The following is a 57,671-nucleotide window of genomic DNA, read 5'->3' on the forward strand; positions in this document are numbered from 1 at the left end:
CGCGTTCATCAACCACCACGCCGAGCTCGGTCGGCAGGACCCGGCGATCGCCGAGCTGTCGCGCGAGCACTTCCGGCAGGTCGAGCAGCACCTCACCCAGGTCTGCTCGCGGGCGGGGCTCCCGGCGCACGTCGCCCAGGCGATCCTGCTCCTCGTCGAAGGTGCCCGTGTGGATTCCGCCGTCCAGCGGTCCGCGCAGCCCGCACGGACGGCCCGACTCGCAGCGGCGATGCTCATGTCCGTCTACGAGGCCGACCGCTCCGCCTGACACCGACGGGTGCTCCGTGTCAGCATGAGGCGTGCTGACGATCGGGATCCTCGTCGTCGCCGGCTTGGTCGCGGGCGTCGTCGGCACGGCCGGCGGCATCACGTCCCTCGTGGCGTACCCGGCCCTCCTCGCCGTCGGCCTGCCACCCTTCGCGGCGAACGTCACGAACTCCGTCGCGCTCATCGGCAGCGGCGCGAGCTCGGCGTTCCGTGCCCGGACGGTGCTGCGCGACCGACCGGTCGCGGTCCGACGCTGGATGCCCCTCACGATCGGGGCGTCCCTGTGCGGCGCCGTGCTGCTGGTCGTCACCCCGGCGTCCCTGTTCGACCGGATCGTCCCGTTCCTGGTGCTCGCGGGCGGGGTGCTCGTCCTCGCGCAGCCGCTCCTCGACCGTCGCCGACGAGGTGCTCGCGCCCGGCCGGGCGTCGTCCTGCCGAGCGTCGCCGGGGTCGGCCTCTACAACGGGTACTTCGGGGCGGGGTCCGGCGTGCTCATGATCGCCGTGCTGCTGCTCACCGGCGAGCCGAGCTTGCCGCGGGCGAACGCGGTGAAGAACGTCCTGCTGGTCGCTGCGGACCTGCTGCCCGCGGTGGTCTTCGCGGTCTCGGGCCACGTGGTGTGGTCCGCCGCACTGGCGCTCGGCGCGGGCGCGGTCGTCGGCGGGCTCATCGGGCCGACGATCGCGCAGCGCGTGCCGCACGGGGTGCTGCGGGTGGCGATCGCGGTGTGCTCGCTCGTGCTCGCCGTCGACCTCTTCGCCACCGTCGGCTGAGAGACGCCGACGGCCCCGCCCGACCAGAGGGTCGGACGGGGCCGTCACGGGTGAGCGGCGGATCAGCCCGCCGCGGCCCGGTACCGCTCGAGCACCTCGGGGTGCGGGTCCGCGGGGATCGTCGTCGTGGCGATGCTCCACGACGGCAGCGACCCGGAGAGGGCCCACGCAGCCTGCCGGGCAGCGCCCGCGGCGACGTACTCCCCGGGCTCCGGCAGTTCGACGTCACGCCCGAACACCTGCGCGGCGACGGCCCGGACGGCCTCGTTCCGCGCCGCACCGCCGATGAGCAGGAGGCGGCTCACCGCGACACCGGTCCGCTCGACGGCGGCCAGGCCGTCCGCGAGTGCGCAGAGCATCCCCTCGACGGCGGCGCGGGCGAGGTGCGCCCGGTCGGTCGTCGCGGGGGTCATCCCCACGAGTGAGGCGGTCGCGTCCGGCCGGTTGGGCGTCCGCTCGCCGACGAAGTACGGCACGAGGACGAGGCCGTCGGCTCCCGACGGCGCCTGCAGCGCCAGCTCGCCGAGCGCGTCGTGGTCGACGCCGAGGAGACCGCCGATCACCTCGAGCACGCGCGCCGCGTTGAGCGTCGTGACGATCGGGAGGCGCGACCCGGTCCCGTCGGCGAAGCCCGCCACGGTCCCGCTCGGGTCCGTCACCTCGGTGTCGGTGACCCCGAAGACGGTGCCGCTGGTGCCGAGGGACACCGCGACGTCTCCGGGGCCGAGTCCGAGGCCGAGCGCTGCCCCGGCGTTGTCGCCGAGTCCCGCGCCCACGATCAGGCCGGCGCGTGCGACCGCACCGCCGGGCAGCTCGACGTCGCCGTCGAGCGTGCCCATGGCCTCGTCCGGCGCGACGACCCGCGGCACCACGACGGCGCCGTCCGTGCTCGCTCCGCCGCCGGCGACCCGCAGCCCACGCCCGAGGGCGGCCTCGAACAGCTCGCCGTCGTACTCCCGGCGCACCGGGTCCCAGTACGCCGTACCGCTGGCGTCGGAGCCGTCGGTCGCGAGGGCGTCGAGGTCGGGGCCGAGCGGGCTCTCGTCCGCCGGACCGAACCCGCGCAGCCGCCACGACAGCCAGTCGTGGGGAAGCGCCACGGCGGCGACCCGCGCGGCGTTCTCGGGCTCCGCGTCGCGGAGCCACCGCAGCTTGGTACCGGTGAACGAGGCCACCGGGACCAGACCCGTCCGGGCGACCCATGCCTCCCGGCCGAGTTCCTCGACCATCTGCGCGGCCGCGTCCGCGCTGCGCACGTCGTTCCACAGGAGCGCGTCGCGCACCACGTGACCGTCCGCGTCGAGCGCGACCATGCCGTGTTGCTGCCCGGCGACCGCGACGGCCGCGACGTCGTCGAACCCGCCGGCGTCCGCGATCGCGGCGCCGAGCGCGTCCCACCAGTGGCGGGGGTCGACCGACGTGCCGTCCGGGTGGGAGGCGCGCCCCTCCCGGACGACCGCGCCGGAGTCGGCGTCACGGATGGTCACCTTGCAGGACTGGGTCGACGAGTCGATCCCGGCGACGAAGGTCACCGAGCGCCCATGAGGTGCTCGATCGCCAGCTGCTGCAGGCGCACGAAGCCGAAGCCCTTGCCGCCGAAGTACGCGTCGGCGTCGAAGTCCTCGAACGCCGAGCGGTCGGCGAGGAAGTCGTCGTACGACTCGCCCGCGTTCAGCGTCGGGGTGCTCAGCTCGTCGACCTTGGCGGCGGACAGGGCCTCCTGCACCTCGGGGTCGGCGCGGAAGGCCTCGGCGCGCTCCTTGAGGAGGAGGTACATGCGCATGTTGGCCTTCGCCGAGTCCCAGACGCCCGTGATGTCCTCGGTGCGGCTCGGCTTGTAGTCGAAGTGGCGGGGTCCGTCGTACGCCTGGCCACCCTGCGGGGCGCCGTGCTCGAGCAGGTCGACGAGCGAGAAGGCGTTCTGCAGGTCGCCGTGACCGAACACGAGGTCCTGGTCGTACTTGATGCCGCGCTGGCCGTTGAGGTCGATGTGGAAGAGCTTGCCCTGGTAGAGCGCCTGGGCGATGCCGGCCGTGAAGTTGAGCCCGGCCATCTGCTCGTGGCCGACCTCGGGGTTGATGCCGAAGAGCTCGGGGCGCTCGAGCGTCTCGGTGAAGGCGATCGCGTGGCCGAGGGTCGGCAGGAGGATGTCGCCGCGGGGCTCGTTCGGCTTCGGCTCGATGGCGAAGCGGATGTCGTAGCCCTTGTCGGTGACGTACTGGGCGAGCAGGTTCACGGCCTCGCGGTAGCGCTCGAGCGCGGCCTGCACGTCCTTCGCGGAGTCGTACTCGGAGCCCTCGCGGCCGCCCCACATGACGAAGGTCTTCGCGCCGAGCTCGGCGGCGAGGTCGATGTTGCGGAGCACCTTGCGGAGCGCGAAGCGGCGCACCTGGCGGTCGTTCGAGGTGAACCCGCCGTCCTTGAAGACCGGCGCCGAGAACAGGTTCGTCGTGACCATCGGCACGATGATGCCGGTGGAGTCGAGGGCGCCCTTGAGGCGGTCGATCTGCGCCTGGCGCTCGGCGTCGGTCGAGCCGAACGCGAACAGGTCGTCGTCGTGGAAGGTCAGGCCGTAGGCGCCGATCTCGTCGAGCTTCTCGACCGCCTCGACCACGTCCAGCGCGGGACGGGTGGGGCCACCGAACGGGTCGGACCCGTTGTAGCCGATGGTCCAGAGACCGAAGGAGAACTTGTCGTCGCGGGTGGGCGTCGTTGCCATGGTGGATCACCGTTCGTCGTCGAAACAAAATGTTGCCGCGCCCAACATAAGCGGTAGTGTTGACTCTGGCAAGACGTGATCGCAAAGGAGCGAACGAATGGCATCGGACCGACTTCGAGTGGCGATGGTGGGCCACGGTTTCATGGGAGCCGCCCACTCGCAGGGGTGGCGGACCGCCCCGAGGTTCTTCGACCTCGGGGTCGAGACCGAGATGGCGGTGGTCGTCGGGCGTGACGCCGAACGGACCGAGGCGTCGCGCCGGCAGTACGGCTGGCAGACCGCCTCGACCGACTGGCGTGCGGCCGTGACGGACCCCGACATCGACGTGGTCGACATCTGCTCGCCCGGCTCCTCGCACGTCGAGGTCGCGATCGCCGCGCTCGAGGCCGGCAAGCACGTGCTGTGCGAGAAGCCCCTCGCGAACTCGGTCGCGGAGGCCGAGGCGATGACCGCGGCCGCCGCCGCTGCGCGGGCGTCGGGCGTCCGCTCGATGGTCGGCTTCAGCTACCGTCGCGTGCCCGCCATCGCGTTCGCGAAGCAGCTGGTGGAGGCCGGGAGGCTCGGCACCGTCCGGCAGGTCCGCGCGCTCTACCTGCAGGACTGGTTGGCAGACCCCGAGGGACCGATGACCTGGCGACTCGACAAGTCGCTCGCGGGCTCCGGCTCGCTCGGTGACATCGGCGCGCATGCGATCGACCTCGTGGAGCACGTCACGGGAGCGTCGCTCGCCACGGTGTCCGGCACGCTCGAGACCTTCGTGACGGAGCGCCCGCTCATGGCCGAAGGGGTCGGACTGTCCGGCACCGCCTCGTCCGAACGCGGGCAGGTCACGGTCGACGACGCCGCTTTCTTCACCGCGCGGCTCGCCGGCGGCGCAGCCGACGGGGCGATCGGCACGTTCGAGGCCACGCGCTACGCGACCGGCCGGAAGAACGGGCTCACGCTCGAGATCAGCGGGTCCGACGGCGCGATCCAGTTCGACCTCGAGTCGATGAACGAACTGCGGTTCTACGACGCGACGGCCCCAGCGGGGGAGCAGGGCTTCCAGCGGATCATCGTGACCGAGCCGGAGCACCCCTACATGGCGGCCTGGTGGCCGACCGGGCACCTCATCGGCTACGAGCACACCTTCAGTCACGAGGTGAAGGACTTCGTGCAGGCGATCGTCGCGGGCGAGGACCCGTCCCCGTCCTTCGAGGAGGGCCTGCACGTGCAGCGGGTACTCGACGCGGTCGAGCGCAGCGCGGCCGACGGCAGCGCCTGGACGGTGATCTGATGGCCGCGGCGCGTCGCGCACTGGTGGTGCGTGGTGGGTGGGACGGGCACATGCCGGTCGAGACCACCGACCTGTTCATCCCGTTCCTGCGGGACAACGGCTTCGACGTGCAGGTGTCGGAGTCGACCGCGGTCTACGCCGACGACGCCGTGATGGCGGACGTCGACCTCATCGTGCAGATCGTGACGATGTCGACGATCGCGGACGAGGAGTTCGCCGGGCTCCAGAAGGCCGTCCTCGGCGGGGCGGGCCTCGCCGGGTGGCACGGCGGGATCGCGGACGCGTTCCGGAACACCGCCGACTACCTCCACATGATCGGTGGGCAGTTCGCGCACCACGCGGGCAAGCACCCGTCCGAGCGCACCGGCGAGCAGTCGGACAACTACATCCCGTACACGGTGCACGTCACCGAGGCGGGGCACGAGCACCCGATCACGCAGGGCATCGAGGACTTCGACCTCGTGACCGAGCAGTACTGGGTGCTCTCCGACGAGTACAACGACGTCCTGGCGACCACCACGCAGGAGGCGCGGGACTTCGACGCCTGGAACCGACCGGTCACGGCGCCGGCGATCTGGACCCGGCAGTGGGGCGAGGGACGTGTGTTCGTCTCCGCCCCCGGACACCGGCTCGAGGTCGTCGAGTCGCAGCCACTCCGCACGATCATCGAGAGGGGACTCCTGTGGGCAGCCCGTTGAAGGTCGGTGTCGTCGGCGTCGGCGTCATCAGCCAGCAGTACTTCGAGCACTTCCCGGCGCTGCCCGGACTCGAGCTCACCGCGGTCGCGGACATCGACGTCGCCCGCGCACAGTCCGTCGGCGAGGCGCAGGGCGTCCGTGGATCGTCGGTCGACGACCTCCTGGCCGCCGACGACGTCGACGTCGTGCTCAACCTGACGATCCCGGCCGCGCACGCCGAGGTCGCCACCCGAGCGCTCGAGGCCGGCAAGCACGTCTACGGCGAGAAGCCGCTCGCGATGTCGACGGCTGAGGCGCGGCCGGTGCTCGACCTCGCTCGACGGTCGGGCTTGCGGGTCGGGAGCGCCCCCGACACGGTGCTCGGGACGGGCATCCAGACCGCCCGCGCCGCCCTCGACGACGGGCTGATCGGGAGCCCGGTCGGCGCCGCGGTGTCGTGGTCCGCGCCCGGCCACGAACTCTGGCACCCGGCCCCCGCGTTCTACTACCAGCCCGGCGGCGGCCCGCTGCTCGACATGGGGCCGTACTACCTGACCAGCCTCGTGCAGTTCTTCGGCCCGGTCGTCCGCGTGAGCGGTGCCTCGACCCGCTCCGACCGCGAACGCACCATCGCGACCGGTCCCGCCGCGGGCACCCCGCTCCGGGTGGACGTCGACACGCACGTGGTGGCGGTCCTCGAACACGCGAACGGGGTCGTCTCGACGGTCACGGTGTCGTTCGAGGTCTGGGCGACCCGGGCACCGCTGTTCGAGGTGTACGGCACCGCGGGCACGCTCGGCGTCCCGGACCCGAACCGGTTCTCCGACCCGGTGTCGATCGCGACCGCTGACGACCGCGAGTGGCGCGAGCTGCCCGTGAGCGCCGGGTACGCCGACGCCGGCCGCGGCTACGGGCTCGCCGACATGGCGCACGCGATCGCCACCGACCGGCCGCACCGGGCCGACGGCGAGCTCGCGTTCCACGTGCTCGAGGTGATGGAGGCCGTGTCGACGGCAGCCCGTGAGCACACCGTGGTCGAGGTGCGGTCGCAGGTCGACCGGCCCGAGACCGTGCCCGCAGGGGCCACCCCCGGGTCCTGGTGACCCACAGCAGAGGCGAGGAAGGACGACGACGATGACGACGACGGACGGAACCGACGAGGCGGGGGCGAGCAGCGCCTCCAGGCCGGACGATGGCGGGCGGCCGACACGGCCGGTCACCCTGTTCACCGGCCAGTGGGCCGACCTGCCCTTCGAGGAGGTGGCGCGCTGTGCGGGGGAGTGGGGCTACGACGGCCTGGAGATCGCGTGCTGGGGCGACCACCTGGACGTCCGGCGCGCCGCGACCGACCCCGGGTACGTGGCGGACCGGAAGGCGATCCTGGAGCGGAACGGGCTGCAGGTCTGGACCATCGCGAACCACCTGGTCGGTCAGGCGGTCTGCGACGACCCGATCGACCAGCGGCACCAGGACATCGTCCCGGAGCACGTGTGGGGCGACGGTGACCCGGAGGGCGTCCGCCAGCGTGCCGCGGAGGAGCTGCAGTGGACCGCCCGGGCGGCCGCGGCACTCGGCGTCAAGACCGTGACCGGCTTCTCCGGCTCGTCGATCTGGAAGACCGTCGCCGGGTTCCCGCCCGTGCCCCCGGGCATGATCGACGCCGGCTACCAGGACTTCCACGACCGGTGGTCCCCGATCCTCGACGTCTTCGAGGAGGTCGGCGTGCGGTTCGCGCTCGAGGTGCACCCGTCCGAGATCGCCTACGACTACTGGACGGCTGCGCGGACCCTGGAGGTCTTCCGCGACCGCCCGGCGTTCGGCTTCAACTTCGACCCGTCGCACTTCGTCTGGCAGGACCTCGACCCCGCCGCGTTCTTGCTCGACTTCGCCGACCGGGTGTACCACGTGCACTGCAAGGAGTCGGTCAAGCAGCTCGACGGGCGGAACGGCCGGCTGTCGTCGCACCTGCCGTGGGGCGACCCCCGGCGCGGCTGGGACTTCGTCACGGCCGGACACGGGGACGTGCCGTGGGAGCGGGTGTTCCGCGTGCTGAACCACATCGGGTACGACGGGCCGACGAGCGTCGAGTGGGAGGACGCCGGCATGGACCGACTCGTCGGCGGCCCCGAGGCGCTGGCGTTCGTACGGCGGCTCGGGACGATCGCGCCGCCGGAGGCCGCGTTCGACGCCGCGTTCTCGCGCTCGCGCTGAGCGGCGGCCGGCCCCGAGTCTCGTGCTGAGCGACAGTTCTCGCGCGGTTCGCCGCGAGGACTGTCGCCCACGCCGAGACTCGGCACCGCCAACACCCACCCACCCACCCACCCACTCGACCGACGGAGGACCCCGTGGCACCACGCGCAGCACCGCCCGCCGGCGCCCGCGCACCCGGCAACGCCGCCCGCGTCCTCCGGCTCGTGCACGAGGAGGGACCCATCAGCCGCGCCGAGCTCACCCGGCGCACCGGACTCAACCGGTCGACGACCCTCGCGCTCGTCGGCGAGCTCGTCGACCTCGGCCTCGTGCACGAGGACGCCCCCGCCACCGGGGTCCGCGGTGCCGGGGTCGGCCGGCCGAGCCCGGTCGTCCGAGCCTCGGCGGACGTTGTCGCCGCCGCAGCCGTGGTCGAGATCGACGCCGTGACGGTCGCCCTCGTCGGCCTCGACGGCTCCGTCCGGCACCGCCGCGCCGAACCCCAGGCAGCACCGCCGACCGCCGCCGAGGCCGTCGTCACCGTCGCCCGGCTCCTCGACGAGCTGGTGGCCCACGCGAGCAGCACGACCGGGCCCGTCCGCGTCGTCGGGATCGGCGTCGCGGTCCCCGGCACCGTCCGCGCCGAGGACGGCACGGTCCAGTACGCGCCGCACCTCGGCTGGCACGACGAGCCCGTCGCCGAGCCCCTCGCGGACCGCACGGGGCTCCCCGTCGCGGCGGCGAACGACGCGGACCTCGGCGCCTGGGCGGAACGACTCGCGGGCAGCGGCCGGGGCGTCGACGACGTCGTCTACCTCAACGGTGGCGCGAGCGGCATCGGCGGCGGGGTCATCACCGCCGGTCGACCGCTCATCGGCGCCGACGGGTACGCCGGCGAGCTCGGGCACACCTTCGTCGCCGCGAACGGCATCCGCTGCCACTGCGGAGCCGTCGGGTGCCTCGAGACCGAGGCGTCCCGCGAGGCCCTCACCTCCGTCGCGGGCACGCCGCCGGACGACCTCCGCGCCCTGGCCGCCGCGCTCGCCGAGGAGCGACCCGACCTCGAGTCGGTCGTGGACCGGCAGGTGTCGGCACTCGTGACCGCGCTCCGCAACGCCATCCACACCGTCAACCCCGAGGTCGTCGTGCTCGGCGGGTTCCTCGGGGTGCTGCTCGAGCACGTCGGCGACCGGATCCTCGACGACGTCCGCGCCCAGTCGATGCCGGGGACCGCGGACCGACTCCGCATCGTGCCCGCGGCCCTCGGCGACGACGTCCTGACGCGGGGCGCGGCCGAGGTCGGCTTCCGCGAGCTGCTCCGCGACCCGGCCGCGCACGCCGGCGCCGCCCGGCCCGCCGCCCGGCCCGCCGCCCGGCCCGCCGCCGCGCCCGCCGCCGCGCACGCCGCCGCCGCCGTGCAGCCCGCGGCCGGGCGCACCCGCGCACCCTCCTCCCCGAACGCACCAGGAACCGACCGCGACGCCGCGGCCGAGGAAGCGAGAACCCCATGACCACCGAGACCCCCGACCACCAGCGCACGAGCGTGCTCCTCGGCACCCAGGACCTCACGGTCGAGGACCGCCCCGTGCCGACGCCCGACCCCGGCGACGTCCTCGTCCGGGTCGCGGCCGTCGGTGTCTGCGGGTCCGACGTCCACTACTACCGGCACGGCCGCATCGGTGACTTCGTCGTCGAGGAGCCCCTCGTCCTCGGCCACGAGCTCTCCGGCACGGTCGTCGCCGTCGGCGCGGGCGTCGACGAGGCCCGGGTCGGCGAGCGCGTCGCCGTCGAGCCGCAGCGCCCCTGCCACCGGTGCGCGCAGTGCCTCGCCGGCCGGTACAACCTCTGCCCGCACATGCGCTTCTACGCCACGCCGCCGATCGACGGCGCCTTCACCGAGTACGTGACCATCGAGTCCGAGTTCGCGCACACCCTGCCCGACACCGTCTCGTTCGAGGCCGGCGCGCTCCTGGAGCCCCTGTCGGTCGGCATCGCGGCCGTGCGCAAGGCGGGCATCGTCCCGGGCTCCTCGGTCCTCATCGCCGGTGCCGGGCCGATCGGTGTGATCTGCGCGCAGGCCGCCCGGGCGTTCGGTGCGAGCCGGATCGTCGTGAGCGACCTCGTCGCCGAGCGACGCGAGCGGGCCCTGTCGTTCGGCGCCACCGAGGTCGTCGACCCCACCGTCGTGGACGTCACCTCGGACATCGTGCCGGTGGACGCGTTCATCGACGCGAGCGGGGCACCCCGTGCGGTCTCGGACGGCATCAAGGCGGTCGGTCCCGCGGGCGCCGCGGTCCTCGTCGGCCTCGGCAACTCCGAGATGACGCTCCCGGTCGAGCACATCCAGAACCTCGAGGTCACCGTGACCGGCATCTTCCGCTACACGAACACGTGGCCGGTCGCGATCGGCCTGGTCGCGTCCGGGCAGGTGGACCTCGACTCGCTCGTCACCGGGCGCTACGGCCTCGACGAGGTCCGCGAGGCCCTGGAGTCCGACACCGACCCGGCGTCGCTGAAGTCCGTCGTCTACCCCGGTGGTGCACCCGCCTGAGCAGCGCCGCGCGACCCGCTGACGGACTGGGCCCACGCCGCCGGTTCCGGCGTGACACGTCAGCGGCAGGCCGGCCGTGCCGGTGGGGGGAGGCACGGTGCGGGCCCGCACCGTGCCTCCAGTCCGTCGTCTGCGCACGTCGTGACGGGCCGCGCTCCCTCGGCACGCGCCTCCAGGCCGGGGTGCGCGCGCGTCGCGCGAGCGGCGGTGTCCCCTCGTCACGGGCCACCCGCCCGACACCCCGACGCGCTACCGTTCGCCCATGACCGTGTCGCCCACCGCCGTGCCACCGCAGCGCACCGACCGCCGCGCGCTCGTCTCGTGGGCGCTCTGGGACTGGGGGTCCGCGGCGTTCAACGCCGTCGTCACCACCTTCGTGTTCAGCACCTACCTGGCGAGCCGCGCGTTCGTCGACCCGGCCCTCGTCGCCGACACCTCGGCGGCGGGCAGGGCCGTCGTCGAACGGGGGCTCGCGCACAACGCCGCCATCGTCTCCACGACGCTCGCCATCGCGGGGGTCGTCGTCGCCTTCGTCGCGCCCGCGGTCGGGCGACTCGCGGACAGCACCGGCCACCGTCGCCGATCCGTGCTGATCGCCACGATCGGCATCGCCCTGTCGATCGGCGGCATGGTGTTCGTGGCGCCGAGCCAGCCCTACCTGTACCTCGGTGCAGCCCTGCTCGGGATCGGCACCGTCGCGTACGAGATCGCGAGCGTGGGCTACAACGCGATGCTCGGCCAGGTCGCCCCGGGGGACCGCACCGGCCGGGTGTCGGCCATCGGCTGGGCGGCCGGCTACTTCGGCGGCATCGTGCTGCTCGTCGTGCTGCTCGTGCTCTGCATCCAGGACTTCGGCGGCGGTGACGTCGCCGGACTCCTGCGCCTCCCGGCGACGGTGGCGACCGGGCAGTGGGACGTCCGCGTCGCGATCGGCATCGCCGCGGTCTGGCTCGCCGTGAGCTCGGTGCCGCTGTTCCTCGTCGTGCCCGAGGCCGCCGCGGACCGGTCGCGCGGCGGCGGCGTGCTCTCGGCGTACCGTGACCTCGGCCGCGACGTCGCACGGCTGTGGCGGGAGCGGCGCGACGTGCTCGGGTTCCTCGTCGCGAGCGCGGTGTTCCGCGACGGGGTCGGTGCCGTCTTCACCTTCGGCGGCATCATCGCCGCGCAGGTCTTCGGGTTCTCCGCGTCGCAGGTGATCCTGTTCGCCATCGCCGCGAACGTCGTCGCCGGCGTCGCGACCTACGCCTCCGGGTGGCTGGACGACCGGTTCGGGTCGCGTGCGCTCATCATGGTCTCGCTCGTCGGACTGGCGCTCTGCGGCCTCGGGGTGCTCGCCGCGGGGACGTCGGCCGCGCTGTTCTGGGTGCTCGGACTGACCCTCGCACTCTTCGTCGGGCCGGTGCAGGCGTCGTCGCGGGCCTACCTCGCGCGGCTTGCGACGCCCGGCCGGGAGGGCGAGCTCTTCGGCCTGTACGCCACCACCGGCCGCGCGGCGACGTTCCTCGCGCCGACGCTGTTCTCGCTGGCCGTGACGATCGGCGGCTCGACGCGGTACGGGATCCTCGGGATCGTGGTGGTGCTCGTGGCGGGGCTCGTGTGCATGGCGTTCGTGCGGACGTCGGCGGACCGGGCGCCGGGGGTGGCCGATCGGGGCGAGCACCGGGGGCCGGACCGGGCGTAGCCGGTCGGGCCGGGCGGAGGTGGTCGTTCGTTCCGCCACACCTCGCCCGATCCCGCCTCCCATCGTGTCCGTGACGGGAAGGACCGCGCACCGGACCCGCACCGCCCGGGCACCGCTCAGCCCCGGTTGCGCCAGGATGGGACCATGACCGACCAGCGCATCGCCGTCGTCGTCCTCGCCGCAGGCCAGGGCACGCGCATGAAGTCCGCCACGCCCAAGGTGCTGCACCGCCTCGCCGGGCTGCCGCTCATCGCGCACGTGCTCCGGACCGCGTCGTCGCTCGAGCCCGACCACGTCGCCGTCGTCGTGCGACACGAGCGGGACCGCGTCGCAGCCGAGGTCGTCGAGCGTGCGCCCGACGCCCTCGTGGTCGACCAGGACGAGGTCCCCGGCACCGGCCGTGCGGTCGAGGTCGCGGTGCGGGCGCTCCCCGCGGACTTCGACGGTGCCGTCGTGGTGTTGTCGGGCGACGTCCCGCTGCTCGACGTGGTGTCGCTCCGTGCGCTCGTGGACGCGCACGTGGGCGGCGGCAACGGCGCCACCTTCGTGAGCGCGATCGCCCCCGACCCGACGGGGCTCGGCCGCATCGTCCGTGACGAGGCCGGTGCGTTCGTCGGGGTCGTCGAGCACAAGGACGCGACGCCCGAGCAGCTGACGATCACCGAGGCGAACGCGGGCATCTACGCCTTCGACGTCACGCACCTCCGCGCCGTCCTGCCGTCGCTCACCACGGCGAACGCGCAGGGCGAGAAGTACATCACCGACGCACCGGCGCTGATCGGCGAGCGGGGCGGGCGCATCGACGTCGTCACGCTCACCGACCCGTGGCTCGTCGCCGGGATCAACGACCGTGCGCAGCTGTCCGACGCCGCCCGCGAGCTCAACGCCCGGATCGTCCGCCGGCACCAGGTCGCCGGCGTCACCGTGCAGGACCCGGCGACGACGTGGATCGACCTCGACGTGACCATCGAGCCCGACGCCGAGGTCCTGCCCGGCACGCAACTCGTCGGCGCGACCGCCATCGCCGCGGGGGCCGTCGTCGGACCGGACACCACCCTCCGCGACACCGAGGTCGGTGCGGGCGCGACCGTGAACCGTGTCGACGCGACGCTCGCCGTGATCGGGGCGGGCGCGTCCGTCGGACCGTTCGCGTACCTGCGTCCCGGGACGATCCTCGGGGACCAGGGCAAGATCGGGACCTTCGTCGAGACGAAGAACGCGCGGATCGGCCGCGGCAGCAAGGTCCCGCACCTGTCGTACATCGGCGACGCCGAGGTGGGCGAGGACTCGAACATCGGCGCGAACACGATCACCGCGAACTACGACGGCGTGGCGAAGCACCGCACCGAGGTCGGGTCCAACGTCAGGACCGGGTCGCACAACGTGTTCGTCGCCCCCGTTAGGATTGGTGACGGAGCGTACACCGGCGCCGGGACCACCGTCCGCAAGGACGTCCCTGCCGGGTCGCTGGCGATCAGCTACGCCCCACAGCGCAACACCGACGGCTGGGTCGAGGAACACCGACCCGGCACGCCGGCGGCCGAGGCGGCTCGGCGCGCGCGTGGCGAACAGATCTGACGGCCTCCGGGTCGATCGACACGGCCCTCCGGGGCCAGGGAGTGAGCACGGCACTTGTCCGGAATCAAAGCCACTGGTCAGAAACGACTCGTCCTCGTCTCGGGCCGGGCACACCCGGCGCTGTCGGCGGAGATCGCGGAGGAGCTCGGCGTCGAGCTCGTCCCGACCGACGCGCGGACCTTCGCGAACGGTGAGCTCTACGCCCGCTTCGACGAGTCGGTCCGCGGCTGCGACGCGTTCGTCATCCAGTCGCACACGGCGCCCATCAACGAGTGGCTCATGGAGCAGCTCATCATCGTCGACGCCCTGAAGCGTGCCTCGGCGAAGCGCATCACCGTCGTCGCCCCCTTCTACCCCTACGCCCGTCAGGACAAGAAGGGCCGCGGCCGCGAGCCGATCTCGGCCCGACTCGTCGCCGACCTCTTCAAGGCGGCAGGGGCGCACCGCATCATGAGCGTCGACCTGCACGCGGCACAGATCCAGGGCTTCTTCGACGGCCCGGTGGACCACCTGTTCGCCATGCCCGTGCTGCTCGAGCGCTTCCAGGAGATCCTCGACCCCGCGACGCTCACCGTCGTCTCGCCGGACATGGGCCGCGTCCGCGTCGCCGACATCTGGTCGGAGAAGCTCGGCGCGCCGCTCGCCATCATCCACAAGCGCCGCGACCCGCTCGTGCCGAACCAGGTCTCCGTGCACGAGATCGTCGGTGACGTGCGGGGCCGAGTCTGCCTGCTCGTCGACGACCTCATCGACACCGGCCGCACCATCGCCAAGGCAGCCGAGGCGCTCAAGGCGAACGGCGCCACGGGCGTCGTCGTCGCCGCGACCCACGCGGTGTTCTCGGACCCGGCCACCGAACTGCTGCAGAGCGAGTTCATCGACCGCGTGGTCGTCACCGACACGCTGCCGCTGCCCGAGGAGAAGCGGTGGGACCGCCTCGAGGTCCTGCCGATCGCGCCGCTCATCGCCCGGGCGATCCACGAGGTCTTCGATGACGGTTCCGTGACGTCGATGTTCGACGGCGCGGCCTGACCCACCCGGTGGCGTCCTCGCCCGCGCGTGACGCTCTGGCCGCCCGGCTGCGGGCGGCCGGCAGCGTCTTCGCCGAGGACGAGGCCGAGCTCCTGCTCGCGGCCGGCGACGGCGATCCCGTCCGGCTCCGCGGCCTCGTGCAGCGACGGCTCGGCGGAGAGCCCCTCGAGTACGTGCTCGGGTGGGCGGCGTTCGACGGGCACCGCATCCGCGTGACGCCGGGGGTGTTCGTCCCGCGGGCACGCACGCGTGTGGTCGTCACGGAGGCTGCTCGCCGGCTCCGCCGGTACGACCGCGTCGTGGACCTCTGCTGCGGTGCCGGGGCGATCTCGGTCGCGCTGCTCGAACGCGTCGGGGCGCTCGACCTCGTGGCGTCCGACATCGACCCGGACGCCGTGGACGTGGCGGCGGAGAACATCGGCGACCGCGGCATCGTCGTGGCCGGCGACCTGTTCGCGCCGCTGCCCGAGCGGTTCCGCGGTGCTGTCGACGTCCTCGCCGTGAACGCACCGTACGTCCCGACCGACGCGGTCGCGACGATGCCGTCCGAGGCGCGCGACCACGAGCACCGCGTGGCACTGGACGGTGGCGCGGACGGGCTCGACCTGCACCGCCGCATCGCCGGGGGAGCGGCGGAGTGGGTGCGGCCGGGCGGGGCCGTCGTGATCGAGGTCTCCGAGGCGCAGGCGCCGACCTCGGCGCGGGTCTTCGACGCACAGGGGTTCGTGACCGAGGTCGTCCAGGACGGCTCCGTGGACGGCACCTGCGTGGTGGCGATCCGGCCGGACGCCGTCAGTCCGCGGTGACCGTCACCGTGTGCCACCCCGTCGCGCCGTTCGGGGCCGGCGTCCGCTCGACGCTCGTCTGCACCTGACCGTCGGCGCCCGTCGCCCGCACCTGCAGCCGGTGCGAGCCCTTCGTCGGCGTCCACCGCCACACCCACTGCCGCCACGTGTCGGCCGAGATCGACTCGGCCAGCGTCGCGTCCTGCCACTCGCCGTCGTCCACCCGGACCTGCACGGCCTCCACGCCGGTGTGCGGGTGCCACGCGACCCCCGCGACCGCGACGGTCGTGCCGGCCTGCACGGTGCTGCCCGCTCGCGGCACGTCGATCCGCGACTCGAGCTTCACCGGACCCCGCTCGGACCAGCCGCGCGGCGTCCAGTAGCCCTGCGCCTCGGAGAACCGTGTGACCTCGAGGTCGGTGACCCACTTCGTGGCCGACACGTAGCCGAACAGCCCCGGCACGACCATCCGGACAGGGAACCCGTGCTCGGGCGGCAAGGGCTCACCGTTCATCCCGACGGCGAGCAGTGCTGCGGTCCCGGTGTCCTGGAGCACGTCGAGCGGCGTCCCGGCGGTGAACCCGTCGACGCTGCGGGAGAGCACCATGTCCGCAGAGGCGTGCGGCCCGGCCTTCGCGAGGAGTTCGCGGATCGGGTACCCGAGCCACTTGGCCGTGCCGATGAGGTCACCGCCGACCTCGTTCGAGACGCAGCTCATCGTGGCGATGTGCTCCTGGAGCGGGAGTGCGAGCAGTTCGTCCCACGTGAGCTCCACCTCGCGCTCGACGGCGCCGTGGATCCTGAGCTTCCACGTCGCCGGGTCGACCGACGGCACGGTGAGCGCGGTGTCGATCCGGTAGAACGCATCGTTCGGGGTGATGACGGGCGTGATCCCGGAGACGTCGAGTGAGGCACCGGCCGGCACCGCGGGAGCCGCGGTCGCCGGGGTGGGCAACCGGATGGCTCGCCGCGCGGCCACCGCCGCCTGCATGGTCGCCGTCCCCAGCCGGGAGGCACCGCCCACCACGACCGCGGCCGCTGCGGTGGCGACACCCCAGACCAGGAACGCGCGACGCTCGGGCCGGGCGGGGCCGTCGGACTCGGCGCGCGCACTCGGGACGGCCGCCGCACTGCTGGACGCCTCCCACCGGCGGAGCCGCAGCATGAGCGTGCGGAGCACGATGATCGCCGCGGCGACGCCGACCACCGTCGGCGCCCCGTCGAGGGTCCCGCTCCCGGATCGCGTCGTGACCGCGAGCAGCGAGAGCACCCCGCCGATCGCGAACACGATGGCTCCGGCCGGAGGCCGCCACCGCTCGAGGACGCCGGCGCCGGCGCTGATCGCCGCGACGAGCACGATCATGAGGGTGATGAGCGCGACCTTGTCACCGGTGCCGAACAGCGACACCATCACGTCCTTCGCGCCCCGCGGGGCCAGGTCGATCACGGCTCCGCCGACGCCGACGAGCGGGCTCCCTGCTCCACCGAGGAAGAGCGCAGCGAACTCCGCCGCCGCGAGGAACACCACCGCGGCGACGATCCCGACCAGAGCCGCACGCGTCTTCCACACACCGCAGATCGTAGGTCGTCCCGCCCACGTGCAGCCTGGGTGCCCGTCACCTGTGGACGGGCGCTCAGAGACGGTCGCTGTGGAGGACTGCTCGGATTCCCTGCGCGTTCACCGACCCGGCCAGCGCCGATCCGTCGATCCGTGCGACGATCGGGGGGTGCTGAGGCGACCCGACCGTGTTCCCCGGTCCCGTCGCGGGCACCGGGGCCCGTGGACGACGGCGCGGAAGTTCGCCGCCCTGCGCTGGACGATCGTCGGTGTCTGGGCCGCGTTGCTCGCCGTCCGCATCGTCGTGGTCGCGACGTCGCCGGACGCCGACCTGAAGTGGTTCGGTGTCACCGAGGCCGTGGCGATCGCGGTCGGTGTCGCACTCATCGGGTTCGCGCTCCTCCGCGCCAGGACGGTCCGACTCCGACGCGAGGACGAGGCCCTGGCGCTGGCCATCCGGCGCATCGACCCCACCGTGTGGCTCGTCCCCGCCGCTCCGACCGACGAACTCCGACGCTCCGTCGCCGACCTGCGTCCCGGCCTCGCGCTCGGTGACCGGGTCACGTGGGCGTTCGGCGCGACCGAGGCGTCGCTGTGGGAGCTCGACGAGCGGCGTGCCACCCGCATGCTCGTGATCCGGTGGTCGCGGATGGTGCACGTCGGACTCGAGGACGAACGGACCCCGGCCGGCAGCCGTGGCACCGCGGTGGTGCTGCACCACGTGCGGCACGACGACACCCCGGCGGTCGCGACGTTCTTCGTCCGCTCCGGGCCCGGGTCGCGCCGGATGCTCGGACGTGGCCCGCGCCTCGAGCGGCTCGTCGCCGACCTCGCGCGCGAGCGCATCGTCGCCTAGCCCTGGCGAGCCAGCCCGACCCGGCCCGTGGGGCGACCCGACCCGGCGCTCGAACTGCCGGGCCCACGAGGAGAGGGCCCCGCCGGATCGGCGAGGCCCTCCCGGGTGCGGTCGTGCCGCGGTCCCGAGGCGTCAGTGCGTCGAGGGCTCCTGCTCGACCTCGCGGCGGCCGTCGTCCGACCACAGGGTGTGGAAGGTGCCGTCCTTATCGACGCGCTGGTAGGTGTGTGCGCCGAAGAAGTCGCGCTGCCCCTGGATGAGCGACGCCGGCAAGCGGTCGGACGCGAGCGAATCGAAGTACGACAGCGCCGACGAGAACCCGGGCGCCGGGATGCCGGAAGCCGCCGCGATCCCGACGATGCGCCGCCAGGCTGCCTCACCCTCGGCGACCGCGTCCGCGAAGTACGGGTCCACCAGCAGGCTCTCGAGCGAGGGGTTCTTGTCGTACGCCTCGACGATGCGGTTGAGGAACTGCGCCCGGATGATGCAGCCGCCGCGCCAGATCTTCGCGATGTCGCCGAGGTTGATGTCCCAGTCGTACTCCTTCGCCCCGGCGATGATGAGGTCGAACCCCTGGGCGTACGCGACGACCTTCGATGCGTAGAGCGCGGCACGGACGTCGTCCGCGAAGGTGTCCGGCACCTCCGCGATCGACGGGCGGCTCTTCACCGACTGCTGGACCGCGGCGCGCTGCGTCGGCTTCGACGACACGGCGCGGGCGAACACGGCCTCACCGATGCCCGACACCGGGATGCCGAGCCCGACGGCGTTCTGCACGGTCCACACGCCGGTGCCCTTGGACCCGGCCTCGTCGCGGATGACGTCCACGAGCGGCTTGCCCGTGTCGGCGTCGCGCTGTTTGAGGACCTCGCCCGTGATCTCGATGAGGTACGACTCGAGGTCGCCCTTGTTCCACTCGTCGAACACCTCCACCAGCTGCTCGACGGACAGACCGCCCGCTCGACGCAGGAGGTCGTACGACTCGGCGATGAGCTGCATGTCGGCGTACTCGATGCCGTTGTGCACCATCTTCACGAAGTGGCCGGCACCGTCCGTGCCGATGTGGGTGACGCACGGTTCGCCCTCGGCGACCGCGGCGATCGACTTCAGGATCGGCCCGAGCGTCTCCCAGGCCTCCTTCGACCCGCCGGGCATGATCGACGGTCCCTTCAGCGCGCCTTCCTCGCCGCCGGAGATGCCGGTGCCGACGAAGTTCAGCCCCTTCTCGCGCAGGTCGTGCTCGCGGCGGATGGTGTCGTGGAAGTTCGCGTTGCCGCCGTCGACGATGATGTCCCCCTCTTCGAACCGCTCCGCGAGCTGCTCGATGACGGCGTCGGTGCCCTTGCCGGCCTGCACCATGATGATCGCGGTGCGCGGCTTCGACAGCGACGCGACGAACCCGTCGATGTCCTCGGAGGCGATGAACCCGGCATCGCCGTGCTCCTGCAGCAGCTCCTCGGTACGGGCGTACGTGCGGTTGTAGACCGCGACCGTGTTGCCTTCCCGTGAAGCGAGGTTGCGCGCGAGGTTCGAGCCCATCACTGCGAGCCCGATCACGCCGATGTTCGCCTGTCCGTCGTTGTCTGCCACGAGGTCTCCTTCGTCCTGTCGTACCGGCCACCAACCTACGGCGGCCGCCCTGGGGTCTGGTGGGTGTTACGGCAACATGGGGAGAACGTTCACCGGCGTCAATACTGTGGAGGGATGACCGACCCCGCCGTCCTCCCGCCCGTCCTCGTCATGGGGGTGTCCGGCTCGGGCAAGTCCACGATCGGTGCAGCCGTCGCGACAGCGCTCGCCGAGCATGGCGAACCCGCCGAGTTCGTCGACGCGGACGACCTGCACCCGGCCGCGAACAAGGAGAAGATGCGGGCCGGCATCCCGCTCACGGACGACGACCGCTGGCCGTGGCTGGACGCGTGCGCGGCACGGATCGCCGCGATCGAGGCGTCCGGGCACCGCGCGGTGATGGCGAACTCCGCGCTCAAGCGCGCCTACCGGGACCGCCTCCGCGCCTCCGCGCCCGGGCTGGTGATCGCGTTCCTCGACGGCTCGCGGGAGCTCATCGCGGAACGCCAGTCGCACCGGCACCACGAGTACATGCCGACCTCACTGCTCGACTCCCAGTTCGCCACCCTGGAACGCCCGCAGCCCGACGAGGCCGCGCTCCTCGTGGCGATCGACGGGACCGTCGACGACACCGTGCGGACGATCCTCGCGGGCCTCGCGGTCACTTCCGGCTGAGTCCGGCCTGGAGGCCCGTCACGCGTCCGCCGACGGGGCCCACTCCCGGCTGCTCCCGCGGTCGTGCGCGGAGCGCCTCCCGGCTGCCCACCCGTGCGCGCTCCGCACGGGTGGGTCGGGTCCTGGTCAGAGCTTGAACGTCGCCCGCGGGATGTCCGACACGATGCGGTGGGCGGTGCGCACGGCGTCCTCCTCGGTCAGCTGGTGCGTGACCACGAGCGACGCCAGGTACGCCGCATCGGCCCGCCGTGCCATGTCGTGCCGGGCGGGGATGGAGCAGTACGCCCGGGTGTCGTCGATGAACCCGGAGGTCTTCGTGAACCCGGCTGAGTCGGTGACCGCAGCACGGTAGCGGCCGATCGCCGCCGGGGTGTCGATGAACCACCAGGGTGCGCCGGCGTACACCGCGGGGTAGAAGCCGGCGAGCGGACCGATCTCGCGGGAGAACACGGTCTCGTCGACGGTGAAGAGCACGAGGTGGAACCCGGGCGCGGTGCCGAAGTCGTTCAGGAGCGGCCGGAGCGGCTCGGTGAACGCGCCGACGGCCGGCAGGTCGTGCCCGGTGTCGGGACCGAAGCGGTCGAGCGTCGGCTGGTGGTGGTTCCGGAGCACGCCGGGGTGGAGCTGCATGACGAGCCCGTCGTCGACGCTCATCTCGGCCCACCGGTACAGCATGTCGTGGCGGTAGGCGGTGGCCTCGGCTGCGGTGACCCCGGACGGCCCCTCGAGCGCGGCGCGGTGGATCCGCTCGCGTTCGGCGGCGGACAGCGGTGTCGATCCGGCGTCGAGCACTCCCGTGTCGGTGGCCGTCGCGCCGTGCTCGATGAAGTACTGCCGCCGTGCGCGCAGGGCGGCGAGCAGCCCGTCGTGGGTGGCCGTGTCGATGCCCGCAGCCTCACCGGTCGACGCGACCACGTGCCTCCAGTCCGACCGTGCCGGGTCGAAGACGGCGTCGGCGCGGAAGGTCGGGAGCACCCTGCCGCTGAAGGTCGGGTCCACCGCGAGCCGCGCGTGCGCGGCGAGGTCGGCGTCCGGGGCGTCGGTGGTGGCGAGCACCTCGATGCCGAAGGTGTCGAAGAGGGCGCGCGGCCGGAACCCGGGGGACCGGAGCAGCGTCGCGAGGTGGTCGTACTGCTCGTCGGCGTTCTCCGCGGAGGGTGCCGACCGGAGGCCGAAGACGTCGTGGAGCTCGGTCTCGAACCAGTACCGGACCGGGGTTCCGAGGAAGTCGTCCCAGTGCGATGCGAGGTGGCGCCAGACCTCGCGGCCGTCGGTCGGGGTGGTGCTGTCGCGGCCGAGCTGGTCGAGGGGGACCCCGTTGGCGTGCAGCAGGCGGAGGACGTAGTGGTCCGGCGTGACGAGGAGGGTCGCCGGGTCGGGGAACGGCACGTCGTCGGCGATGAGCGTGGCGTCGACGTGGCCGTGCGGGGAGATGATCGGCGCGTCGGCCACCGCCTCGTACACGGTCCGGGCGATGTCCCGGGCTGCCGGGTCGGCGGGGAACAGCCGGTCGGGGTGCGGGGCCAGCGGTGCGGCGGTCGTGGTCGTGCTGGTCTGGGTCATCGTCGACTCCTTCAGGACGGACGGCGGGGCGAGGTCGGGCGGCGGTCAGGTCGGGCGGCGGTCAGGACGGACGGCGGGGCGAGGCGGGAGCGGGCCCGGTCGACTCGCGGACGGTGAGGTGCGTGGGCAGGGCGACGGCCCCGGCGGCGTGCCCGTCCGGCAGGTCGTCGCCGGACGCCGGACCCGAGCCCGGACCCTGCCCCGCCCCCGAGGGAGCCGCACCGAGGCGGGCGAGCAGCATCCGGATCGCGACCCGGCCCGCTCGCTCGATCGGCGACGTCATCGTGGTGAGCGGCGGGTTGCAGAAGTCCGCGCCGAAGATGTCGTCGCAGCCCACGACGGACATGTCCTCGGGCACCCGGACGCCGCGCTCCCGGAGCCGGGTGAGCATGCCGATGGCGATGAGGTCGTTGAACGCGATGCACGCGGTGGCGCCCGCGTTGACGGCGGCGTCCGCGGCGGCGGCACCCGAGTCGACGAAGGGCGCGTGCGGGCCGATCCGTGCGACGCGGACGCCGAGCCGCTTGGCGACGCGGACGAGGGCCCGCCACCGGCGCTCGTTCGACCACGAGCTGTCCGGTCCGGCGACGTACAGGACGTCCCGGTGGCCGAGGCTCACGAGGTGCTGCACCGCCTGCTCGACCCCGCCGGGGGTGTCGATGAGCACCGACGGCACACCGGCGGGTCGACGGTTGACGACGACGAGGGGCGTGCGTTCGGCGAACCGGGCGATCTGGGCGTCCGACAGGCGCGAAGCGGTGAGCACCGCACCGTCGGCCTTCGTGGCGATCGCACCGAGGGCCGCGAGCTCGGCGTCGGCGGACTCCTCGGTGTCGACGAGCAGCTGGGTCCAGCCGGCCGCCGACAGCTGGTGCTGCGTGCCGCGGATCACGTCGAAGTAGAACGGGTTGGTGATGTCCGAGACGAGCACGGCGACCGCCCGGGTTCGGCCGGAGGTCAGGGCCCGCGCTTGCGAGTTCGCGACGTAGCCGAGCTCGCGGGCGGCCTGCTGGATCCGCTGCTGCGTGACGTGGTTCACGCGGTCCGGGAGCGACAGCGCACGGGACACCGTCGACGGTGCCACACCGGTCGCGTCCGCGATGTCGCGGATCGTCACCCGTCGTCCGAGGTCCGTGCCTGCGCTGCTCACGGTCCCGACGGTAGGCCGGTGTGGCAACAAGTGGCAACCGGTTGCCGGACGTTGCCACCGGCGGGACAGTGGTGGCACCCGGGCAGCGACGCCGACGGTCGGTCGGCGGACGCAGCCCACGGAGGTCTCGAGGAGGAAACCCCCGCATGAGGACACGAAGACTGAAGACCCGCTCCGTGGTCGGAGCCGTCGCCGTCGTCGCCCTCGCAGCACTGTCGCTGCAGGGCTGCGCCATCGTGAACGGCAGCGGCGACGACCCGAACACGCTCCGCGTCATGATGGGCGCGGACACCACGTACCCCAAGGAACGCAAGCAGTGGCAGCAGGAGGTCGCCGCCGAGTTCCAGCGCACCACCGGCGCGAAGGTGCAGTGGGAGACCTACTCGTCCGCGCAGGAGGAACTGACCGCGATCCAGACGAGCGTCATCTCCGGGCAGGGTCCCGACGTCTACGCGATCGGCACCACGTTCACCCCCACCGCCTACGCCACCGGCGCCTTCGTCGAGATGGGGGCGAAGGAGTGGGACGCGGTCGGCGGCAAGGACCAGTTCGACCCGGCGTCCTTCGGCATCTCCGGACCGAGTGCGTCGAAGCAGATCGGCATCCCGCTCGCCAGCCGCCCGTTCGTGATGGCCGTCAACACGGAGCTGCTCGCCAAGGCCGGCATCACCGAGATGCCGACCACGTGGGACCAGCTCACGGAGGACGCGAAGAAGACGACCGAGGGGGACGTGCACGGCCTGGCGATCGCCTACGCCGACGGCTTCGACCCGTGGAAGTTCATCTGGGGCATGGCGCAGAACGCCGGCAACACGATCGTGTCGAAGGACGGGAAGGCCGAGATCGACGGGAAGGCCGTCGAGGACGCCTACCGCACCTACTTCGACTGGATCACGAAGGACGGCGTCGTCGACAAGGCCGCGATCGGCTGGAACAACGCGCAGGCCCTCGCGCAGTTCACCGAGGGGAAGGCCGCCTTCTTCCCGATGACGACCACCACCGCGATCAACTCGTTCACGGACACGAAGGTCGACGGCAAGTACGAGTTCGCCCTGCTGCCGACCGTCCCGCCGGGCGCGACGTCGCGCCCCAGCGACGGCATCGAGGCCGCCAGCATCCTGTCCGGCGACAACTGGGTCGTCGCCGACTACGGCACGAAGCAGGACCTCTCGTTCGACTTCATCAAGCAGCTCAGCACGCCGCAGGCCCAGCTCGAGTACTACCGGCTCTTCGGCAACCTGCCCACGAACGCCGACGCCGCCGCGCAGCTCGCGGCCGACAATCCGCAGCTCGCGCCGATCATCCAGGCCGGCAAGCTCTCCAAGCCCACCGCCTTCACGGGTGCGTGGTCGGACATCCAGCTCGCCCTGGTCGACGTCGTCGTGCAGTCCATCCCGCAGCTCAAGAGCGGCGGGGTCAGCGACGACCAGCTCCGACAGCGCCTCCAGGCCGCGCAACGGGACGCGCAGGCCACCCTGAACCGCCAGAAGAACGGAGGGCTGTGATGACCGCCACCGAGACCCGCCCGCGGACCGACACGGCGTCGCACCGGCCCGTCCGGCCGGTAGGCAAGACCCCGCTGTACAAGAAGGAGCGTCCGCTCTGGATGCTCCTGCCCGGGGGCGTCCTCATGCTCGCCGTCATCGTGGTGCCGCTCCTCGTCGGGGTGTTCATCGCGATGCTCGACCTGGACCAGTACACGCTGCGGCAGTGGTTCAGCGCCCCCTTCATCGGGTTCGCGAACTTCGTCGAGGCCTTCACCGCATCGCCGCTGCTCCACTCGGTCTGGATCTCGGTCTCGCTGTCGGTGCTCGTCACCGCCGTCACGGTGCCGATCGGGGTGGCCGCCGCGATCTCGACCCAGAACCGCTTCCCCGGCCGCGGGCTCGTCCGGTCCGTCTACCTCATCCCGTACGTGCTGCCCGCGTTCGTCGTCGGCACGTTCTTCCGGACCATGCTCCAGCCGCAGGGCGTCGTGAACTCCGTCCTGCACACGGACGTGCTCTGGCTGAACGGCTCCGCGTCGTACTGGGCGCTCGCCGGCGTGATGGTGTGGACGAGCTGGCCGTTCGTCTACCTGCTCTCCCTCGCCGGGCTGCAGGCCGTCGACAACGAGGTGCACGAGGCCGCGGCGCTCGACGGCGTGACCTGGTGGTCGAAGCTGCGGTACATCATCTTCCCGTACCTCCGCGGCCCGCTCTCGCTGGCGGTGATCATCTCGATCCTGCACAACATCAACAACTTCACCCTGCCGTTCGTCCTGTTCGGCATCCCGCTGCCCTCGAGCGTCGAGGTCATGCCCGTGCTGACGTACATCGCGAGCTTCCAGTCGTTCCGCTTCGGGCTGTCCGCGGCGATGGCGATCTGCTCCCTCGTGATCGTCGCCATCCCGCTGTTCGTCTACCTCCGGGCCGTCAAGCTCGACACCGGTGACGACGCGGGCCCCACCCGCAAGCAGCGCCGCGCCGACCGAGCGACGCTCGCGGCAGCGACCCCCGCGACCCTGGCCGCCACCCCGGCCGCAGCGGCCGACATCGACGGAGCCCGCGCATGAGCACCCAGAGCACCTTCCGCACCCGCACCCGCCCCACCGCGACCCTCACCGAGAGCATCACGGCGCGGAACGGCCGGCCGGCCAAACGCCCGTACGACACCGACGTCACCCGGCTCCTGCCGCGCTGGCTGCTCGTCGTCGTGATCGCCGTCATCATCGCGTTCATCGCGGTGCCGGTGCTGTACATCCTGTTCGGCTCCGTCAACTCCGACGTCGCCGTGGCCCGGGGCGAGTACTTCCCGTCCGAGTTCACGCTGGCGAACTACGTGAACATCTGGTCGACGGTCGCGCTCGGTCAGGGGCTCCTCAACTCGATCCTCACCGCCGGCGCGGTCGCCGTCGCGAGTGCCGCGCTCGCCGTGTCCACGGCGTACGTGCTCGTCCGCTTCCGGTTCCTCGGCCGCCTCACGATCCTGCGCGGGCTGCTCGCGCTGCAGTCGATCCCGGGCACGCTCCTGCTCCTGCCCGTGTTCGTGGTGTTCTCGAACATCGCGAGCGCGACGGGTGTCCAGATCATCGGCACCCGCTGGGGCCTCTTCATCACCTACCTGACGTTCGCGCTGCCGTTCTCGACGTGGGTGATGGTCACGTACCTCCGCGGCCTGCCGAAGGAACTCGAGGAGGCGGCCCGGATCGACGGCGCCTCCAGCGGTCGGATCCTCCGGAGCGTCGTCCTCCCGCTGTCGTGGCCCGGCATCGTCGTGTCGGCGATCTTCGCCTTCCTGCTCGGGTGGAACGACGTCCTGTTCTCGACGATCATGACGACCCCGAACACGCGCACCGTCGCGGTCGTGCTCCAGGTGCTCGGCACCACCCAGGAGGGCGGCGCCGTCCCGATCTACGGCCAGATGATGGCCGCGTCCATCGTGTGCGCCGTGCCGGTCGTCGCGCTCTACCTCATCTTCCAGCGCTACCTCGTCGGCGGTCTCACCGCCGGCTCCGTCAAGTAGGCAGCAACCCAGGACCGGACGGGAGGCGCGGTGCGACCCCGCCACGCGCCTCCCGTCCGACAGGAAAGGACACCATGACCGACCAACCCACGTGGGAGCTCTCCGGCTTCGGCGACGAGATCGACGCCGACCCGGCGACCCAGGTCGCCGTGCTGCAGGCGCTCGGCGCCAGCGCCATCGAGGTGCGCAGCGCCTGGGGGGTGAACGTCGTCGACCTCGACGAGGACCAGCTCGCCGGTCTCCACCGGCTGTTCGAGGAGCGTGGGCAGACGGTGTCCGCCATCGCCTCGCCGATCGGCAAGGTCCCCGTCGACGAACCCGTCGAGCACGAGGTCGGTCGGCTCGGCCGGGCGATCGCCGCCGCGCACGCACTCGGCACGACGAACATCCGCATCTTCTCCTTCTACTTCGAGGGCCGCGCGCCGGAGGACGTCCGCGACGACGTCCTCGTCCGGATGCGCGCGCTCGCCGACCTCGCCGAACGCGAGGGCGTGACCCTCCTGCACGAGAACGAGAAGGACATCTACGGCGACGTCCCCGACCGGGTGCTCGACATCGTCGAGAGCGTCGGCTCGGGTGCCCTCCGCCTCGCCTGGGACAACGCGAACTACGTGCAGTGCGGCGTCAAGCCGTTCACCGACGGCTGGGAGCGACTCGCCCCCTACGTCGACTACCTGCAGGTCAAGGACGCGCTCGCCGCCGACGCGTCCGTGGTCCCCGCTGGGGAGGGCGACGGCGAACTGCTGCAGACCCTGACCGCGCTCCGCGACGCCGGGTACTCCGGCTACGCCTCGCTCGAGCCGCACCTCAGCGACTTCACCTCCCTCGGCGGGTTCTCCGGGCCCGCGGCCTTCGGTCGCGCCGGACGCGCCTTCCGCTCGCTCACCGACCAGATCGGAGTCACCCTGCGATGACCACCCCACTGAAGCTCGCCGTCGTCGGCGCCGGCGTCATCGGCCGCCACCACGCCCGCGTCGCCGTGCAGCACCCGGACCTCGAGGTCGTCGCCCTCGTCGACGCGATCCCCGCCGCCGCGACCGGAGCCGCCGACGAGCTCGAGGCGATGGGCGTCGCCCGTCCGATCACGACCGCCACCATCGAGGAGGCGATCGCCGGCACCGACATCGACCTCGTCGCGATCTGCTCACCCTCCGGCATGCACGTGCAGCTGGCGGAGGCGGCGCTCGCGGCCGGCAAGCACGTCGTCATCGAGAAGCCGCTCGACACCACCATGCCCCGTGCACGGCAGATCGCCGCGCTCGCCGCCGACGCCCGCTCGCGTGGACTGGTGACGAGCGTGATCAGCCAGCACCGCTTCGACCCGGCTTCGGTCGCCGTCGCGGGGGCAGCGCACGACGGCGGGTTCGGCACGGTGACTTCGGGGGTCGCCAGCGTCGCCTGGTACCGCTCGCAGGGCTACTACGACTCGGGCGACTGGCGCGGTACCTGGGAGCTCGACGGCGGCGGCGCGGTGATGAACCAGGGCGTGCACACGGTCGACCTGCTCGTGTGGGCGCTCGGCCGGCCGGAGGAGATCTCCGCGCAGACCGGGCTGCTCGCCCACGACCGGATCGAGGTCGAGGACACCGCGGTCGCCACGGTCCGGTTCCGGAACGGCGCCCTCGGCGTGATCCACTGCACGACCGCCGCCTACCCGGGCCTCTCCGCGCGGTACGCCGTCTACGGCACGCACGGTTCGGCGATCGTCGACGACGACCGGCTCGCCTACTTCCACATCGCGCCCGACACGGCGACGCTCGAGTCCGCCTCGACCACGGCGAACGCCGCCGCAGTGGCCGGCGCAGTCGACCAGAAGTCCGACGTCGTCCCGCCGGAGCACGTCGTGGGCGGCCCGACCGAGCCCGACCACTTCGCCGCCGGCCACGCCCGCCAGTACACGGACATCGTCGCCGCCGTCCGCGAGGGTCGGGAACCCGGCGTCACGGTCGACGCCGCCCTCGTGTCCCTCGCCACCGTCCGCGGGCTCTACGTCAGCGCGACGCTCGGCAAGCCGGTCCGGATCGACGACGTCATCGAGGGCGTCTACGACGACGTGGTGCCGGTCGTCGGCACCGCGATCCCCACCGAAGGAGCCACCCGATGAAGTTCTCCGTGTTCACCGCCTCCACGCCCGACTGGTCCCCGACCGAGGCGGCGCAGACCCTCGCCGAGCAGGGGTGGGACGGCATCGAGTGGCGCGTCGTCGACGACCGCCCGGCGGACGGCGCCGAGGTGCCGGCCGGCCGGTCGTTCTGGACCGGCAACCGGTCGACGTGGCAGTTCACCGGCATCCAGGACCAGGTCGGCGAGATCGCCCGGATCACCGACGCCGCGGGGCTCGAGTACTCCGGCGTCGGCGGCTACCAGCCGGTGTCCGACCGGGACGGCGTCGACACGATGCTCCGCGTGACCGCCGAGCTCGGCGCCCGCCAGGTCCGCGTCACCATGCCGCACTACCGGCAGGAGCGCGAGCGCACCGGCGCGACCTACCCGCAGCTGTTCGACCGGACCCGTGCCGACCTGGAGTGGGCGGCGGGCCGCGCGGCGGAACTCGGCGTCAAGGCACTCGTCGAGCTGCACCACATGACGATCACGCCGTCCGCGTCGGCCGCCCTCCGGCTCGTCGACGGGCTCGACCCAGAGCACGTCGGCGTCATCCACGACCTCGGCAACCTCGTCATCGAGGGGCAGGAGGACCACCTCGCCGCGTTCGAGCTCCTCGGCCCCTACCTCGCGCACGCCCACGTGAAGAACGCCCGCTGGGTCGACACCGGCGACACCCGGGCCGACGGGTCCGCGATCTGGCAGAACGAGTGGGCACCGCTGCGCGACGGCCAGGCGTCGGTGTCCGACTACCTCGACGCCCTCCGCCAGCACGGCTACGACGGCTGGGTGACCATCGAGGACTTCTCCACCGACCTGCCGCTCGCGGAGCGCACGGCCGACAACCTGGCGTACCTCCGGTCGCTCGTCCCGGTGGCGGCATGACCGACCGCCGCCCCGGCATCGTCCACCTCGGCATCGGTGCGTTCGCTCGCGCCCACCTCGCCTGGTACACCCAGCGCGCCGACGGGGACCGCTGGGGCATCACCGCGTTCACCGGGCGCTCGCCCGACGTCGCCGAGGCGCTCAGCGCGCAGGGCTGCCGCTACACGCTCGTGACCCGCGCCGCGGACGGCGACACCGCCGAGGTGATCGACACCGTCGTCGCGGCCCGCCCGGTCACCGACGACCCGGCCTGGAGGCGCGCGGTCGCGTCCGCCGACACGACCATCGTCACCCTGACGGTCACCGAGCAGGGGTACCGGACCGGCTCGGACGTCCCGGCCCGCCTGGTCGCGGGGCTCGACGCCCGGCGTGCCGCCGGCGCCGGTCGGATCGCGCTCGTGTCGCTCGACAACCTGACCCACAACGGCGACGTCCTGCGGTCGGCGGTGCTCGACGCCGTCGACGACGACGGCCTCCGCGACTGGATCGGGTCGAACGTCGCGTTCCCGAGTTCGATGGTCGACCGGATCACCCCCGCGACGACGGACGCCGACGTCACGTCGATCGCGGACCTGCCCGGGGCGCTCGACGGCGACCGGGTGCCCGTGGTCACCGAGCCGTTCGCCGAGTGGGTGCTCGAGGACCGCTTCGCCGCGATCGAGCGTCCCGCGTGGGAGACCGCAGGCGTCCGGCTCGTCGAGGACGTCACCCCGTACGAGCAGCGCAAGCTCTGGCTGCTCAACGGCTCGCACTCCCTCCTCGCGTACCTCGGGCTGCTCCTCGGGCACGAGACCGTCGCCGACGCCATGGACGACCCGCGCTGCCGCAGCGCCGTCGAGCAGCTCTGGGACGAGGCCGCCGCCGAACTGCCGCTCCCCGACGCCGAGGTGGCCGCCGCCCGACGCGCCCTCGTCGAGCGGTTCGCGAACCCGCGCATCCGGCACACCCTCCGGCAGATCGCGTCGGGTGGGTCCGAGAAGCTCCCGGTGCGGATCGTCGAGGTCCTGCGCCGCCGACTCGACCGCGACCCCGCCGCCGGCATCGGACCCGGGGCGGCGACCGCGCTCGCCGCGTGGTGGCTGCACGTGACCGAACAGTCCGAGCTCGTGAGCGACGCCGGAGCGCCCGGACCAGACTCGGACGTGCACGACGTCCTGCGGGTCGTCGCCCCGGATCTCGACACCACCCCCGTGGTCGCCGCCGTGACCGCAGCCGCCGACCGCATCCGCACCGAACGGCGGGGCACCGCCGCAGCCCGCACCGAAGAAGGAGCCCACGCATGACCGACACGACCACGAACCCCGCGGGCCCGGTGCCGGGGGCCACCGACTCCGGTGCTGCGACCGACCCGACGGCCGGCCGTCCGGACACCTGGGCGTCGACCGACCGCGGGCAGCTCGTCGACCGGGCCGAGGTCATCGTCACCAGCCCGGACCGGAACTTCGTGACGCTGAAGATCACCACGGTCGACGGTGTGACCGGGCTCGGCGACGCCACCCTCAACGGCCGGGAGCTCGCCGTCGCCGCGTACCTGTCCGAGCACGTCGTGCCGCTCCTCGTCGGGCGGGACGCGAGCCGCATCGAGGACGCCTGGCAGTTCCTCTACCGGTCGTCCTACTGGCGTCGGGGCCCGGTCACGATGGCCGCGATCGCCGCCGTCGACATGGCGCTCTGGGACATCAAGGCCAAGGTCGCGGGCATGCCGCTGTACCAGCTGCTCGGCGGCGCCTCGCGGACCGGGCTGATGGCGTACGGGCACGCATCGGGCAAGGAGCTGCCGGAGCTGTTCGACTCCATCCGCGAGCACCAGGCCGAGGGCTACCGCTCCATCCGCGTGCAGACGGGCGTCCCCGGGCTGGAGAGCATCTACGGCATCGCGTCGAACCGGACGACCGAGGGCAACGCGGGCGTCCGCTACGACTTCGAGCCAGCGCAGCGCGGGGCGTACCCGGCGATGGAGGACTGGGACACTCGCGCCTACCTGCGGCACGTGCCGACCGTGTTCGAGGCCGTGCGGAACGAGTTCGGTCCCGAGCTCCCGCTGCTGCACGACGGCCACCACCGGATGACCCCGCTGCAGGCCGCGAAGCTCGGCAAGTCGCTCGAGCCCTACGACCTCTTCTGGCTCGAGGACTGCACCCCGGCCGAGAACCAGGAGGCCCTGAAGCTCGTCCGCCAGCACACCACGACGCCGCTCGCGATCGGCGAGGTGTTCAACACGATCTGGGACTTCAAGGACATCATCCGCGACCAGCTGATCGACTACGTCCGCGGAGCGGTGACGCACATGGGCGGCGTCACACCCCTGCGGAAGACGATGGACTACGCGGCGATGTACCAGATCAAGTCCGGGTTCCACGGACCGACCGACATCTCACCCGTGGGCCTCGCGGCGCAGATGCACCTCGGCCTGGCGATCCACAACTTCGGCATCCAGGAGTACATGCAGCACGGGCCGAGGACGAACCAGGTGTTCCGGCAGACGTTCACCTTCACCGACGGCTACCTGCACCCGGGCGACGAACCCGGGCTGGGGGTCTTCCTCGACGTCGACGAGGCCGGCAAGTACCCGTACGAGCAGGCGTACCTGCCGTTCAACCGGCTCGCCGACGGCACCGTCCACGACTGGTGACCCACCAGCGGAGCGCGGGCATGCTGGGCTGATGGAGTTCAGCGAGGTCGCCGGGGAGCTGCTGCTCGCGGCCCCCGGCGACTTCGTGCGTGCCCGGACCGAGCGGCAGCGGGCGGTGCGGAAGGACGACCGGGCCCTCGCCACCCGGATCGGGTCGCTCCGGAAGCCGGCACCGGCCGCGTGGGTCGTGGACCTCCTCGCGCGGGACGGCGCGCTCGACGAGGCGATCGACCTCGGTCCCGCGCTCCGGCAGGCCCAGACCGACGCCGACCCGGACGAGATCGCGACGCTCCGGAAGCAGCGGGCCCGGCTCGTCCGCGGGCTGACGGACCGGGGAGCCGAGCTCGCCGTGGACGCGGGGCACGGGGTCACCCGTGCGGTGCTCGACCAGGTCGGGGCGACGATCGAGGCCGCGATGATGGACCCGCACGCCGCCGCGGCCGTGCGGTCCGGTCTGCTCGTCCGGCCGCTCGAGAGCGTCGGGTTCGACGGCGTCGACCTCGACGGAGCGCTCGCCGACCCGGACGCGGTGCCGGGTGCATGGTCCGGCTCCGACGCGCCCCCGATCCCGATCGACCACGCGAGGGGTCGTGGGCGGACGCGCCGTGGCGACCACCGAGCGGACGCGGGCGGTCCGTCGGGGTCGACCCGTGCCTCCAGGCCGTCAGCGCGCACGCCCGGGCCCGTCCCGCAGGCGGCACCGGACGACGCGGCACCGGTGCCCCACCGCGGGGCCGCGCGCCGTGCGGAGGCCGACGCGCGTCGCGCGTCGAGGGAAGCCGACGCCGCGCTCGACGCGGCCGAGGAGGCGCTCGACGGCGTGGACGCCCGACGGCAGGCGCTCGAGGAACGTCGCGCGGGACTCGCGGCCGAGCTGGAGCGGCTCGACCGGAACCTCGAGGACCTCGCGTCCGAGACGGAGCGGCTGCGCGACGCCCGGGACGACGCCGAGCGCGCGAGCGACCGAGCCCGAGCGGAGTTCGAGGCAGCACGGGGACACCGGAGCGGACGCCGCCGCTGACGCCCGGTGCGGCGAGATCGTCACGCAACAGTTGTCGTTCTTGACCACCGGCGTTGGAGCGGTCTAACCTCGGGGACCATGCTTCGGGCCGGCGATGGTCCGCCGGGCACCACCCCGCCAGCAACGGGGTGCCCCGGGCACAGGACTCGCATCATCGCCGACGTCCCGAGCGTCCGCCGCCGGCGGGCGGTCGGGTGGACGGTGCGCGGCGCACCCCGGAGACATGCCGCGATGCCGGGTCGAGCACTCCGGGGGCCCTCCAGGAGAGACGACACATGTCGGAACCCCGCACCACCCAGACCAGCACCCTCACCCCGCCGAACGGCGTCCCCGCACCGGGAACCGACCTGACGGCTCCACCGCCCGTCCGCGAGCGGGTCGGGCTCCTCGCCCGACTCGGCATCCCGCACTCCCTGCGCTGGGGCTTCCTCGGTGTGCTCGTCTTCATGACCGGCGACGGCATCGAGTCGAACTTCATCGCCCCGCACATCGCCGGCGTGCTCGGCAGCGGCGGGACCGACAGCGCCGCGATGATCATCGGCATCTACGGTGTCGCGGTCCTCGTCGCGTCGTACTTCGCGGGCGTCCTCTCGGACCTGTGGGGGCCGCGGCGCGTGATGACCGTCGGCGCGGTGCTCTGGGTGGTGTTCCAGGTCGCGTTCCTCGCGGCGCTGCCCACCGCCTCGGTCGGGCTCATCGCGCTGACGTACTTCCTGCGCGGCCTCGGCTTCCCGCTCTTCGCGTTCTCGTTCCTGTGCTGGATCAACCACACCGTCGCCCGCGAGCGGAACGCCACCGCCGTCGGCTGGTTCTACGTGGTCTTCACCGGCGGGCTGCCGACCCTCGGTTCGCTCATCGCGATCGGCACGATCCCGGCGCTCGGCGGCGGATCGCTCGGCGAGACGTGGTCGATGGCCCTGTCGCTCGTGTTCGTCGTCGTCGGGTGGGTGATCGTCCGCTCCGGCGTGCGCGAGCCGACCGGCCTCGGCCGCATCGCCCCGCGCGAGCAGTCCGCCGCGCGGGTGCTCGCTTCCGGCATCGAGGTCTGCGTGCGGCGCCCGAAGGTGCTCCTCGCCGTCCTCATCCGCCTCGTGAACACCGCGCCGGAGTTCGGCATGTTCGTCATCATGCCGGCGGTCATCGGGACCGAACTCGGCTGGGGGCAGGCGAAGTGGCTGACGATGACGGTGATCGTCTACGCCGGCAACATCCTGTTCAACGCCTTCTTCGGCGCGCTCGGCGACCGGATCGGGTGGATCCGCACCGTGAAGTGGTTCGGCATAGCGGCGTCCGCGGTCGGCCTCCTCGCCTGGTGGTACGTCCCGCACCTCGTGCCCGCCGGCTCCGAGTGGGGTTTCTGGCTCGCGACCGCCGCCGGCACCGTCTTCGGCATCATGCTCGCCGGGTTCACGCCGATGGGTGCCATCGTGCCCGCGTTCGCCGGTGCGGAGCGCCGCGGTGCGGCCATGGCGATGTACGCCACGGCAGCCGGTGGCGCGACGTTCCTCGGGAACGCCGTCGTCGGCCTCGTGCTGCCGTGGGGCGGGGGCAGCGGCGTCGTCTGGACGTTCGTCGCGCTCTACGCGCTCGCGTTCGTGGTGCTGTGGTTCCTCAGGGTGCCGGAGGAGGCCGCGTCCGGGCACGAGCCGGAGCCCGCTGCGGTCCGGCGGTAGCCCGGACCACGTCGACGGCCTGGAGGCGCGGTGCGGGCCCGCACCGCGCCTCCAGGCCGTCTGCGGGAACGCCCAGGGCGGCCGACACGCCCGACCGGGGCTGCTAGACTCGGTGACTGACTTCGGCGAGGGCCGCGCATGCGCGGCCGTGATCGACGCGGTGGGAGACCCGGCCCAGTCCTGGGAGCGTTCCTCACGCGTGCACGCGTTCGAGTTGCAACACCACAGACCCCCGATGCCGGCACCCCGGCGTCGACCACGACACCAGGAGGCACCATGGCCGACAACACGAAGCTCGCAGCGGAGATCCGCACCAAGTTCGGCAAGGGTGCGGCGCGCAAGATCCGTGCGAACGACAAGATCCCCGCGGTCGTCTACGGTCACGGCACCGAGCCGCAGCACATCACCCTCCCGGGCCACGAGACGATGCTCATCGTCCGCCAGGCGAACGCGATCATCGACCTCGACATCGAGGGCACCGCGCAGCTCGCCCTCGTGAAGGAGGTCCAGCGCGACCCGGTGCGCCAGGTCATCGAGCACATCGACCTCGTCGTCGTGCGCCGTGGCGAGAAGGTCACGGTCGACGTCCCGGTCGTCGTCGAGGGCGAGTCCTTCTCCGGCACCATCCACGTCCAGGACCTCTCCTCGGTCTCGCTCCTCGTCGAGGCGACGAAGATCCCCGAGCACGTCGTGGTGGACGTCGAGGGTCTCGAGGACGGCAAGCAGATCCTCGCTTCCGAGCTCGAACTCCCGTCGGGCGCCGAGCTCGAGACCGACCCCGAGGCGCTCGTCGTCCAGATCGTCACCCCGCGTGCGACCGCCGACGACATCGCGGCCGACGAGGAAGCGGCTGAGGCCGGCGCCGAGGCCGGCGCCGAGGGTGAGGCTGCTGCCTCCTCCGACGACGACGAGTCCGCGTCGGACTCCGAGTAACACCCCTCGATCGCGGACCACTGGCCGACGCTGATGGCTGACAACGTGTTCGTCGTGGTCGGGCTCGGGAACCCCGGGCCCGGCTACGCGGGCAACCGCCACAACGTCGGCCAGATGGTCCTCGACGAACTCGCCGCCCGGATGGGCGCGACGTTCAGGAAGCACAAGACGCCGAACCAGGTCGCCGAAGGGCGTCCGGTGCCCGGCGGACCGAAGCTGGTGCTCGCGAAGCCCGCCTCGTTCATGAACACCTCCGGAGGGCCGGTCTCGTCGGTCCTCGGGTTCTACGGCCTCGACGCCCGGTCGCTCATCGTGGTGCACGACGAGCTCGACCTGCCGTTCGACACCGTCAAGCTCAAGGGCAACGGCGGACATGGCGGGCACAACGGCCTTCGCGACATCATCAAGGCGACCGGCACCAACGAGTTCGCCCGCGTGCGGATCGGCATCGGCCGTCCCCCCGGCCGGCAGGACCCCGCCGACTACGTGCTGCGCGACTTCTCGCCCACGGAGCGCAAGGTCCTGGCGAACCTCGTCGCCGACGGCGCGGACGCGGTCGAGGCGATCACCGACCTCGGTCTCCTCGCAGCGCAGCAGCGCATCCACGCGCCCTCCTGACACCACGGTCCCCGAACTGGGGGACCGCCGCGTCCCCCTCGATGGGTAGGTTCTGGCCGGGGGAGCTCGACCCCCGCTGACCGAGGGGGTCCTCCGTGGTGCTGCACCGTGCCCGACCGTCCGCCGGCCGGACCGCCATCGCGGTCGCCGTGCTCGCGACCGCGGTGACCGCGGTCCTGGGCCTCGTCGTCGTCGCGGCCGGACCCGCCACGGCGACGCCCGCGACCTGGATCCCGGACCGCGTGACGACCGACGCCCCCGGGGCGGCGACGTCGTTCGCAGCACCGAACGATGTCCGGTACACGACGTCGGGCGCGCTGCTGCTCGCCGACTTCGCCGCGAACGGCGTTGTCCGACGGGATCCCGACGGCACCTGGTCGGTCGTCGCACCGCTCGGCACCGACGACCGGTCGATGTGGAACCCCTCCGCGCTGACCGAGGCCGCCGACGGGCACCTGCTCGTCGCCGAGGCAGGCCGGCGGACCGTGGCGGAGCTCGACGGCCACGACGTGCTCCGCCGGTTCCCCGCGCCGAGCCGCCGGGCCGTGTCCGAGCTCGCGACGACCGGCGACGTCCTGTTCGCCGCCGTCCCGGGCAGCGGGGCGCTCTGGACGACCGGGACCGGCGCCGACGCGGGGACCTGGACCGCCGTCGACGGCCCGTGGACGGATCCCGCGGGCGTCGCGGTGTCGTCGGACGGTTCGACGCTCACGGTGGCGGACCAGGCGACCGACACGGTGTGGCAGGAGGACCTGGCGACGGGGGCGGTCACGTCGCTCGGGAGCCCGGGCGACGACCCGGGAGCGGTGCGCCTCCGCGGCGTCGCGGTGCTCGACGACGGGTCGGTCGCCGTGGTCGACAACGGCGGCGGCCGGGTGTTCGTGCGGCAGGACGGCGTCTGGACGGTGGCGTTCTCGGGCGCACCGGACGGATCGTCCCTGGCGAACCCGACGGCGGTCGCCGCGGGACCGGAGGGACGGCTCGCGGTGGCGGACTACAACCGGCAGCGGGTCGTGGAGGCTGCGCGGGTCGGGGGCGGCGCGGTCTCGTCGCCGACCGCGGCGCCGACCGGGGCTCCGACGGCGACGGGCACGGAGACCCCGAGTCCGACGCCGACCGACGTGGCGACGTCCGAACCCGTCCCGGTGACGCCGACGCCCGAGCCCGTCCCGGTGACGCCGACGCCCGAGCCCGTCCCGGTGACGCCGACGCCGGAGCCCGACCCGGTGACGCCGGCCCCGACGCCGACGCCGACCGCAACCTCCTCCCCGGCACCGCTGCCCGCGCCGACGCCGACGCCGAGCGATGTGGCGACGCCGACGCCGACCGCGACCTCCTCCCCGGCACCGCTGCCCGCCACGCCGAGCCCCGGCACCCCGACCGGCCCCCGAGACCCGGCCGCCCGACCGCCCGCACTGCACGGGGGCACCGACGCCGCACCCGGCGGCCACAGAGACGCCAGCAGCGGGGCGGTCGCAGCCCTCCCGAGCACCCCGGGCGACCACGGCGACGCAGCCGCCCGGGACGTCTCGCACCGCGCCGTCCTCGCGGCCACCGGCGCCGGCCCGCTCGCCCTCCCCGCACTCGGCGCCGTCGCCGCCGTCCTGGCCGGAGTCGTTCTCCACCTGCATCGGCGGCACCGCTCCGTGCACCGGTCCCGCGGACACGCACGGCCCGGCCGGCGGCCCTGACCCTGTTCGCCCGTCGCGCACGCCCGCCCGGCTGTCGGAGGCCCCCGGTACCATGTCCTGAGTGACGATCTCGGGCATCATCCCTGCGCTCTCGCGCGCCTCCGCGTTCGATCGCGCGCTCCGCGCCGCACCTCGTGACGCCGACTTCTCGGTGGTCGACGGCCTGCGCGTGCCCCTGCTCGCCGCGCTCCTCGCCGAGCGGAACGGGCCGCAGTGCGTGTTCGTCATCACCGCCACCGGGCGCGAAGCCGAGGCCGTTCGTGACGCCGTCGGCAGCTACGTCCCCGACGCCGACGTGCTCGAGTTCCCCGCGTGGGAGACCCTGCCGCACGAGCGCCTCAGCCCGAGCGCGCAGACGGTGGGCACGAGGATCGCCACGCTCCGGAAGCTCGCAGGTTGGCAGGACGCCGTGCCGGGCGACCGCCGCACGACCGTGGTCGTCGCGAGCGTCCGCGCGGCGCTGCAGCCCATCGCGGGCAACCTCACCACGCTCGCACCCGTGGTCCTCCGCACCGACTCGCGCGGCAACGACCTCGGGGCGATCGCCGCCCAGCTGGTCGACCTCGCGTACGCCCGGGTCGACCTCGTCACCCGCCGCGGCGAGTTCGCCGTGCGCGGTGGCATCCTCGACGTCTTCCCGCCCACGGCCGACCACCCGGTGCGCGTCGACTTCTTCGGTGACGAGATCGAGGCCATCAAGGCCTTCTCCGTCGCCGACCAGCGCACGACGGACGACGACCTCGGGCAGGTCGAACTCACCGCATCGCGCGAGCTCCTGCTCTCCGACGACGTCCGGCAACGGGCGCGCGAGATGCTGCACGAGTTCCCGAACCTGTCGCAGATGCTCGCGAAGATCGCCGAGGGCATCCCGGTCGAGGGCATGGAGTCCCTCGCTCCCGCGCTCGTGCAGGACCTCGTGCCGGTCACGCACTACCTGCCGGAGGACGCCACCATCGCGGTGTTCTCGCCCGAGCGGGTCAGCGGCCGTGCGCACAGCCTCGCGGAGACCAACACGGAGTTCCTCCAGGCCGCCTGGAGCGCTGCCGTCGCCGGTGCCCAGGCGCCGATCGACCTCGACGCCGGCAACTTCCTCACCGTGCAGCAGCTCAAGAACGCCCGCGGGCAGCGCACCTGGTGGACGGTCTCGCCGTTCGACTCCGGCCTCGACGAGGGCGACCGCGACCGCGTCCTCACCGACGCCGAAGCGGCAGCCGAGGCCGGCGAGTACATCCGGGTCCGCGCCGAGGCGATCCCGGCGTTCGCGGGCAGCGCCGACGGTGCGATCGCGCACGTCAAGCAGCTGACCGACGACGGGTGGGCCGTCGTGGTGACCGCCCAGGGCAAGGGACTGGTCGAACGAGCGGTGCAGGTCCTCGCCGACGCCGGGGTCGCCGCCCGTGCCGAAGCCCTCACCGCGCCTCCCGAGCCGGGCGTCGCCATCGTGACCACCGCGACCGTCGAGCACGGTTTCGCCACCCCGGACCCGCGCATCGCGGTCCTCAGCGAGGCCGAGTTCTACGGCCGCAGTGTGCAGCAGGGCGCCCGCACGGTGAAGAAGCTCGCGGGGCGGCGCAAGAACGTCGTCGACCCGCTGCAGCTCAAGCCCGGCGACGTCGTCGTGCACGCCACGCACGGCATCGGCAAGTTCGTCGAGCTCGTCTCGCGCGAGGTGTCGAGCGGGGGCCGCAACGCCGTGAAGACGCAGCGCGAGTACCTCGTCCTCGAGTACGCGCCCTCGAAGCGCGGTTACCCGGGTGACAAGCTCTTCGTCCCGACCGACCAGCTCGACCAGCTCTCCCGGTACGTCGGCGGCGAGAGCCCGACCCTGTCGAAGATGGGCGGCTCGGACTGGGCCGCTGCGAAGTCGAAGGCCCGGAAGGCCGTCCGCGACATCGCCGTCGACCTCGTCAAGCTGTACTCGGCGCGCATGGCGTCCAAGGGGCACGCGTTCGGCCCGGACACCCCGTGGCAGCGCGAGCTCGAGGAAGCGTTCCCGTTCGCCGAGACCGCCGACCAGCTGACGACGATCGACGAGATCAAGCGCGACATGGAGCGTCCGATCCCCATGGACCGGCTGCTCTCCGGCGACGTCGGCTACGGCAAGACCGAGGTCGCGATCCGTGCTGCGTTCAAGGCCGTGCAGGACGGCAAGCAGGTCGCCGTGCTCGTGCCGACGACGCTCCTCGTCCGGCAGCACATGGAGACCTTCCAGGAACGCTTCGCCGGCTTCCCCGTGCACCTCCGCGCGCTCAGCCGGTTCCAGACGGAGAAGGAGTCGAAGGAGACGATCGCGGGCCTCGCGGACGGCACCGTCGACATCGTCATCGGCACGCACCGGATCCTGTCGCAGAACGTCCAGTTCAAGGACGTCGGGCTCGTCATCATCGACGAGGAGCAGCGCTTCGGCGTCGAGCACAAGGACCAGCTCAAGAAGCTCAAGACCAACGTGGACGTCCTGGCGATGTCCGCGACCCCGATCCCGCGCTCGCTCGAGATGGCGGTCACCGGCATCCGCGAGATGAGCACGCTCGCGACCCCGCCGGAGGACCGCCACCCGATCCTGACCTTCGTCGGCCCGCAGTCCGACCTGCAGGTCGCGGCCGCCATCCGCCGTGAGCTCCTCCGCGAAGGGCAGGTGTTCTACGTGCACAACCGCGTGAAGGACATCCAGTCGGTCGCGGCGCACCTCGCCGAGATCGTCCCGGACGCCCGCATCGCCGTCGCGCACGGGCAGATGTCGGAGAGCACCCTCGAGCAGGTGATGGTCGACTTCTGGGAGCGCCGGTTCGACGTCCTGGTGTCCACCACGATCGTCGAGACCGGCCTCGACATCGCGAACGCGAACACGCTCATCATCGACAAGGCCGACAAGTACGGGCTGTCGCAGCTGCACCAGCTGCGTGGTCGTGTCGGCCGCGGCCGGGAGCGCGGGTACGCCTACTTCCTCTACGACGCCGACAAGCCGCTGTCCGAGACCGCGCAGGACCGCCTCGAGACGATCGCGGCGAACAACGAGCTCGGCGCGGGCATGCAGGTCGCGATGAAGGACCTCGAGATCCGCGGAGCCGGCAACCTGCTCGGCGGCGAGCAGTCCGGGCACATCGCGGGGGTCGGTTTCGACCTCTACCTCCGCATGATCGGCGAGGCCGTCTCGCAGTTCCGCGGCGACGTCGCCGAGGGGCAGACCGAGCTCCGCCTCGAGATCCCGGTCGACGCGCACATCCCCGAGGACTACGTCGAGTCCGAGCGGCTCCGACTCGAGGCGTACCAGAAGCTCTCGGCGGCTTCGGCCCCGGCCGCGCAGCCCGAGGCGATCGACATGGTGCTCGACGAACTCACCGACCGCTACGGGCAGCCGCCGCAGGCCGTCCTCACGCTGGTCGAGGTCTCGCGGCTCCGGCGCATGGCGCAGCAGGTCGGGCTGTCCGACGTGGTCGTGATGGGGTCGAACCTCCGTGTCGCGGGCAAGGAGCTCGCGGACTCGGCACAGGTGCGGCTGAAGCGCATGTTCCCGGGTGCCCGGTGGTTCCCGCAGCAGAACGCGACGAGCATCCCGATGCCGCGGCCGCACGGCGAGGCCCTGCCCGACGGCGCGCTCATCGACTGGGTCGAGAGCATCCTCACCGCCGTGTACGGGGCGTCGAAGGCGCCGGCCGAGACGGCCGCGTAGCGCGCGCAGACCGACGGGAGGCCCGTGGCGGACTCGCCACGGGCCTCCCGTCCGGCGGTCCACCGCACGTCGGCCGGCCGGCCGGTCTGTCGGTCGGGAGGCGCGGGGCGGGCTCGCACCGTGCCTCCCGTCCGGCGGTTCACCGCTGCGGGACGACGCCGCCGTCGTCGCCCGACGACGGCGCTGTCGCTCGTTGCGCGGGGTGACGTCCCGCGTGCGCACGGGACGACGCTGCCGCTGTCGCACGACAGCGGTGGCGTCGTCCGACAGCGACAGCGGTGACGTCGTCCGACAGCGACAGCGACAGCGGCAGGGCAGCGTGCCGCGTCCCCGGGACGACGCTGCCGGCGCGGCCGACTACTCGGTCGACTCGGCCTCGGAGAGCTCGCGCCGACCCCGGTACCGCCGTGCTCGCAGCGAGACGACCACGGCGGAGGCGACCATCGCGATGCCCGAGCCGACGAGGACGGCGAGCACGCCCTCGTCGAGGATCTCCTCGTTGCGGGCGAACGCCAGCTCGTTCATGAGGAGCGAGACCGTGAAGCCGATGCCGCCGAGCACACTGACGGTCATGATCGAGCCGAAGGACAGGGTCGTGCGGCCGGGTGCCCGGAAGATGCGCGTCGCGACCGAGCCGAAGAGGGTGATCCCGATGACCTTGCCGACCGGCAGCGCGAGCACCACCGCCCAGAAGGTCGGCGACAGCTCCCCGAGTCCCACGTCCGGGACCACGACCGCAGCCGAGGCGAAGGCGAACAGGGGCAGCACGAGTCCGTTCGAGAAGGGCTCGACGCGCTCGTACACCGTGTGTCCGGAGGGGCGGGGGAGCAGGAGCCCGAGCGCCACGCCCGCGATCGTCGCGTGCACGCCGGAGTGGTACACGAGCCACCACGCGAGGACACCGAGCACGACCAGTGCCGCGATGAGCAGCCCACGACCGCGCTCGACGCGCTGGAGTCGGCGTCCCAGGAGCCAGAACGCCGCGAGCACCACCACCGCGCCGGCGAGGGCGAGGAAGTCGGTGTCGTGCGCGAACACGACCGCGATGATGACGATCGCGATGAGGTCGTCGAGGACCGCGAGCGCCAGCAGGAACACCCGCACCGCCGAGGGCAGTCCGCGCCCGAACACCGCCAGCACGCCGAGCGCGAAGGCGATGTCGGTCGCGGTGGGGATCGGCCAGCCGTGGCCGTACTGGGTCCCGGTGGTGACAGCGAGGTAGACGCCGGCCGGGACGACCACGCCACCGACAGCCGCGATCGCCGGGATCACCGCGGTCTTCGGGTTCGACAGCTCACCCGCGACCAGCTCCTGCTTGAGCTCGATCGCGATGAGGAGGAAGAACACGGCGAGCAGGCCGTCGCTGATCCAGTGCGACACCGAGAGGTCGAGACCGATCGCGCCCCACGGGGAGTGGGCGTCGAGCACGCGTTCGAGCCCGGGGCCGAGCGGGGAGTTCGCGACGGCGAGGCCGAGGACGGCCGCGACGAGCAGGGCGACGGCGCTGAAGCGCGGGGAACGGAGGAGGGACGACATGGAGCTCCGGTTCGATGGGTCGGGGAACGGTCCGTCGACCAGACTTCCCGACACGCCACATCCAGTGTACCGGACGCCCCTGACACCGATCCCCGGCCGGTGCGCTCGTGCGAGCATGGCCGCATGAGCGCCCTCACCGACCTCGCGGCCGTCGTGGACCGTCTGCTCGCCCCCGAGGGCGGGTGCGTGTGGAACCGGGAGCAGACCCACGCGTCCCTCGCCCGGTACGCCGTGGAGGAGGTCTACGAACTCGTCGACGCCATCGACGATGCGGACGAGGCCGAACTCCGCGAGGAACTCGGCGACGTGCTCTACCAGGTCGTGCTGCACGCGGGGATCGCGGAGACGTTCGACCTCGAGGACGTCGCGGCGGGCGTCCGGGACAAGATGGTCCGACGGCACCCGCACGTCTTCGGCGACGAACGCGCGGACACGGTCGCGGAGGTCGAGCGCGTCTGGCGTGCGGCGAAGGCGGCCGAGAAGGCCTCGCGGCGGAGCGTCCTCGACGGGGTCCCGCGGGCGATGCCGCCGCTCGAGCGTGCCGTGAAGCTGCTGGAACGCCTGGAGGCGCGGGTCGACACCGACACGCTCGTCGCGTCCCTGGGTGCGCGGGTCGACGCCGAGGGCGTGGCAGACGGTTCCGCGGACGGCGCGGGGCCGGCGACGGCCGCGACGATCGCGGGCGCGGGTCGGGTGGACCTCGGGTGGGGGATCGGAGCGCTGCGTGCCGTGGCGGAGGCTCGGGAGGACGGCGTCGACCCGGTCGCCAGTCTCCGTGCTGCCGTCGCTGCGCTCGAGGTCGAGGGGCGTCGGGCCGGGGCCTGAGCGGGATCTGACCGGCGGGGTCTCGCGGGCCGTGCGCGGAGGGGAGTGCGGGCGTCCTCCCAACCCGAAAAAAGGAGGACGCCCGCGAGCGGGCCGCGCGCACCTCCAGGGAATCGAGGGACGCGCGGGATGCCCGCTCACCGCGGGGCACACTGCAGCACGTTGCCCACGCGATCGGTCCGGAGTGGATCAGGCACTTCGGACCGACGTTCTGCACTCACAATATCAGCGGACACCGGACGGCGCAAATGCGTGTTGCTGGTCTGGCAGGATTGCGACATGGCGACGACCGTGACGGCCCCCCGTGGCATGCGTGACTTCCTCCCCGCGGACAAGGCGCGTCGGGAGCACGTGCTCGGGGTGGTCCGCGGCGTCTACGCGCGGCACGGTTTCGACGAGATCGAGACACCGGTGGTCGAGGACGCGGCACGGCTGCACTCCGGACTCGGCGGGGACAATGAGAAGCTCGCGTTCGCCGTGATGAAGCGCGGCCTGGGCGTCGAGGACCTCCGGTCGGCCGAGGCCCCGCTCGACCTCGCGGACCTCGGGCTCCGGTTCGACCTGACGGTGCCGCTCGCCCGGTTCTACGCGTCGCACCGTGCCGAACTGCCGACGGTGTTCCGCTCCGTCCAGATCGCCCCCGTGTGGCGCGCAGAGCGCCCGCAGAAGGGGCGTTACCGCCAGTTCGTGCAGTGCGACATCGACATCCTCGGGGAGCCCGGACAGCTCGCCGAGATCGAGCTCATCCGGGCGACGACCGACGCCCTCGACGCCCTCGGCGTGTCCGGGACGTCGATCCGGATCAACGACCGTCGGATCCTGCTCGGGCTGCTCGCCTCGTGGGGGATCACGGAGCCCGCCGCAGCGGACCGCGCCCTGATCACGGTCGACAAGCTCGACAAGATCGGCGCGGACGGCGTCGCCGCGGAACTCCGCGAGACCACCGGCTCCGAGCTCCCCGGACTCGAGGACACCATCCGCGCGCTCGAGCGGGCGGACTGGGACTCGGTCTCCGGTGCCGACTGGCTCGACCAGGACGCCTTCGCCGACCTCGCCCGACTCCGGTCGGCGCTCGACGGGGTGGACCTCCGTTTCGACCCGACGCTCGTCCGCGGCATGGGCTACTACACCGGCACCATCTTCGAGGTCGCGCACCCCGACTTCGGCTACAGCCTCGGCGGCGGCGGTCGCTACGACGGCATGATCGGCCGGTTCCTCGGGCAGGACGTCCCGGCCGTGGGCTTCTCGCTGGGCTTCGAGCGGCTCGTCGACCTCGTGACGCTGCCGGAGGCGGAGTCCGCCGACGCGGTCGTGCTCGTGTACGACAAGGACGTCGACCCGGTCCGGCTCGCCGCGTTGAAGACCGAAGCGCTCCGGTCGCACCACCGTGTCCGGCTCGAACGGCGCACGAAGAACACGAAGAACCTGCTCGCCGGACTCGCGGCGCAGGGGTTCGGAGCGTTCGCGACGGTGGGTGCCGACACCGCCTCGCTCGACGGCGTCGAGTTCCGCCCGCTCGCCTGAGCGTCGCGAGGACGTCACCGCGGGTTCTCCACCGGTTGCGTCACGCGGGACGTGCCGTGCACCGAGCCTCGGTAGGATCGGACCCGCAATCACCACAACCGAACTCGTAGGGAGTACCCCGTGGCCCAGATCGATGCCGTAGGCGCACGCGAAGTCCTCGATTCCCGAGGCAACCCGACGGTCGAGGTCGAGGTCCTCCTCGACGACGGCGTCGTCTCGCGCGCGCTCGTCCCGTCCGGTGCCTCCACCGGCGCGTTCGAGGCGTACGAGCTCCGTGACGGCGACAAGGCCCGCTACGGCGGCAAGGGCGTCCTCAAGGCGGTCGACGCCGTCCTCGACGAGATCGGCCCGGCGCTCGAGGGCTTCGACGCCACCGACCAGCGCCTCGTCGACGCCGCGCTCATCGAGCTCGACGGCACGGAGAACAAGTCGCGCCTCGGCGCCAACGCGATCCTCGGCGCCTCGCTCGCCGTGGCCCGCGCCGCCGCCGACTCGGCCGACCTGCCGCTGTTCCGCTACCTCGGCGGCCCGAACGCGCACACGCTGCCCGTCCCGCTGATGAACGTCGTCAACGGTGGCGCGCACGCCGACACCAACGTCGACATCCAGGAGTTCTTCCTCGTGCCCTACGGCGCCGAGACGTTCTCCGAGGCGCTCCGCTGGGGCGTCGAGACCTACCACGCCCTCAAGGGCGAGCTGAAGAAGCAGGGCCTCGCGACCGGCCTCGGCGACGAGGGCGGCTTCGCGCCGGAACTCGCGTCGAACCGTGCCGCACTCGACTTCCTGCTCGCCGCGATCGAGAAGGCCGGCTTCACGCCGGGCAAGGACATCGCGCTCGGCCTCGACGTCGCGGCGACCGAGTTCTTCCACGACGGCAAGTACGCGTTCGAGGGCAAGCAGCTCTCGAGCGAGGAGTTCACCGGCTACTTCGCCGACCTCGTCGCGAACTACCCGCTCGTCACCATCGAGGACGCGCTGGCCGAGGACGACTGGGAGGGCTGGAAGCACCTCACCTCCGAGCTCGGCTCGAAGCTCCAGCTCGTCGGCGACGACCTGTACGTGACGAACCCGAAGCGCCTCCAGCGCGGCATCGACGAGCAGGCGGGCAACTCGATCCTCGTCAAGGTCAACCAGATCGGCACGCTGACCGAGACCCTCGACGCGGTGTCGCTCGCGCACCGTCACGGCATGACCGCGATCCTGTCGCACCGCTCGGGCGAGACCGAGGACACCACCATCGCCGACATCGCGGTGGCGGTCGACGGCGGCCAGATCAAGACCGGTGCGCCGGCCCGTTCGGACCGCGTCGCGAAGTACAACCAGCTGCTCCGCATCGAGGAGGAACTCGGCGACGCCGCGGTGTACGCCGGTCGCTCGGCCTTCCCGCGCGCGGCTGCCCTGTAACACCCAGCCGGACCTCGAGACGCCGTCCTCCTCCGGGAGGGCGGCGTCTCGTCGTCCGCCGTCCCGGTCACGGGAGCAGCGGGACGGAGTCGAGCCGTGCCTCCAGGCCGACGCTGGGAGGGTGCCCGACACCCGCGTGCCGGGCCCGGCCACGCGACCGTGCGGGTTATCGTCGGGACGTGCCCAGCCAGAAGCCCCGCGTCCGCCGCGTCCCGGTCGCGCTGCCGCAGGCCGGGGCGGCCGCGCACCAGCCCTGGTACCGGTCGATCCGGTTCTCCGGCTTCAGCCTGCTCATGCTCGCGATCATCGTGCTCTTCGTCGTGGTCCTCGCGCCGTCGCTGCGCACCCTCATCCAGCAGCAGGAGCAGATCGCGCAGCAGCAGCACCAGGTCGCCGCGCAGAAGTCCGACGTCGCGCAGAAGCGCCAGGACGTCGCCCGCTGGGACGACCCGGCCTACATCGAGGCGCAGGCACGCGACCGTCTCCTCTACGTCTACCCGGGCGAGGAGAGCTACCTCGTCATGGGCAGCGAGGACGCGGGGTCGTCGAGCCGTCCGCGCACCGACTCCGGAACGCCCGTGAGCTCGACGGTGCAGACGCCCAAGGTCGACTGGGTGCAGGCCATGCTGTCCTCGGTCCTCGAATCGGGACTGACCGACGAGAGCGCGGAACAGCTCGTCGCGCCGGACGTCTCCGGCACCGGCGACACGAAGTAGGACGACGCCTCGGACTCGGGTAGGCTCACGTACCCGTGACGACCCCTCCCTTCGACCCGCCCTCCGAGCACGACGTCCGCGTCGTCTCGGCGCAGCTCGGGCGACCGGCTCGCGACGTCATCGGGATCGCGGCACGCTGCGTCTGTGGCAACCCCACGGTCGTGTCCACGAAGCCCCGGCTGTCGAACGGCACCCCGTTCCCGACGCTGTACTACCTGTGCCACCCCGCGGCCACCGCCGCGGTCAGCACCCTCGAGGCCAACCAGGTCATGCCCGAGCTGGCAGCCCTGCTCGAGGACCCGGAGGTCGCGGACCAGTACCGCGCCGCCCACGAGTCCTACCTGGCCGACCGTGAGTCGATCGAGCACGTCGACGAGATCGACGGCATCAGTGCCGGTGGCATGCCCACCCGCGTGAAGTGCCTCCACGCCCTCGTCGGTCACGCCCTCGCCGCCGGACCCGGCGTCAACCCCATCGGTGACCTCGCGCTCGAGCGTGTGGACTGGTCGCCCTCCCGGTGCGAGTGCCGGGCGTATGATGAGGGTGCAGACGCCGGAGTCGGGGCGGGTGGCGGCGAACTCTGACCAGCCTCCCGGCAAACTACCCCACTCCAAGGAGATCATCCCCCGTGCCCAAGATCCTCGTCGTCGGCGGCGGTTACGCCGGTTTCTACACCGCCTGGAAGCTCGAGAAGCACCTGCGTCAGGGCGAAGCCGAGGTCGTCATGGTCGACCCGCTGCCGTACATGACGTACCAGCCGTTCCTGCCCGAGGTCGCCGCCGGTTCGATCGAGCCGCGTCACGCCGTCGTGTCGCACCGTCGTCACCTCAAGAAGACCCGCGTCGTCACGGCGAAGGTCACGAAGGTCGACCACGCCGCGAAGACCGCGACGATCACGCCGTCCGAGGGTGAGCCGTGGGAGGAGACCTACGACCAGATCGTCATGACGGCCGGTGCGGTCTCGCGCACGTTCCCGATCCCGGGCGTCGCCGACGAGGCGATCGGCCTCAAGACCATCGAGGAAGCCGCCGCGATCCGCGACAAGATCCTCGTGAACTTCCACAAGGCGGCGAACCTGCCGGCCGGGCCCGAGCGTGACCGACTCCTGACCGTCGTCGTGGTCGGCGGCGGCTTCGCCGGCATCGAGGTGTTCGCCGAGCTGCGCTCGTTCGTCTCCGACCTGCTCAAGAGCTACCCGCAGCTGTCCTTCGACGACACGCACTTCCACCTCGTCGAGGCGATGGGTCGCATCATGCCCGAGGTGTCGCTCGAGACCTCGCACTGGGTGCTCGAGAACCTCGCGTCCCGTGGGGCGACCGTGCACCTCGAGACGCAGCTGGCGTCGGCCGAGGGCGGCGTCTGCCAGCTCAAGGCGAAGGACGAGTCGATCCAGACGATCCCGTCCGACCTCATCATCTGGACCGCCGGCGTCATGGCGAACCCGATGGTCAAGGGCACCGACTTCCCGCTCGAGCAGCGTGGTCGCATCCGCGTCCAGCCCGACCTGCGCGTGGTCGACGACAACGGTGTGATCGCCGATGCATGGGCCTGCGGCGACGTCGCGGCCGTGCCGGACCTCACCGGCGGTGGCGTCGGCGGCTTCTGCGTGCCGAACGCCCAGCACGCGGTCCGTCAGGCGAAGCAGCTCGCGAAGAACCTCGTCGCGGTCATCCGCGGCGAGGCGACGACCGACTACAAGCACGAGAACCTCGGCGCGGTCGCGGGCCTCGGTCTCGGCATCGGCGTGTTCCAGTCCGGCAAGTTCGCCATGAAGGGCTTCCTGGCCTGGGGTGCCCACCGCGGCTACCACGGCCTCGCGATGCCGTCGTGGGAGCGCAAGTGGCGCGTCATCGGCGACTGGGTGGGCGGCTTCTTCCTCGGCCGCGACATCGCGTCGCTGGACGACCGCGAGACCCCGCGCGCTGCGTTCGAGGCGTTCGCTTCGCGTCCGAAGCCCGCCGTCGAGGCGCCGGCCCCGGCTGCCGCCGCTGCGCCGGAGGAGGGCAAGCCGGCCGACGCCGCCGGCCCTGCGTACGCGACGCCCGCCGAGGACGTCTCCAAGGAGGCCGAGCCGGTGAAGGCCGAGGCGTCCGCAGAGGCGAAGTAGGCACCAGCACCACCACCGACGGCGGTCACCCTGCGGGGTGGCCGCCGTCCGGCGTTCTCCGGGTGGCGGCGTCCGGGGAGGCGGGGGCGGCTCGGTAGGCTGTTGCGGCCCGCCCCCGTGGCCCAATCGGTAGAGGCATGCGACTTAAAATCGCCGAGTTGTGGGTTCGAGTCCCACCGGGGGTACGCACGAGACTCGGGGTGGCCGGACCGAGACTCGGGGTCGCCGGACCGAGACTCGGGGTGGCCGGACCGAGACTCGGGGCCAGCGACACTTCTCGGGGGAGAAGGCGCGAAAACTGTCGCTGCGCGCGAGACTCGGCCCCCGCCCCGCCCCGCCCCGCCCCGCCCCGCGCCCGCCCCGCCGCGCCAGCTACCATCGACACTCGTGGTCGGACTCGGAAGCGCCATCGCCCAGCTGCGCAACACCCTCCGCCGCCCCGAACCGCACGTCGAGGTCATCGACGGCGAAGCGGTCCCGGTCGGCATGCTCCTCGGCACCCTCGGCGCCCTCCTCCTCGACGCCGGCAGCTCGGTCACCGACGTCCGTTCGGCTCTCGAGAAGGCCCGCGACGCCGCCGGCATCGGCCCCGAGCTCGCCGTGGGGGTCCTGCCCGCACTCGTCATCGTCAGCGAGACCGCGACCGGCGCCGCGACGATCGTGAACGCCGAGGGCGTCGAGCTCTCCGCACGCCAGTCCGCTCGGGCGAACCGGATCGTCCTCGGCCTGGAGAGCGGCTCGATCGGCCTCGCCGAGATCCCCGCCCGCGTCCGAGCGATCCGCGCGAGCACCCGGCTGCCCGCACCGCTGCCGTGGATCCTCGGCAACGCGCTGACCTCGGCCGGGCTCGCCGTCGTGTTCCGTTGCCCGTGGTGGGCGGTGCTCCTCGCCCTCGGCGTCGGCGCCCTCGTCGGGGTGATCGGCCTCGTGCTCCGTCGCTTCCGCGAGGCGCTCGCGATCGTGCCGTTCCTCGCCGCCTTCGTGTCGACGGCCATCGTCGGCCTGGTCGCCGCGGGCACCGGCTTCGACCACGTGCCGCTGTTCGCCGTGTGTGCCCCGGTCGCCGTGTTCGTCCCCGGTGCGCTCATCACGAACGCCCTGCTCGAGCTCACCGCGGCCGACATCGTCACGGGCTCGTCCCGGCTCATGCAGGGCATCATCATGCTCGGGTTCATGGCGGCGGGCATCGCCGCGGGCAGCGCCCTCACGGGCCTCCACGTCGACCCGTCGTCCGCGGCGCTCGTCGGCGAGGTCGCGGGCGTCGGCACCGACCGCGGCGGGTGGGAGGCCGTGCCGCCCTACTGGGTCTCGTGGGTCGCGGTGGTGTTCCTCGCCGTCGGGCTCGGCCTGGTCTTCCAGTCCGGGTGGCGCCTCACCCTCGTGTCCGTCGTGGTGATGACGTCCGCGTACGGCCTGCTCACCGGCATCACGCCGATCGGCGGGAGCGTGGTCGCGACCGGCGCCACCGCGGCCCTGCTCTTCGTGGCGACGCGCGTGCTCGAACGGATCGTCCCGGTCATCCCGGCGAACGTGTCGTTCTTCCCCGCGTTCCTCCTGCTGGTGCCCGGCACGGTCGGCCTCGTCGCGGTCGCGACGTTCGACCCGGTGGCGCTCGCCACCCCGCTCGCGACCTTCGTCAGCCTGTGCGTCGGCACCAAGATCGGTGGACTGCTCCCCGGGCTGTTCCGCCGGAACGCGCCGCACCGCGGCCAGGGCTGACCCACCGGACTGGAGGCGCGGTGCCGGCCCGCACCGTGCCTCCCGTCCGACGAGTGGTGCGCCGGCGCCGGGGGCGACGCGTCAGGACGTGGCGACCCGTCAGGGCGCGATGAGACGGCCCGCCGCCTGGTCCGCCGCCGCGGTCGCCTTGGCGAGGTAGTGGACCTTCTTGCCGGTGGCGTTGTACGGGAGCTCCGTGATGAAGCCGTAGCGCCGCGGCCGCTTGTACCGGGCGAGGCCCGGGTGGGAGGCCGTCCACTCCTCGAGGACGGACGCTGCCTCGCTGTCGTCCTCGGGCAGCCTGCCCGGGGCGCGCACGACGTACGCGGTGACGACCTCGCCCCACTGCTCGTCGGGGATCCCGACGACGATCGCGTCCGCCACGCCGGGGTGCTCCTGCAGCGCGGCCTCGACCTGGACGGGGTGCACGTTCTCGCCGCCGGAGATGATCATGTCGTCCTTGCGACCGACGATCGTCACGCGCTCGTGCTCGTCCCACGTGGCGAGGTCGCCCGGGTAGAACCAGCCGTTCGCGAACTTCTCCGCCTCGAGACCGGGGTTCCGGTACGAGTAGCCCGACTTCACGGTGCGGACGGCGAACTCGCCGATCTCGACGCCGTCCTTGGCGACGGTGTCGGTCGGGGCCGCCAAACGGTCCTCGTGGACGCGCACGACGGCGACGTCGTCGTCCGTGCTGGCGCGCCCGGTCGAGCCGGCACCGTCGGGGAAGTCCTCCGGTCGGAGGAACGTGTTCCAGAACGTCTCCGTCGTGCCGTAGCCGTTGAAGATCCGCGGCGACAGGAGCTCCTGGTAGCGCAGGGCGGCGGCCCGGTCGAGCGGTGCGCCCATCGTCACGATGCCGTGCAGGCTCGAGAGGTCGCGGGGCCTCGCCTCCTGCGCGTTCGCGAGCGCGACGAGGTTCGGGGGAGCGCCGATGAGGAACGTCAGCTGCTCCGACTCCACCAGGTCGAGGACCCGGTCGGCGTCGAAGTGGCGGAGGGTGGTGAGTTCGGCGCCGACGTAGAAGACCGGGTTCGGGCCGCCGGAGTACAGACCGCCGCGGTGGAACAACGGCGACATGTTGAGCGTCTTGTCGAACGGACTGAGCGGGAAGTGCATGATCACGTCGTGCGCGCTGAGCACCTCGACGAGGCTCGGCAGCGGGACCGGCTTCGGTCGCCCGGTCGTACCGCTCGTGTAGAGGCGGGTCGTCTCGGCGTAGGTGTCGCGCGGTTCGGCCGCGGCGAGCTCGTCGGCCGAGACGGGATCGGCGCCGAGGAGCTCGGCGAACTGGTCACGGTCGCCGCCGACCGTCACGACGTGGGCGGGACGGTGGTCGGACGTCTCCAGGGCCTGGACGATCTCGGCGTTCCGCGCGGCGTCGTGCACGAGGACCACGGGGGCGGAGTCCTCGACGATGAAGGCCACCTCGTCCGGGGCGAGCCGGAAGTTCGTGGGCGAGAAGACCGCGCCGATGCGGTGGCACGCGAGGTAGGTGATGGCGAACTCGGGGCCGTTGAAGAGCTCGACCATGACGACCGACCCGGTCGTCGCGCCGTGGCGGAGGAGCCACCCGCCGACGCGATCGACGGCGTCGCCGAGTTCGGCGTAGGTCCAGGAGCGGTCGGTGTCCGGGTCGCGGAGGGCCGGGCGGTTCGCGAAGCGGTGCCGGTTCCGTGCGAAGCCGTTCGCGTAGGTGTAGCTGCCCTCGAAGACCTCCCGGAAGCGCGTCGGGTCGTAGTCGGAATGGGTGTCGGTCATCGTCGCTCCCTGGACGTTCCTCGTGCGTTCGCACACCGATCGTCAGCGTATCCGCGGTGGTCCCCCGGCGTCAGGACGGCGCCGAGGCGTCCGCCGGGGATGCGCGGGCGTCAGGACGCCCAGCGCCGGAGCGCCGCAGCGCCGCGCGTCACGACGGCGCGGTGGCGTCCGCGCGGGCCCACAGGCGAGCGGCCACGGCGGCGGCGATGCTCAGGACGACGGCGACGACCCACGCGGCCGGGGCGACGTGGGTGCCCGTGCTGCCGGAGTACACGGCGGCCGCGAGCGCGGTGGCGACCAGGACGAGCGCGGCGTACCGGCCGCGCGCCCCGGCGAGCAGCGCGGCGCCCGCCGACCCCGTGAACGGCAGGAGCGACACGACGGCGGCACCGAGGCCACCGACGCACAGGGTGATCGCGACGTCCGAGACGAGCGACGTCCAGAAGCCGCCACGGCCCGCGACGCTGTGCACACCCCACCCGGCGACGGCGAGGACGAGCAGTGCCGCCGACCGCCAGGTTGCACCACGGAGACGGCCCGCGACCTCCGAGCCGAGACGCATCGGTCCGGTGCCGAGGTCCGCTCGACCCGTGGGCACGAGGACGACGCCGACGACGAGGGCGGGGGAGAGGTCCCCCGCGCGGGTCAGCGCGCACGCGACGAGGGCGGCCAGCACGAGCACGGGCGACACGCGGTGACCGACGAGGTGCCGGTCGTGGCCGGCAGCCCAGCGGGTGGCGAGCACGAACGCCGCGGTGAGCAGCGCTGAGCCGACGGCCACCGCGACCGCGAGTCGGACGTAGCGGGCCTCGAGCGAGATCCCGGTCCCGAGCACCGTGCACAGCGTGGCGATGGTCACGGAGGACACGACGGAGACCCAGGTCGGCAGGGCGTCCTCGGCGCCGGAACGCCCGGTGCGGGGGCGGTTGCGGCCGAGGAGCGCAGCGAACGGCGATCGGATGCGCCCGCGTGCCACCCCGGCGACGACCGCGAGCGGCGCAGCGATGAGGACGAGGAAGCCCGCGGCGACCGCGGTCGCGATCACGACCGTCCGCCACGAGAACACCGACTGGATGGTCGGGACGGCCTGGTCGTAGGCGGTGCGGGCGCTCCAGTCGCCCGCGGGCCCCGACCAGTCCAGGCCACGGCCGCCCGACGCGCCGGCGTTCGGACCCGAGCCGGACGAGCCCGCAGCGGCACCGCCGGTCGTCGAGCCGTCGTGACCGCCGTCGGAACTCCCGCCGGCGGGACCGGTGCCGGACGGCTCGCTGCCGTCCGGTCCGTGGCCGCTCGCGGCTCCCGTGGTGGTCCCGGCGCCGGTGGTCGGCCCGGGTGTCCCGGTCCCGCTGCCCGTCGTCGCCGTGGGCCCCGCGGACGCGACGGTCACGACGACCGCGACCGGGGTCGACGACCGCGAGGTGTTCCCTGCGGCGTCACGTTGCAGCGCCGTGAGGGAGTGGGCGCCCGGCCGGACGACGGAGCGCGCCGTCGAGCACGCCCACGTGCCGTCGGCGGACACCGTCGCGATGCACACGGGGGAACGATCGACCGCCACCGTGACCACGGCGCGGGGCTCGCCGGAGCCGGACACCACCAGGGGTTGCGTCCGGACCCGGTCGCCGGCGCCCGGGTCGAGGATGCGCGGGGCGGCCGGGACGGTGCGGTCGAGCGTCAGCGTCCGCGGGGCGGAGACCGCGCTCCGGAGGTCGGAACGGTAGCCGGTCGCGGTGCTCGCGGTCTGGCTCGCGACGAGTTCGAGGCGACCGTCGCGGACGCTCCGGGGGAGCGACACGGTCCAGCGGCCGTCGGCGCCGACGGTGGCGTCCCATCCGGCCGAGGACCCGGCAGCGCCCACCGTGACCCGTGCTCCGGCCCGGCCGTCACCGGCGACGGTGCCGTTCGACGTCCCCGTGGTCGCGAGCGTCGGCGGGGTGATGACGTCGGAGGAGGGGGCGGCGACGGAACCGAGGGACGGCGCATCGGTGTCGGTCGCGGTGAACACCTGGGCAGGGCCGGAGGTCACCGTCCCGAGGCATGCCCACGTCCCGTCGCGACCGACGACGGTGGAGCAGGAGACTGCCCGGCCGGAGGCCACGCGCACGTGGTGGCCCGGTGTCCCGGTGCCGTGGAACCGGGCCGTGCCGGTGGTGATGTCGCCCGGGTCGGCGATGGTCGGCGGGACCGGCGGGGTGGACGAGGGCGGGTTCGTGGGCGTCGGGTGGCCGAAGACCGGGCCCGTGGGGGTGTCCGACGGGTCCGGCGTCGCGCCGGGCAGGAAGTCGCCGTCGCCGCCGCCCTCGTCCGCGGTCGTCGTGCTGCGCTGTGCGGCGGTGGCGGCATCCCGTGCGGTCGTGGTGCCCACCGTCGCGGAGCCGGCGCCCGGCGTGGCGGTGCTCGGCGTGGTGGCGGCGCTCGCTGCTGGCGCGATCACGAAACCGGCGAGGACCGCCGCGACCGCCAGCGTGGTCGAGACGATCACGGTCCGCTTCCGGCGGGCCGCCGCCGTCGGGGGACGCCGGACGGGGCCGTCGCCCCCGACGGCCCGCTCCACGTTCTCCCCGGGCGTGTTCACCGGTCCCATCCCACGCGAAGACGGCCCGTTGGTCAATCCGCCTCGCGGATGATCCCGCGGGCGCGGGCCGAGCCCGAACACCCGGTGTGCGCGACTCGGGAATCGCCCGTGAACCAGCAAGCGGGACTCGGACGGGTGCTGAGCGTCGGTAGACTCTGCTGTGGTCCCGCGCGACCGCCGAACGGCCGTTCCCGGTCGTCCCCGTCGCCCGGACCAGCCCGACCGCGGTCACCGCGCGGTTCCCGACGCGCAAAGGAGTACGCCCGCATGGACACCGGACTCATCACGACGCTGATCGTCGTCGGAGTGGTGGTGGTCGTCCTCGTGGTCATCGGGATCTACCTCTGGGTGACGTACAACTCGCTCGTCACGCTGAAGGTCCGGGTCGACGAGGCCTGGAGCGACATCTCGGTGCAGCTCAAGCGGCGAGCCGACCTCATCCCGACCATCGTCGACACGGTCAAGGGCTACGCCGCCCACGAGAAAGCGGTCTTCACGGACGTGACCGCCGCGCGCGCCGAGACCCTCAGCGCCGGCGACGCGAATGCCGCCTCCGCTGCCGAGGGCCACATGCAGAAGGCCCTCAAGAGCGTGTTCGCGGTCGCCGAGGGCTACCCGCAGCTCCAGTCGAGCCAGAACTTCCTGCAGCTGCAGTCGGAACTGGTCGACACCGAGGACAAGATCCAGTCCGCCCGCCGCTTCTACAACGGCGGGGTCCGTGAGCTGAACACGAAGATCCGCGTCTTCCCGAACTCCGCCTTCGCGAAGAACCGCGGCTTCACCGAGGCGTCGTTCTTCGAGACCGCGGAACCGGCGGCCATCGCCGAGCCCCCGCGCGTCCAGTTCTGACCCGGACGACCGACCGCAGCGCCCTGCCGTGTACCGCGCGATCGCGCAGAACAAGCGCAACACCGTCCTGATCGTCCTGGTCTTCCTGCTGCTCGTCGGCGCCCTCGGGTTCCTCGGCGGGTACCTCGCGGGCAACGTCTCCATCGGCGTCATCGTGCTCGTCGTCGCGATCGGGTACGCGGTGCTGCAGTACTTCACCGCCGCTCGCCAGGCCACGGCCATCGCGGGCGGCGTCGAGATCGACCGGACGACCGAACCCCGGCTGTGGCGGACGGTCGAGAACCTCGCGATCGCGACGGGCATGCCCATGCCCCGGGTGTACGTGGTCGACGATCCGTCCCCGAACGCCTTCGCGACCGGGCGCGACCCCGAGCACGCCGTCGTCGCCGCGACCACGGGACTGCTCGGGATCATGGACGACCAGGAACTCGAGGGCGTCATGGCGCACGAGCTCGGGCACGTCCGGAACTACGACATCCGCGTCTCGACGATGGTCTTCGGGCTCGTCGTCGCGGTCGGGCTCATCGCCGACGTCCTGCTCCGCATCTCGATCTTCAGCGGGCTGAGCGGGCGGAGCCGGAACGACAACAACGGCGGCGGCAACCCGATCCTCCTCGTCGCCGGTCTCGTGGCCGTCATCGTCGCCCCGATCGCCGCCGTGGCCGTGCAGGCAGCGGTGTCGCGGCAGCGGGAGTACCTCGCGGACGCGACCGGTGCGATGACGACGAGGCACCCCGAAGGGCTTGCACGCGCCCTCGAGAAGCTCGGCGCGTACGGCCGTCCGATGCGGACGCAGAACTCGTCGATGGCGCACCTGTGGATCGCGGACCCGATGCGGCCGGGCGTGATGGACCGGCTGTTCTCGACGCACCCGCCGCTGCCCGACCGCATCGCGCGGTTGCGGGGGAGCCTCGACCGGTTCTGACCGGACGAGCGGCGCTCCGGGGCGCTCCGCGGCGCCCCGGGGCGCACCGCGCTCAGGGCGCGGTGATCGGCGTGCAGCACGGCGCACCGCGCCCAGAGTGTGG

Annotated in this window: 46 protein-coding genes and 1 tRNA gene (1 of these 47 only partly in view); 38 read left to right on the top strand and 9 right to left on the bottom strand. The window is 72.6% G+C overall.

Going from position 1 to position 57,671, the window contains the following annotated elements:
- Positions 1-268, top strand: the final stretch of a protein-coding gene (locus tag MON03_RS03545) for a TetR/AcrR family transcriptional regulator (protein ID WP_242090563.1). The gene continues 338 nt to the left of window position 1, outside the view; the window shows 268 of its 606 coding nt (coding positions 339-606); the start codon falls outside the window, past its left edge; the stop codon is at positions 266-268.
- A gap of 31 nt (positions 269-299) precedes the next feature.
- A complete protein-coding gene (locus MON03_RS03550; protein WP_242090565.1) occupies positions 300-1,040 on the top strand; it encodes a sulfite exporter TauE/SafE family protein in 741 nt (246 codons plus the stop codon).
- A 62-nt stretch (positions 1,041-1,102) separates the two neighbouring features.
- Here the strand turns inward: MON03_RS03550 and xylB are convergent, their stop codons facing one another.
- Entirely contained in the window at positions 1,103-2,572 is a 1,470-nt protein-coding gene (gene xylB, locus MON03_RS03555) for a xylulokinase (RefSeq protein ID WP_242090566.1), read from the bottom strand.
- Positions 2,569-3,759, bottom strand: coding sequence for a xylose isomerase (gene xylA, locus MON03_RS03560; RefSeq protein ID WP_022903069.1), 1,191 nt, complete (start codon positions 3,757-3,759; stop codon positions 2,569-2,571). Before xylA ends, xylB begins: the two co-directional genes overlap by 4 nt.
- A gap of 97 nt (positions 3,760-3,856) precedes the next feature.
- Between xylA and MON03_RS03565 the strand changes: the two genes are divergently transcribed.
- The 10 genes from MON03_RS03565 to MON03_RS03610 all read left to right on the top strand — a co-directional run bounded on the left by MON03_RS03565 (position 3,857) and on the right by MON03_RS03610 (position 15,550).
- Positions 3,857-5,035, top strand: coding sequence for a Gfo/Idh/MocA family protein (locus tag MON03_RS03565; protein ID WP_022903068.1), 1,179 nt, complete (start codon positions 3,857-3,859; stop codon positions 5,033-5,035).
- Positions 5,035-5,733, top strand: coding sequence for a ThuA domain-containing protein (locus MON03_RS03570; RefSeq protein ID WP_242090567.1), 699 nt, complete (start codon positions 5,035-5,037; stop codon positions 5,731-5,733). The genes MON03_RS03565 and MON03_RS03570 overlap by 1 nt, the downstream gene beginning before the upstream one ends.
- Positions 5,718-6,815 carry a Gfo/Idh/MocA family protein gene (locus tag MON03_RS03575; RefSeq protein WP_242090568.1) on the top strand — a complete coding sequence of 366 codons (1,098 nt, stop codon included), beginning with the start codon at positions 5,718-5,720 and terminating at the stop codon, positions 6,813-6,815. The genes MON03_RS03570 and MON03_RS03575 overlap by 16 nt, the downstream gene beginning before the upstream one ends.
- 31 nt (positions 6,816-6,846) lie before the next feature.
- Complete coding sequence (locus MON03_RS03580; protein WP_242090569.1) at positions 6,847-7,923, top strand: sugar phosphate isomerase/epimerase family protein; 1,077 nt, start codon at positions 6,847-6,849, stop codon at positions 7,921-7,923.
- A 134-nt stretch (positions 7,924-8,057) separates the two neighbouring features.
- On the top strand, positions 8,058-9,413 hold the full coding sequence (locus MON03_RS03585) for an ROK family transcriptional regulator (RefSeq protein WP_242090570.1): 1,356 nt from the start codon (positions 8,058-8,060) through the stop codon (positions 9,411-9,413).
- Positions 9,410-10,453: an NAD(P)-dependent alcohol dehydrogenase gene (locus tag MON03_RS03590; RefSeq protein WP_242090571.1), complete on the top strand. Its 1,044-nt coding sequence runs from the start codon at positions 9,410-9,412 to the stop codon at positions 10,451-10,453. The genes MON03_RS03585 and MON03_RS03590 overlap by 4 nt, the downstream gene beginning before the upstream one ends.
- Positions 10,454-10,715: 262 nt before the next feature.
- Positions 10,716-12,134, top strand: coding sequence for an MFS transporter (locus MON03_RS03595; protein WP_242090572.1), 1,419 nt, complete (start codon positions 10,716-10,718; stop codon positions 12,132-12,134).
- A 144-nt stretch (positions 12,135-12,278) separates the two neighbouring features.
- Positions 12,279-13,712 (top strand): bifunctional UDP-N-acetylglucosamine diphosphorylase/glucosamine-1-phosphate N-acetyltransferase GlmU, encoded by a 1,434-nt coding sequence (glmU, locus tag MON03_RS03600; protein ID WP_242090574.1) that lies wholly within the window; start codon positions 12,279-12,281, stop codon positions 13,710-13,712.
- Between the two features lie 54 nt (positions 13,713-13,766).
- Complete coding sequence (locus MON03_RS03605) at positions 13,767-14,744, top strand: ribose-phosphate diphosphokinase (protein WP_022904830.1); 978 nt, start codon at positions 13,767-13,769, stop codon at positions 14,742-14,744.
- Positions 14,745-14,752: 8 nt separating this feature from the next.
- Positions 14,753-15,550: a putative protein N(5)-glutamine methyltransferase gene (locus MON03_RS03610; protein ID WP_242090575.1), complete on the top strand. Its 798-nt coding sequence runs from the start codon at positions 14,753-14,755 to the stop codon at positions 15,548-15,550.
- On the opposite strand, the gene MON03_RS03615 is transcribed toward MON03_RS03610, so the two are convergent.
- The gene (locus MON03_RS03615) at positions 15,537-17,099 is read right to left on the bottom strand and encodes a molybdopterin-dependent oxidoreductase (RefSeq protein ID WP_242090578.1); all 1,563 of its coding nucleotides are present in this window, start codon (positions 17,097-17,099) and stop codon (positions 15,537-15,539) included. The genes MON03_RS03610 and MON03_RS03615 overlap by 14 nt on opposite strands.
- Positions 17,100-17,256: 157 nt before the next feature.
- Between MON03_RS03615 and MON03_RS03620 the strand changes: the two genes are divergently transcribed.
- Positions 17,257-17,943, top strand: a complete 687-nt coding sequence (locus MON03_RS03620) for a hypothetical protein (protein ID WP_242090580.1) — start codon at positions 17,257-17,259, stop codon at positions 17,941-17,943.
- Between the two features lie 132 nt (positions 17,944-18,075).
- Here the strand turns inward: MON03_RS03620 and gnd are convergent, their stop codons facing one another.
- The gene (gene gnd, locus MON03_RS03625; protein WP_277927273.1) at positions 18,076-19,533 is read right to left on the bottom strand and encodes an NADP-dependent phosphogluconate dehydrogenase; all 1,458 of its coding nucleotides are present in this window, start codon (positions 19,531-19,533) and stop codon (positions 18,076-18,078) included.
- A 114-nt stretch (positions 19,534-19,647) separates the two neighbouring features.
- Here gnd and MON03_RS03630 point away from each other — a divergent pair, with 114 nt between their 5' ends.
- Entirely contained in the window at positions 19,648-20,187 is a 540-nt protein-coding gene (locus MON03_RS03630; RefSeq protein WP_242090582.1) for a gluconokinase, read from the top strand.
- 126 nt (positions 20,188-20,313) lie between these two features.
- On the opposite strand, the gene uxaC is transcribed toward MON03_RS03630, so the two are convergent.
- Together uxaC and MON03_RS03640 are read right to left on the bottom strand one after the other, a co-directional pair.
- Positions 20,314-21,750, bottom strand: coding sequence for a glucuronate isomerase (gene uxaC / locus MON03_RS03635; RefSeq protein WP_242090584.1), 1,437 nt, complete (start codon positions 21,748-21,750; stop codon positions 20,314-20,316).
- A 61-nt stretch (positions 21,751-21,811) separates the two neighbouring features.
- Positions 21,812-22,900, bottom strand: a complete 1,089-nt coding sequence (locus MON03_RS03640) for a LacI family DNA-binding transcriptional regulator (RefSeq protein WP_242090585.1) — start codon at positions 22,898-22,900, stop codon at positions 21,812-21,814.
- Between the two features lie 146 nt (positions 22,901-23,046).
- Between MON03_RS03640 and MON03_RS03645 the strand changes: the two genes are divergently transcribed.
- From MON03_RS03645 to mfd, 14 genes are all read left to right on the top strand, one after another.
- Entirely contained in the window at positions 23,047-24,405 is a 1,359-nt protein-coding gene (locus tag MON03_RS03645) for an ABC transporter substrate-binding protein (RefSeq protein ID WP_242090586.1), read from the top strand.
- Positions 24,405-25,454 carry a carbohydrate ABC transporter permease gene (locus MON03_RS03650; RefSeq protein ID WP_242090587.1) on the top strand — a complete coding sequence of 350 codons (1,050 nt, stop codon included), beginning with the start codon at positions 24,405-24,407 and terminating at the stop codon, positions 25,452-25,454. The genes MON03_RS03645 and MON03_RS03650 overlap by 1 nt, the downstream gene beginning before the upstream one ends.
- Entirely contained in the window at positions 25,451-26,404 is a 954-nt protein-coding gene (locus MON03_RS03655; protein WP_242090588.1) for a carbohydrate ABC transporter permease, read from the top strand. The genes MON03_RS03650 and MON03_RS03655 overlap by 4 nt, the downstream gene beginning before the upstream one ends.
- Before the next feature lie 74 nt (positions 26,405-26,478).
- A complete protein-coding gene (locus MON03_RS03660; RefSeq protein ID WP_242090589.1) occupies positions 26,479-27,318 on the top strand; it encodes a sugar phosphate isomerase/epimerase family protein in 840 nt (279 codons plus the stop codon).
- Positions 27,315-28,508, top strand: a complete 1,194-nt coding sequence (locus MON03_RS03665; RefSeq protein ID WP_242090590.1) for a Gfo/Idh/MocA family oxidoreductase — start codon at positions 27,315-27,317, stop codon at positions 28,506-28,508. Before MON03_RS03660 ends, MON03_RS03665 begins: the two co-directional genes overlap by 4 nt.
- Complete coding sequence (locus MON03_RS03670; protein ID WP_242090591.1) at positions 28,505-29,392, top strand: sugar phosphate isomerase/epimerase family protein; 888 nt, start codon at positions 28,505-28,507, stop codon at positions 29,390-29,392. Before MON03_RS03665 ends, MON03_RS03670 begins: the two co-directional genes overlap by 4 nt.
- Positions 29,389-30,675, top strand: a complete 1,287-nt coding sequence (locus MON03_RS03675; RefSeq protein WP_242090592.1) for a mannitol dehydrogenase family protein — start codon at positions 29,389-29,391, stop codon at positions 30,673-30,675. The genes MON03_RS03670 and MON03_RS03675 overlap by 4 nt, the downstream gene beginning before the upstream one ends.
- The gene (gene manD, locus MON03_RS03680; RefSeq protein WP_242090595.1) at positions 30,672-32,024 is read left to right on the top strand and encodes a D-mannonate dehydratase ManD; all 1,353 of its coding nucleotides are present in this window, start codon (positions 30,672-30,674) and stop codon (positions 32,022-32,024) included. Before MON03_RS03675 ends, manD begins: the two co-directional genes overlap by 4 nt.
- A gap of 31 nt (positions 32,025-32,055) precedes the next feature.
- Positions 32,056-33,045 carry a hypothetical protein gene (locus MON03_RS03685; RefSeq protein ID WP_242090596.1) on the top strand — a complete coding sequence of 330 codons (990 nt, stop codon included), beginning with the start codon at positions 32,056-32,058 and terminating at the stop codon, positions 33,043-33,045.
- Between the two features lie 275 nt (positions 33,046-33,320).
- Positions 33,321-34,718, top strand: a complete 1,398-nt coding sequence (locus MON03_RS03690; protein ID WP_242090598.1) for an RbtT/DalT/CsbX family MFS transporter — start codon at positions 33,321-33,323, stop codon at positions 34,716-34,718.
- A 276-nt stretch (positions 34,719-34,994) separates the two neighbouring features.
- Complete coding sequence (locus MON03_RS03695; RefSeq protein WP_242090600.1) at positions 34,995-35,651, top strand: 50S ribosomal protein L25/general stress protein Ctc; 657 nt, start codon at positions 34,995-34,997, stop codon at positions 35,649-35,651.
- Positions 35,652-35,684: 33 nt separating this feature from the next.
- Positions 35,685-36,269 (top strand): aminoacyl-tRNA hydrolase, encoded by a 585-nt coding sequence (pth, locus tag MON03_RS03700; protein WP_022904812.1) that lies wholly within the window; start codon positions 35,685-35,687, stop codon positions 36,267-36,269.
- A gap of 95 nt (positions 36,270-36,364) precedes the next feature.
- Positions 36,365-37,960, top strand: coding sequence for a hypothetical protein (locus tag MON03_RS03705; protein ID WP_242090602.1), 1,596 nt, complete (start codon positions 36,365-36,367; stop codon positions 37,958-37,960).
- Between the two features lie 61 nt (positions 37,961-38,021).
- On the top strand, positions 38,022-41,630 hold the full coding sequence (gene mfd / locus MON03_RS03710) for a transcription-repair coupling factor (protein ID WP_242090604.1): 3,609 nt from the start codon (positions 38,022-38,024) through the stop codon (positions 41,628-41,630).
- Positions 41,631-41,987: 357 nt separating this feature from the next.
- Here mfd and nhaA read toward each other — a convergent pair whose 3' ends face one another.
- Positions 41,988-43,166, bottom strand: a complete 1,179-nt coding sequence (gene nhaA / locus MON03_RS03715) for a Na+/H+ antiporter NhaA (protein ID WP_175328479.1) — start codon at positions 43,164-43,166, stop codon at positions 41,988-41,990.
- A 123-nt stretch (positions 43,167-43,289) separates the two neighbouring features.
- On the opposite strand from nhaA, the gene MON03_RS03720 reads away from it, so the two are divergent.
- From MON03_RS03720 to MON03_RS03755, 8 genes are all read left to right on the top strand, one after another.
- Complete coding sequence (locus tag MON03_RS03720) at positions 43,290-43,991, top strand: MazG family protein (protein WP_242090607.1); 702 nt, start codon at positions 43,290-43,292, stop codon at positions 43,989-43,991.
- Between the two features lie 279 nt (positions 43,992-44,270).
- The gene (gene hisS, locus MON03_RS03725) at positions 44,271-45,515 is read left to right on the top strand and encodes a histidine--tRNA ligase (protein WP_242090609.1); all 1,245 of its coding nucleotides are present in this window, start codon (positions 44,271-44,273) and stop codon (positions 45,513-45,515) included.
- A gap of 120 nt (positions 45,516-45,635) precedes the next feature.
- Positions 45,636-46,919 carry a phosphopyruvate hydratase gene (gene eno / locus MON03_RS03730; RefSeq protein ID WP_242090611.1) on the top strand — a complete coding sequence of 428 codons (1,284 nt, stop codon included), beginning with the start codon at positions 45,636-45,638 and terminating at the stop codon, positions 46,917-46,919.
- A 179-nt stretch (positions 46,920-47,098) separates the two neighbouring features.
- Complete coding sequence (locus tag MON03_RS03735) at positions 47,099-47,635, top strand: FtsB family cell division protein (RefSeq protein ID WP_022904805.1); 537 nt, start codon at positions 47,099-47,101, stop codon at positions 47,633-47,635.
- Positions 47,636-47,670: 35 nt separating this feature from the next.
- Positions 47,671-48,219, top strand: coding sequence for a DUF501 domain-containing protein (locus MON03_RS03740; protein ID WP_175328482.1), 549 nt, complete (start codon positions 47,671-47,673; stop codon positions 48,217-48,219).
- Between the two features lie 44 nt (positions 48,220-48,263).
- Positions 48,264-49,742, top strand: coding sequence for an NAD(P)/FAD-dependent oxidoreductase (locus tag MON03_RS03745; protein ID WP_022904804.1), 1,479 nt, complete (start codon positions 48,264-48,266; stop codon positions 49,740-49,742).
- A 111-nt stretch (positions 49,743-49,853) separates the two neighbouring features.
- Positions 49,854-49,927: transfer RNA gene (locus MON03_RS03750), tRNA-Leu, on the top strand.
- A 202-nt stretch (positions 49,928-50,129) separates the two neighbouring features.
- The gene (locus MON03_RS03755; RefSeq protein ID WP_175328483.1) at positions 50,130-51,461 is read left to right on the top strand and encodes a threonine/serine exporter family protein; all 1,332 of its coding nucleotides are present in this window, start codon (positions 50,130-50,132) and stop codon (positions 51,459-51,461) included.
- 99 nt (positions 51,462-51,560) lie between these two features.
- On the opposite strand, the gene MON03_RS03760 is transcribed toward MON03_RS03755, so the two are convergent.
- Both MON03_RS03760 and MON03_RS03765 read right to left on the bottom strand, forming a co-directional pair.
- Positions 51,561-53,222, bottom strand: a complete 1,662-nt coding sequence (locus tag MON03_RS03760; protein WP_242090613.1) for a class I adenylate-forming enzyme family protein — start codon at positions 53,220-53,222, stop codon at positions 51,561-51,563.
- A 148-nt stretch (positions 53,223-53,370) separates the two neighbouring features.
- A complete protein-coding gene (locus MON03_RS03765; protein WP_242090615.1) occupies positions 53,371-55,794 on the bottom strand; it encodes an Ig-like domain-containing protein in 2,424 nt (807 codons plus the stop codon).
- A 282-nt stretch (positions 55,795-56,076) separates the two neighbouring features.
- Here MON03_RS03765 and MON03_RS03770 point away from each other — a divergent pair, with 282 nt between their 5' ends.
- Together MON03_RS03770 and MON03_RS03775 are read left to right on the top strand one after the other, a co-directional pair.
- Positions 56,077-56,643: a LemA family protein gene (locus tag MON03_RS03770; RefSeq protein WP_148286145.1), complete on the top strand. Its 567-nt coding sequence runs from the start codon at positions 56,077-56,079 to the stop codon at positions 56,641-56,643.
- 28 nt (positions 56,644-56,671) lie between these two features.
- The gene (locus MON03_RS03775) at positions 56,672-57,568 is read left to right on the top strand and encodes a M48 family metallopeptidase (protein ID WP_022903129.1); all 897 of its coding nucleotides are present in this window, start codon (positions 56,672-56,674) and stop codon (positions 57,566-57,568) included.
- Positions 57,569-57,671 lie beyond the last annotated feature (103 nt).

The sequence above is a fragment of the Curtobacterium sp. DN_7.5 genome, assembly GCF_022655355.1.
GTDB lineage: Bacteria > Actinomycetota > Actinomycetes > Actinomycetales > Microbacteriaceae > Curtobacterium > Curtobacterium luteum.

Excerpts from the sequence above, each read along its gene's own strand:
- xylA (WP_022903069.1), bottom strand. The coding sequence starts at position 3,759 with ATGGCAACGACGCCCACCCGCGACGACAAGTTCTCCTTCGGTCTCTGG.
- MON03_RS03565 (WP_022903068.1), top strand. The coding sequence starts at position 3,857 with ATGGCATCGGACCGACTTCGAGTGGCGATGGTGGGCCACGGTTTCATG.
- MON03_RS03570 (WP_242090567.1), top strand. The coding sequence starts at position 5,035 with ATGGCCGCGGCGCGTCGCGCACTGGTGGTGCGTGGTGGGTGGGACGGG.
- MON03_RS03580 (WP_242090569.1), top strand. The coding sequence starts at position 6,847 with ATGACGACGACGGACGGAACCGACGAGGCGGGGGCGAGCAGCGCCTCC.
- MON03_RS03590 (WP_242090571.1), top strand. The coding sequence starts at position 9,410 with ATGACCACCGAGACCCCCGACCACCAGCGCACGAGCGTGCTCCTCGGC.
- MON03_RS03595 (WP_242090572.1), top strand. The coding sequence starts at position 10,716 with ATGACCGTGTCGCCCACCGCCGTGCCACCGCAGCGCACCGACCGCCGC.
- glmU (WP_242090574.1), top strand. The coding sequence starts at position 12,279 with ATGACCGACCAGCGCATCGCCGTCGTCGTCCTCGCCGCAGGCCAGGGC.
- MON03_RS03630 (WP_242090582.1), top strand. The coding sequence starts at position 19,648 with ATGACCGACCCCGCCGTCCTCCCGCCCGTCCTCGTCATGGGGGTGTCC.
- uxaC (WP_242090584.1), bottom strand. The coding sequence starts at position 21,750 with ATGACCCAGACCAGCACGACCACGACCGCCGCACCGCTGGCCCCGCAC.
- MON03_RS03645 (WP_242090586.1), top strand. The coding sequence starts at position 23,047 with ATGAGGACACGAAGACTGAAGACCCGCTCCGTGGTCGGAGCCGTCGCC.
- MON03_RS03650 (WP_242090587.1), top strand. The coding sequence starts at position 24,405 with ATGACCGCCACCGAGACCCGCCCGCGGACCGACACGGCGTCGCACCGG.
- MON03_RS03655 (WP_242090588.1), top strand. The coding sequence starts at position 25,451 with ATGAGCACCCAGAGCACCTTCCGCACCCGCACCCGCCCCACCGCGACC.
- MON03_RS03660 (WP_242090589.1), top strand. The coding sequence starts at position 26,479 with ATGACCGACCAACCCACGTGGGAGCTCTCCGGCTTCGGCGACGAGATC.
- MON03_RS03665 (WP_242090590.1), top strand. The coding sequence starts at position 27,315 with ATGACCACCCCACTGAAGCTCGCCGTCGTCGGCGCCGGCGTCATCGGC.
- MON03_RS03670 (WP_242090591.1), top strand. The coding sequence starts at position 28,505 with ATGAAGTTCTCCGTGTTCACCGCCTCCACGCCCGACTGGTCCCCGACC.
- MON03_RS03675 (WP_242090592.1), top strand. The coding sequence starts at position 29,389 with ATGACCGACCGCCGCCCCGGCATCGTCCACCTCGGCATCGGTGCGTTC.
- manD (WP_242090595.1), top strand. The coding sequence starts at position 30,672 with ATGACCGACACGACCACGAACCCCGCGGGCCCGGTGCCGGGGGCCACC.
- MON03_RS03685 (WP_242090596.1), top strand. The coding sequence starts at position 32,056 with ATGGAGTTCAGCGAGGTCGCCGGGGAGCTGCTGCTCGCGGCCCCCGGC.
- MON03_RS03690 (WP_242090598.1), top strand. The coding sequence starts at position 33,321 with ATGTCGGAACCCCGCACCACCCAGACCAGCACCCTCACCCCGCCGAAC.
- MON03_RS03695 (WP_242090600.1), top strand. The coding sequence starts at position 34,995 with ATGGCCGACAACACGAAGCTCGCAGCGGAGATCCGCACCAAGTTCGGC.
- pth (WP_022904812.1), top strand. The coding sequence starts at position 35,685 with ATGGCTGACAACGTGTTCGTCGTGGTCGGGCTCGGGAACCCCGGGCCC.
- nhaA (WP_175328479.1), bottom strand. The coding sequence starts at position 43,166 with ATGTCGTCCCTCCTCCGTTCCCCGCGCTTCAGCGCCGTCGCCCTGCTC.
- MON03_RS03720 (WP_242090607.1), top strand. The coding sequence starts at position 43,290 with ATGAGCGCCCTCACCGACCTCGCGGCCGTCGTGGACCGTCTGCTCGCC.
- hisS (WP_242090609.1), top strand. The coding sequence starts at position 44,271 with ATGGCGACGACCGTGACGGCCCCCCGTGGCATGCGTGACTTCCTCCCC.
- MON03_RS03760 (WP_242090613.1), bottom strand. The coding sequence starts at position 53,222 with ATGACCGACACCCATTCCGACTACGACCCGACGCGCTTCCGGGAGGTC.